At 62.9% G+C, this 57,671-nt stretch carries 52 protein-coding genes (1 of these 52 running past the window's edge); 18 read left to right on the top strand and 34 right to left on the bottom strand.

Annotation, left to right across the window (positions count from 1 at the left end; translation table 11 throughout):
* Positions 1–841: the 3' portion of an alanine--glyoxylate aminotransferase family protein gene (locus VGG89_08885; GenBank protein ID HEY1976647.1), read on the top strand. 323 nt of this gene lie to the left of the window's left edge; the window shows 841 of its 1,164 coding nt (coding positions 324–1,164); its start codon lies beyond the left edge, outside the window; the stop codon is at positions 839–841.
* A gap of 7 nt (positions 842–848) precedes the next feature.
* On the opposite strand, the gene VGG89_08880 is transcribed toward VGG89_08885, so the two are convergent.
* The 7 genes from VGG89_08880 to VGG89_08850 form a co-directional block, all read right to left on the bottom strand.
* Positions 849–2,204: a flagellin gene (locus VGG89_08880; protein ID HEY1976646.1), complete on the bottom strand. Its 1,356-nt coding sequence runs from the start codon at positions 2,202–2,204 to the stop codon at positions 849–851.
* A gap of 111 nt (positions 2,205–2,315) precedes the next feature.
* On the bottom strand, positions 2,316–3,524 hold the full coding sequence (locus VGG89_08875; GenBank protein HEY1976645.1) for a serpin family protein: 1,209 nt from the start codon (positions 3,522–3,524) through the stop codon (positions 2,316–2,318).
* A gap of 3 nt (positions 3,525–3,527) precedes the next feature.
* Positions 3,528–4,043: a hypothetical protein gene (locus tag VGG89_08870; GenBank protein HEY1976644.1), complete on the bottom strand. Its 516-nt coding sequence runs from the start codon at positions 4,041–4,043 to the stop codon at positions 3,528–3,530.
* Positions 4,040–5,284 (bottom strand): hypothetical protein, encoded by a 1,245-nt coding sequence (locus VGG89_08865; protein HEY1976643.1) that lies wholly within the window; start codon positions 5,282–5,284, stop codon positions 4,040–4,042. Before VGG89_08865 ends, VGG89_08870 begins: the two co-directional genes overlap by 4 nt.
* On the bottom strand, positions 5,256–6,275 hold the full coding sequence (locus VGG89_08860) for a hypothetical protein (protein ID HEY1976642.1): 1,020 nt from the start codon (positions 6,273–6,275) through the stop codon (positions 5,256–5,258). Before VGG89_08860 ends, VGG89_08865 begins: the two co-directional genes overlap by 29 nt.
* Positions 6,272–7,390, bottom strand: coding sequence for a carboxylate-amine ligase (locus VGG89_08855; GenBank protein HEY1976641.1), 1,119 nt, complete (start codon positions 7,388–7,390; stop codon positions 6,272–6,274). The genes VGG89_08860 and VGG89_08855 overlap by 4 nt, the downstream gene beginning before the upstream one ends.
* A gap of 8 nt (positions 7,391–7,398) precedes the next feature.
* Positions 7,399–8,373, bottom strand: coding sequence for a hypothetical protein (locus VGG89_08850; protein ID HEY1976640.1), 975 nt, complete (start codon positions 8,371–8,373; stop codon positions 7,399–7,401).
* A gap of 57 nt (positions 8,374–8,430) precedes the next feature.
* Between VGG89_08850 and VGG89_08845 the strand changes: the two genes are divergently transcribed.
* Positions 8,431–9,138, top strand: a complete 708-nt coding sequence (locus tag VGG89_08845; GenBank protein HEY1976639.1) for an alpha/beta hydrolase-fold protein — start codon at positions 8,431–8,433, stop codon at positions 9,136–9,138.
* Positions 9,139–9,157: 19 nt separating this feature from the next.
* Positions 9,158–9,844 carry a hypothetical protein gene (locus VGG89_08840; protein HEY1976638.1) on the top strand — a complete coding sequence of 229 codons (687 nt, stop codon included), beginning with the start codon at positions 9,158–9,160 and terminating at the stop codon, positions 9,842–9,844.
* On the opposite strand, the gene VGG89_08835 is transcribed toward VGG89_08840, so the two are convergent.
* From VGG89_08835 to VGG89_08815, 5 genes are all read right to left on the bottom strand, one after another.
* A complete protein-coding gene (locus tag VGG89_08835; GenBank protein ID HEY1976637.1) occupies positions 9,841–10,383 on the bottom strand; it encodes a CvpA family protein in 543 nt (180 codons plus the stop codon). The two genes, VGG89_08840 and VGG89_08835, sit on opposite strands and share 4 nt — an antisense overlap.
* On the bottom strand, positions 10,380–12,704 hold the full coding sequence (pheT, locus tag VGG89_08830) for a phenylalanine--tRNA ligase subunit beta (protein HEY1976636.1): 2,325 nt from the start codon (positions 12,702–12,704) through the stop codon (positions 10,380–10,382). The genes VGG89_08835 and pheT overlap by 4 nt, the downstream gene beginning before the upstream one ends.
* A gap of 1 nt (position 12,705) precedes the next feature.
* A complete protein-coding gene (pheS, locus tag VGG89_08825; protein ID HEY1976635.1) occupies positions 12,706–13,740 on the bottom strand; it encodes a phenylalanine--tRNA ligase subunit alpha in 1,035 nt (344 codons plus the stop codon).
* Positions 13,741–14,050: 310 nt separating this feature from the next.
* Positions 14,051–14,842, bottom strand: coding sequence for an RNA methyltransferase (locus VGG89_08820; GenBank protein HEY1976634.1), 792 nt, complete (start codon positions 14,840–14,842; stop codon positions 14,051–14,053).
* 3 nt (positions 14,843–14,845) lie between these two features.
* On the bottom strand, positions 14,846–15,058 hold the full coding sequence (locus VGG89_08815; GenBank protein ID HEY1976633.1) for a hypothetical protein: 213 nt from the start codon (positions 15,056–15,058) through the stop codon (positions 14,846–14,848).
* Between the two features lie 44 nt (positions 15,059–15,102).
* Here VGG89_08815 and VGG89_08810 point away from each other — a divergent pair, with 44 nt between their 5' ends.
* Positions 15,103–15,663 carry an NUDIX hydrolase gene (locus VGG89_08810; GenBank protein ID HEY1976632.1) on the top strand — a complete coding sequence of 187 codons (561 nt, stop codon included), beginning with the start codon at positions 15,103–15,105 and terminating at the stop codon, positions 15,661–15,663.
* A gap of 400 nt (positions 15,664–16,063) precedes the next feature.
* Here VGG89_08810 and VGG89_08805 read toward each other — a convergent pair whose 3' ends face one another.
* The 9 genes from VGG89_08805 to infC form a co-directional block, all read right to left on the bottom strand.
* A complete protein-coding gene (locus VGG89_08805; protein HEY1976631.1) occupies positions 16,064–17,488 on the bottom strand; it encodes a serine hydrolase domain-containing protein in 1,425 nt (474 codons plus the stop codon).
* Positions 17,489–17,504: 16 nt separating this feature from the next.
* Complete coding sequence (locus tag VGG89_08800) at positions 17,505–18,149, bottom strand: hypothetical protein (GenBank protein HEY1976630.1); 645 nt, start codon at positions 18,147–18,149, stop codon at positions 17,505–17,507.
* Entirely contained in the window at positions 18,146–18,697 is a 552-nt protein-coding gene (locus VGG89_08795) for a sigma-70 family RNA polymerase sigma factor (GenBank protein HEY1976629.1), read from the bottom strand. Before VGG89_08795 ends, VGG89_08800 begins: the two co-directional genes overlap by 4 nt.
* A gap of 91 nt (positions 18,698–18,788) precedes the next feature.
* Positions 18,789–19,283 carry a DUF4142 domain-containing protein gene (locus VGG89_08790; GenBank protein HEY1976628.1) on the bottom strand — a complete coding sequence of 165 codons (495 nt, stop codon included), beginning with the start codon at positions 19,281–19,283 and terminating at the stop codon, positions 18,789–18,791.
* Between the two features lie 85 nt (positions 19,284–19,368).
* A complete protein-coding gene (locus tag VGG89_08785) occupies positions 19,369–20,997 on the bottom strand; it encodes a hypothetical protein (protein ID HEY1976627.1) in 1,629 nt (542 codons plus the stop codon).
* A gap of 1 nt (position 20,998) precedes the next feature.
* Positions 20,999–22,690: a two-component regulator propeller domain-containing protein gene (locus tag VGG89_08780; protein ID HEY1976626.1), complete on the bottom strand. Its 1,692-nt coding sequence runs from the start codon at positions 22,688–22,690 to the stop codon at positions 20,999–21,001.
* Between the two features lie 132 nt (positions 22,691–22,822).
* Positions 22,823–23,182: a 50S ribosomal protein L20 gene (gene rplT / locus VGG89_08775; GenBank protein ID HEY1976625.1), complete on the bottom strand. Its 360-nt coding sequence runs from the start codon at positions 23,180–23,182 to the stop codon at positions 22,823–22,825.
* A 14-nt stretch (positions 23,183–23,196) separates the two neighbouring features.
* On the bottom strand, positions 23,197–23,403 hold the full coding sequence (gene rpmI, locus VGG89_08770) for a 50S ribosomal protein L35 (GenBank protein HEY1976624.1): 207 nt from the start codon (positions 23,401–23,403) through the stop codon (positions 23,197–23,199).
* Positions 23,396–24,052 (bottom strand): translation initiation factor IF-3, encoded by a 657-nt coding sequence (infC, locus tag VGG89_08765; protein HEY1976623.1) that lies wholly within the window; start codon positions 24,050–24,052, stop codon positions 23,396–23,398. Before infC ends, rpmI begins: the two co-directional genes overlap by 8 nt.
* Before the next feature lie 138 nt (positions 24,053–24,190).
* Between infC and VGG89_08760 the strand changes: the two genes are divergently transcribed.
* Positions 24,191–24,637: a GNAT family N-acetyltransferase gene (locus VGG89_08760; protein ID HEY1976622.1), complete on the top strand. Its 447-nt coding sequence runs from the start codon at positions 24,191–24,193 to the stop codon at positions 24,635–24,637.
* Here the strand turns inward: VGG89_08760 and rocD are convergent.
* Complete coding sequence (gene rocD, locus VGG89_08755; protein ID HEY1976621.1) at positions 24,630–25,841, bottom strand: ornithine--oxo-acid transaminase; 1,212 nt, start codon at positions 25,839–25,841, stop codon at positions 24,630–24,632. The two genes, VGG89_08760 and rocD, sit on opposite strands and share 8 nt — an antisense overlap.
* Before the next feature lie 112 nt (positions 25,842–25,953).
* On the opposite strand from rocD, the gene VGG89_08750 reads away from it, so the two are divergent.
* Genes VGG89_08750 through VGG89_08735 form a run of 4 tightly spaced genes read left to right on the top strand, consistent with a single transcriptional unit; the run spans position 25,954 to position 29,291 of the window.
* Positions 25,954–26,811 (top strand): alpha/beta fold hydrolase, encoded by an 858-nt coding sequence (locus VGG89_08750; protein ID HEY1976620.1) that lies wholly within the window; start codon positions 25,954–25,956, stop codon positions 26,809–26,811.
* Positions 26,808–27,368, top strand: a complete 561-nt coding sequence (locus VGG89_08745) for a DNA-3-methyladenine glycosylase I (protein ID HEY1976619.1) — start codon at positions 26,808–26,810, stop codon at positions 27,366–27,368. Before VGG89_08750 ends, VGG89_08745 begins: the two co-directional genes overlap by 4 nt.
* Entirely contained in the window at positions 27,365–28,249 is an 885-nt protein-coding gene (locus tag VGG89_08740) for an alpha/beta fold hydrolase (GenBank protein ID HEY1976618.1), read from the top strand. The genes VGG89_08745 and VGG89_08740 overlap by 4 nt, the downstream gene beginning before the upstream one ends.
* A gap of 7 nt (positions 28,250–28,256) precedes the next feature.
* On the top strand, positions 28,257–29,291 hold the full coding sequence (locus VGG89_08735; GenBank protein HEY1976617.1) for an alcohol dehydrogenase: 1,035 nt from the start codon (positions 28,257–28,259) through the stop codon (positions 29,289–29,291).
* Positions 29,292–29,295: 4 nt separating this feature from the next.
* Here VGG89_08735 and VGG89_08730 read toward each other — a convergent pair whose 3' ends face one another.
* The 10 genes from VGG89_08730 to VGG89_08685 form a co-directional block, all read right to left on the bottom strand.
* The gene (locus tag VGG89_08730) at positions 29,296–30,738 is read right to left on the bottom strand and encodes a multicopper oxidase domain-containing protein (protein HEY1976616.1); all 1,443 of its coding nucleotides are present in this window, start codon (positions 30,736–30,738) and stop codon (positions 29,296–29,298) included.
* Positions 30,739–30,851: 113 nt separating this feature from the next.
* Positions 30,852–32,084: an FUSC family protein gene (locus VGG89_08725; protein ID HEY1976615.1), complete on the bottom strand. Its 1,233-nt coding sequence runs from the start codon at positions 32,082–32,084 to the stop codon at positions 30,852–30,854.
* The gene (locus VGG89_08720; protein HEY1976614.1) at positions 32,051–33,811 is read right to left on the bottom strand and encodes an FAD-binding oxidoreductase; all 1,761 of its coding nucleotides are present in this window, start codon (positions 33,809–33,811) and stop codon (positions 32,051–32,053) included. The genes VGG89_08725 and VGG89_08720 overlap by 34 nt, the downstream gene beginning before the upstream one ends.
* 11 nt (positions 33,812–33,822) lie before the next feature.
* Complete coding sequence (locus VGG89_08715; protein HEY1976613.1) at positions 33,823–35,328, bottom strand: hypothetical protein; 1,506 nt, start codon at positions 35,326–35,328, stop codon at positions 33,823–33,825.
* An 8-nt stretch (positions 35,329–35,336) separates the two neighbouring features.
* A complete protein-coding gene (gene aceA / locus VGG89_08710) occupies positions 35,337–36,647 on the bottom strand; it encodes an isocitrate lyase (GenBank protein ID HEY1976612.1) in 1,311 nt (436 codons plus the stop codon).
* A gap of 159 nt (positions 36,648–36,806) precedes the next feature.
* The gene (locus tag VGG89_08705) at positions 36,807–38,291 is read right to left on the bottom strand and encodes a DUF2723 domain-containing protein (protein ID HEY1976611.1); all 1,485 of its coding nucleotides are present in this window, start codon (positions 38,289–38,291) and stop codon (positions 36,807–36,809) included.
* Positions 38,288–41,515, bottom strand: coding sequence for a PDZ domain-containing protein (locus tag VGG89_08700; GenBank protein ID HEY1976610.1), 3,228 nt, complete (start codon positions 41,513–41,515; stop codon positions 38,288–38,290). Before VGG89_08700 ends, VGG89_08705 begins: the two co-directional genes overlap by 4 nt.
* Positions 41,516–41,568: 53 nt before the next feature.
* Positions 41,569–42,972: a glycoside hydrolase family 125 protein gene (locus tag VGG89_08695; GenBank protein ID HEY1976609.1), complete on the bottom strand. Its 1,404-nt coding sequence runs from the start codon at positions 42,970–42,972 to the stop codon at positions 41,569–41,571.
* Entirely contained in the window at positions 42,969–44,081 is a 1,113-nt protein-coding gene (locus tag VGG89_08690) for a serine hydrolase domain-containing protein (protein ID HEY1976608.1), read from the bottom strand. Before VGG89_08690 ends, VGG89_08695 begins: the two co-directional genes overlap by 4 nt.
* Positions 44,078–45,475, bottom strand: coding sequence for a glycoside hydrolase family 125 protein (locus VGG89_08685; GenBank protein ID HEY1976607.1), 1,398 nt, complete (start codon positions 45,473–45,475; stop codon positions 44,078–44,080). Before VGG89_08685 ends, VGG89_08690 begins: the two co-directional genes overlap by 4 nt.
* A gap of 44 nt (positions 45,476–45,519) precedes the next feature.
* Here VGG89_08685 and meaB point away from each other — a divergent pair, with 44 nt between their 5' ends.
* Positions 45,520–46,506 (top strand): methylmalonyl Co-A mutase-associated GTPase MeaB, encoded by a 987-nt coding sequence (gene meaB / locus VGG89_08680; protein ID HEY1976606.1) that lies wholly within the window; start codon positions 45,520–45,522, stop codon positions 46,504–46,506.
* Positions 46,507–46,698: 192 nt separating this feature from the next.
* Here the strand turns inward: meaB and VGG89_08675 are convergent, their stop codons facing one another.
* Positions 46,699–49,260, bottom strand: a complete 2,562-nt coding sequence (locus VGG89_08675; GenBank protein HEY1976605.1) for a LuxR C-terminal-related transcriptional regulator — start codon at positions 49,258–49,260, stop codon at positions 46,699–46,701.
* Positions 49,261–49,353: 93 nt separating this feature from the next.
* Between VGG89_08675 and VGG89_08670 the strand changes: the two genes are divergently transcribed.
* From VGG89_08670 to VGG89_08650, 5 genes are all read left to right on the top strand, one after another.
* The gene (locus tag VGG89_08670) at positions 49,354–51,069 is read left to right on the top strand and encodes a DUF2339 domain-containing protein (GenBank protein HEY1976604.1); all 1,716 of its coding nucleotides are present in this window, start codon (positions 49,354–49,356) and stop codon (positions 51,067–51,069) included.
* Positions 51,069–52,247: a hypothetical protein gene (locus VGG89_08665; protein HEY1976603.1), complete on the top strand. Its 1,179-nt coding sequence runs from the start codon at positions 51,069–51,071 to the stop codon at positions 52,245–52,247. The genes VGG89_08670 and VGG89_08665 overlap by 1 nt, the downstream gene beginning before the upstream one ends.
* 586 nt (positions 52,248–52,833) lie before the next feature.
* Entirely contained in the window at positions 52,834–53,001 is a 168-nt protein-coding gene (locus tag VGG89_08660) for a hypothetical protein (GenBank protein ID HEY1976602.1), read from the top strand.
* A gap of 15 nt (positions 53,002–53,016) precedes the next feature.
* Positions 53,017–53,346 carry a hypothetical protein gene (locus VGG89_08655; GenBank protein HEY1976601.1) on the top strand — a complete coding sequence of 110 codons (330 nt, stop codon included), beginning with the start codon at positions 53,017–53,019 and terminating at the stop codon, positions 53,344–53,346.
* Positions 53,346–53,702: a hypothetical protein gene (locus VGG89_08650; protein HEY1976600.1), complete on the top strand. Its 357-nt coding sequence runs from the start codon at positions 53,346–53,348 to the stop codon at positions 53,700–53,702. Before VGG89_08655 ends, VGG89_08650 begins: the two co-directional genes overlap by 1 nt.
* Before the next feature lie 100 nt (positions 53,703–53,802).
* Here VGG89_08650 and VGG89_08645 read toward each other — a convergent pair whose 3' ends face one another.
* On the bottom strand, positions 53,803–55,035 hold the full coding sequence (locus VGG89_08645; GenBank protein ID HEY1976599.1) for a S8 family serine peptidase: 1,233 nt from the start codon (positions 55,033–55,035) through the stop codon (positions 53,803–53,805).
* 184 nt (positions 55,036–55,219) lie between these two features.
* On the opposite strand from VGG89_08645, the gene VGG89_08640 reads away from it, so the two are divergent.
* From VGG89_08640 to VGG89_08630, 3 genes are all read left to right on the top strand, one after another.
* The gene (locus VGG89_08640) at positions 55,220–56,923 is read left to right on the top strand and encodes a methylmalonyl-CoA mutase family protein (protein ID HEY1976598.1); all 1,704 of its coding nucleotides are present in this window, start codon (positions 55,220–55,222) and stop codon (positions 56,921–56,923) included.
* Positions 56,924–57,037: 114 nt separating this feature from the next.
* Positions 57,038–57,454, top strand: coding sequence for a cobalamin B12-binding domain-containing protein (locus VGG89_08635; protein HEY1976597.1), 417 nt, complete (start codon positions 57,038–57,040; stop codon positions 57,452–57,454).
* Positions 57,455–57,486: 32 nt separating this feature from the next.
* On the top strand, positions 57,487–57,671 hold a 185-nt coding region (locus tag VGG89_08630; GenBank protein HEY1976596.1), incomplete at its 3' end, for a glutamate--tRNA ligase family protein.

Here is a 57,671-nt window from a genome sequence, read left to right as displayed (position 1 = left end):
GCCGGCCGGAGCGGCACTCGATCCGCAGGCGCTTGCGGCGCGACTCGAAGCCGACGGCGGTAAGCGTATCGCGGGCGTGCTGTTGACGCATAACGAGACGTCCACCGGCGTGCAGAACGACATGGCCGCACTCGCGCCGATTCTTCGCGCGCACGGCGCGATCACGCTGGTCGATTCGATCAGCGGTCTCGGCGCGTCGGATTTTCGGATGGACGATTGGGGTTACGACGTGGTCGTTACCGCCTCGCAGAAAGCGTTTGCCGCTCCGCCGGGCATCGCGATGTTCGCCGCGAGCCAGCGCGCGTGGGAGCGCATGGAGCGCAGCGCGGTTCCGCGCTTTTACTTCGACGCGCGGAAAGCACGCGAGTTTGCCAAGTCCGGTCAGACGCCGTGGACGCCGCCGATATCGATTATTTATGCGCTCGAAGTGGCGCTCGATCGCTATCACGCCGAGGGACAAGAGGCGGTGTGTAAGCGTCACGCGCGCTATGCGAGCGCGGTACGTGCGGCGCTCGAAGCTCTCGGCTTTACGATCTTCTCCCGTCCCGGCGCGCATTCGGTGACGGTGATCGCCGCCTATCCCCCCGACGGTGTCGATGCGACGGCGTTCCTCAAGCGCTTACGGGAGCGCTACGGCGTCGTGCTTTCGGGCGGTCAAGGCGAGTTTGCTGGCAAGATCGTCCGCTTCGGTACGATGGGCGACGTGAGCGAAGGCGACGTCATCGGCGCAATCGGCGCGATCGAGTTGACGCTCGCGGATCTCGAGGCGAGCGCGACGCCGGGCGCCGGCACGCGCGCGGCGATCGAGGAGTTAGCCGCGCGCAAGCCGGTTTCGGCTTAGTTTCGGCTTAACGGAAGAGCGTCAGTACCGATTGCGCGTTGGCGTTGCTCTGCGCCAGCACCGACGTGCCGACCTGAACGAGGATCTGCAGCTTGGTAAACTGGGTGGTCGCCTGGCCGACGTTAAGGTCGCGAATGTTCGACTCGGCCGCCTGCAGATTCGTTGCGGCGACGTTGTCGGAGTCTTCGTCGATATTCAAGCGGACGACGACCGCGCCGAGCTGCGCCTGCTGGTTCAACAAGCGCTGTAGAGCGTTATCGATCTGCCCGATGGTGTCTTCGGCACCGAGCGACGGATTGTTGGCCGACGAGATCGCGAGATTGACGTTCGAGATGCGCAAGGTCGACGTGTTGGTCGCTTCGATGCCCACCTGAATCACGTCGCCTTCGTCGGAACCCGACTGGAAGTTAAAGGCGGGATTGTTCGGGTTGGTCAGGGCCGCGACGTTTTGACTGATCTTGATGTACGCGGTGGTACCAACGTCGGCGGTGGTTATCGCGCCCAGCGTGATGACGACGTTATCGAACCCGCTCACTCCCTGCGCGCCGACGACGTTGTTCAGGATGTTTCGCTTGGTCGCCGTCGCTGCGCTGGGGCCGAACAGGGTGCTCGATACGCATATGAGGCCCGTAGCGCTCTCGATGAACGTCTCTTGGACGGCGATTGAGATGCCGGTATTCACGACTTGCAGTTCGAGCGTGCCGTCGACCGTTGCCTGATCGCCGCCGCCGTTCCCGAGACCGAAAACGCCCGTATACGTGCCGCCCGGAGTGGTGTTGAAGTAGTTGGTACCGCCGACCGCAAACGGCGTCGCGGAAGCGACCAAGAAGCCGTAGTTCACGCCGTTGACGCTAGCCTTTGCGCCGTTCGTCGCGAGCGCGGTGTTGGCCGTAACCGTAAGAAACGCGTCCTGTTCGGATTGGAATCCGGCGTGCGAGCCGTCGAGCAGCGGCTGCCCGTTGAAGTTCGTGTTTTGCGAGATGCGGTTGACTTCCAGCAGCAACTGCGTGACCTCGGTCTGCAGGTTGAGCCGGTCGTTGTTGCTGTTGATGTCCGACGCGGCTTCGACGGCGAGACTGCGGATGCGCTGCAAGATGTTGGTCGTCGACGTGAGGGCACCGAGCGCGACTTGAGTGGCGTTGTTCGCGTTCTGCACGTTTTGCGCGGCTTGATTGAAACCGTCGGCTTTGGTCTGCAGATTGGTCGCGATCGCGAGGCCCGACGGGTCGTCCGCGGCGGAATTGATCCGCAAGCCCGACGAGAGCTGCGTAACGGTGTTTTGTAACTGCTTCTGATTGCTGTCCAGATTTAACTGGACGCTATTGGCGAGCAGATTGTTGGCAATGCTCAAACCGTCAGACATCGCGCTCGTTTCCTCCTTGATCGCGACCCCAAAGGGAATACCGTTAACTGGGCAGATCCTTCTGCCCTAATACGACCATCGGCGGGTCCAAGGGCCTAGTTTAGCCTCTGGTTACTCAGGTTTCCCCGGGTCGTAGATCGCTCCCAGGAAGAGGATCTGCTTCGTGCGGTCGTCCCGGATGGCCATCAGGAAGGGGCGGTCGACGATCATCCGCTTTTCGGGCGGCATCATGATGGCCGTTGCCCGCATCGTGACCGCGGTGGCGGCTGCCGCCTCGGTGCCTTCCTCGTCGACGCGGACGAAGGCGCGGTGGACCACCAGGCTGATGAAGGCCCGCTGGGGCGGGGCTACGAGACGGCTGAAGTCGGCGGCGCCCGGTTCAAAGGCCCCAGCCATGCCCAGCCGCGAGAGCGGCGCGTTGAGCTCGGCCTTGAAGGTCGCGGTGTAACGCGGCATCGCGAAGGCGATGCGCTGGTCCGGCAGGCCGGACGTCAGGCGGTCGAAGGTGGCCCGGTCGAAGGCGTTCAGCACGCCCCCCAGCGCCGTTCCCTCGTGCGGAAGCAAAACGTACATCGCGAAGCGGTTGCCGCGATACGGGAGCCGTGCCACCTGCCAGCCGTCGCGATCGGCATACTCGAAACCGCCGTTGCTCGACATCATGGAGACGGTCACGTGACCGCCGGACCCCGTCTCGAACGGCGCGTCGTGCGTATCGTCTTTTTGAAACGGTGCGAGCCATTTGGCTTTCATGGCGATCGCGTTGGTGATCACGAGCACGTCGTTAGGATCGGTGGAATCGACGATCTCGGGAATCCGCCCGTTCGTGTTCTTATTGACCCAATCGTTGATCGTTTGTGCCGCACTCGACTCACCGAACGGCAAGTCTTGCGCGGTTGCCGAGAAGACGTCGCGGCTCGTCGTGACGAACGCCGGCACGATCGAAAACTGCTTGTTGACCCACAATGCGTTAGCGATCGTGAACTGAAGATCGCTGCCCGGATTCGTCAGCTCCGCCATCAGCGCTTTATTGGAAGCATCGAATTCTTCGATCGACGCGCCTGGCGCGCCGAGCGTTTTCAGCATCGACGCGCGGGTGTTTCCGGCCGCCCCGTTGGACGCGATCGCGAGCGCGAGCGCGATGCTCGTCGGCGAAATGAAGGTATTTTTGCCGGCGTTTTCCTTGGCCAGGTTCGCGAAGAGCGCGAATCCGAAGCCGTTGTAGGCTTGCGAAAGATCGGGGCCCGAAGAAGCCGCGCATGCGATCGGCACGACTCCCAGCGCGAGAGCGAGGGTGCATATCGTACGGCTCCGCTTCCACATGCTTTATTTTCCTTTTGGATCGGCGAGCGGTTGAAGGTCGAGCAACGGCGCGAAGTACGCCGCGAATTCGGGATCGAGTGCGCTGCGCGCGATGGCGGCGTCGTAAACGATGCGCATCACCGGCGAACGCGCGAGTACCGCGAATGCCGAATACCAGGCACGCCAGTGGTACTCCTCGATGATCCCGCGTTTGCGGAGGAAGTAAACGTCTTGGAAACCGTCGATCGCGTTGCGAATCGTGGTGATACCCTCGATCCCCACGGCGCCTTCGTCCAGAAGCTTCGCGAAATGGGGGATGGCCTCGTAGTAGGCTTTGGCGACCGACGGATCGCGTATCAGCGCCGCACGGTGTTGGAAAATTCGATCGCTCATTTCGCGCTGTAACTGAAGCGTAGTAGATAAATGTGCGGCATCGGCTTGACGCCGAGCGTGAATCGCCTGAGTGCGGGCGTAGACCAGCGAGAGGCTGCCGACGGCGAGACCCGTCAAGCCAAAGACGACGCCCCAGTCGACGCTCATCCGCTCTCGCTCGCCGGCCAGAGGGCGATCGACGAACCCACCCAACGATGCTTCTTGTTGTGGTCGACACCCATCATTGCGCCGCGCGACAGGCGGCATAGGTTCTGCGCGAGCGTAAACTCCGGCGCGTCGTCGGGCCGCAAGTAAATCATCCTCAGCTCAACCTTCACGCCGCTTCCGCCATCGGCTGCCCGCAGCGCGGGCGCATACGCGATCTTCTCTTGCAGGCACCAGCCATCGCGTTGATCCGCGGGAATCGCCGCGACGTCCGCCGCGGTCGGCGAAACGTTGACGCCGGCACCCGCGAACGAGAACAACGGTTTGAGCACGTAGTTTTCGGTCACGAAGCCCTCGGTGACGTGCGCCGGTAAATCGTCGAGGTGCGAAACGAGCGTAGCGCGCGGGGCCGCCGGGTGGTCGAGAAAGGGCAGCGAGAACTTCGACCAGGTCCAGAACCAGTTCGGATGGGGCGTCCATTCTACGTCGAGGTCGTCGCGAAAATCCCAAGCCAAGGTCACGTTCTTGCGTTCGAGCTCATCGAAGATCACGCGGTTGTAGATGCGCTCGACGGGAACGTCTTTACCGTTGTCAGTCTTTCGAAACAGACGCCGGCCGCGCTTGGTCAACGAGGTCGGGCAGACCGAGTCGATTCCGAACAGCACCTTGCTCGCGATGAAGTCGGGATACGTCTTTTGCGCCGGCGGATCGAAATCCATGAGGACGACGTTTTCCGGATCCTTGTCGCCGAGAATGACGCGTTTAGCTAAAGCGATAAACGCGTCGCGGCTTAGTCCCGAAAACCAGCACGTCCAATCCAGCTCCAACCCGCCGATCGATTGCAGAGCTTCGTTCCAGGCGTCGCGCTGCATCGTTTCGTAACCGATGAGCGTCGGAAAACCTTGCAGTTCGATGAGCTTCGGCGCCAGTTCGCCGTTGGTGTCCTCGGTGAGTGCGAAGTCGATGATGCAAAACGTGGGCAGCGAAGTTTCGCCCGGCGTGTCCCACCGCGGCGCAATAGCGGCGCGCATTTTGGAGATGCGCGCAGGGTCGCAGAGTTGCGCGAGGATTTCGGCGCCGGCGCGCTCGCAGCGTTCGCGCAGCTTCGCGGGGAGAAAAACCGGCGTCTCGGCGATCTGCATGTCGGTCGGACAGTCGCAGCGCCGGAAAAAATCGGCGATATACCGCCGATAGAGATCGTCCGTGTAGCCGGCGTTAAAGAGCGCTCGATACCGTGCGTCCACGCCGCTGCCTGCGATCTTCGATGAGATCCTTCAGACCGTCACGCACCAAAAACGCGAACGAATAACCCGCGGCGAGCAGCCGCGCCGGCTCGCTGTGATCGTTGCGCTGCAGCCGTTCGACCAGCGCGGCTCGGCTCGCATACCAGTCTTGCGAGACTTCGCCTTCGCGCAGCTTGCGTTCGAGCAGTTCGGAGAGCTCGGCGGCGTCGGGAATCTCCGGATGATGGTTCACCGCGAAGACGCGCGGCGTGCCGTTGCGCTTGCGCGCGAACTCGACCATCGTCAGCGCATCGCCCGGCTCGCCGCCGGCTTGCGTTTCGAAAGCGACCGGCACGACGCCGCGCGGAAAACGCTTACGCGTGGGGATTAAGTCGTAATGGCGCGAGTCGACGACGGGAAGATGTTTGCCGTCGGGCAGGTGTGACGCGAGGCGCGCGAACCAAGGATGCTCGAGCGCTTGCGGCGTCAGCACGTTATCGACGATCCCTATGCTGGGCCCGCCCTTTCGCTCGCCGCGTAGGGTGGGCTCGGCGATTCCGGACCACCGGCAGAGCAGACCGAACGAATGGCAGACGGCGTAGAACATCGCGGTATCGTGCCGGTCGACGGCGTCGAAGAAATCGAAGAGCGGTTCTTCCCACTCCGCCGACTCCAGAATCTCGCCTTCGTCGACGGCGTCACGGCGGTTGAGTCGCGGATCCAGATGCCCGGGACCGCCGGTTCCCAAAATCAGCGACGGACCGTCGTGCAGTCGCGGAAGCAGCGAGAGCCGGCGAACGTCGTACGACGTGAGACGCACGGTCAGGCGCTCCGACTCCAGGCTCGAAGCCATATCCGCGGACAGACGCCGTACCAGGCCGACGATCGAATCGTGCCCGGCGTTGTGGTGGGCGTGATTCATGTCGAGCACGGCGACGTCGACGAACTCGGGACCGGGAGTGGGAATTTCCTCCGCCGTTTGCGGCCGTAGATATGCGAACGTTGCGCTCAAACCGTTAATCCTTGTTCCGTTTCACTGACGATATAGTCTACCACTGCTTGCAAGCTGCCGGTCTGTTCGTAGACGGCCAGCTGCCGGTCCGCGCCGGTTCGCCGCTGGATGATCTCGTAGACGTAGTTCACTTCTTCACGGGAACCCAGATCGTCGACGACGTCGTCGATGAACGCCAGCAGCTCCTGCATTAGCGACTCCGTGGGAATCTCGACGCGTTTACCCAAATCGACGAGCTTTCCGTCGATTCCCCACCGCGCGGCCCGCTGCTTGTTCTCGGCAATGAGCGAGCGGCGGTAGAGGCGCCAACCTTGATTGCGGCTGAACAGACGGTAAAGTTTGTACGTCAACGCCTGGAAGAGCGCCGCAAAACACAGCGTCTCGTCGATGCGCATCGGAACGTCGCAGATGCGGTATTCGAGCGTCGGAAAGAATGGATGAGGACGCACGTCCCACCAGATCTTCTTCGCGTTGTCGATGCAGCCGGTCACGACCAGCGTCTTGACGAAGTCTTCGTACTCCGCCGCCGAGCCGAAGTAATCCGGAATGCCGGTGCGCGGGAAGCGCTCGAAGACTTTCGCGCGGTAGCTCTTCCAACCCGTGTTGGTGCCGCACCAGAACGGCGAGTTCACCGAGAGCGCAAAAATATGCGGCAAGAAGTACCGCACGGCGTTCATGATGTGGATGCGGGTGTCGGGATCCTCGACGGCGACGTGAACGTGCAATCCAAAAATCAAGTTTGCGCGCGCGACCATCTGCAGATCGTAGATCAGCTTGGCGTAGCGTTCGTGATCGGTGATCTCGACGTTCGACCAGTGCGTGAACGGATGCGTTCCCGCCGCCGCGACGCGCATTCCGTTTTGCCGCGCGAGCCGCACGATTTCCGTGCGCAGCTTGGTCACTTCTCGACGCGCGTCGCGCATGTCGGCGCAGATGTTGGTGCCGACCTCGATCACCGGCTGATGCATCTCGCGCTTGATCTGTTCGCCCATGGTTTGCTCGCCTTGCGCGAACATTTCGGCGAGATGCGAGCGCAGCTCGCGCGTCTCCGGATCGATGACCTGGAACTCTTCTTCGATACCCAGCGTGAAGGTGGGCACCGCGATTGCCGTCACAGCGCTACCTAATGCACCGAGATCGGCGCCGAGCCGCTGCCGTCGACGAGCGTCTTGGGCCACACGCCAGTCGTTTCGAACGGCCGCGGATTCCGGCAGCGATCGATCAACACGTCGGCCATGTTCTCGACGACCCAGTTAAAGTTTTCTTCGCCGACCGACGCGCGTTCGGCATCGGGCGACGGATTCATGAAGTCGATCGCGTACGGAATGCCGTCGCGCACCGCAAACTCGACCGTATTCATGTCGTAGCCCAGCGCTTCGCACAGTGCGATACCGTCGCGGCGCAGCCGCGCCTCCATCTCAAGATGAATCGGCGGAGCGTCCTTCACGTAACGCTCGTGTATCGGCGCACCGGGATCGTAGCGCATGATGTGGACGCGCGAGCGCCCGAGTACGTAAAGTCGGAAGTACTCGGTAAAGTCGATCGCCTCTTGCGCCATCATGCAAAGATCGCGCGAGCTGTCGTAGGCGGCGAAGAACTCTTCGGGGGTGTCGCATTTGTGTACGTCGCGCCATCCGCCGCCGTCCGCCGGCTTCATAAAAATCGGGAACCCTAAGTAACCGAAGACTTCGCTCCAGTTGATGAAGCGCATGTTGCGAAACGACGTCGCTTGCGTTCCGGGCGGATGCTCCTTGGGCGGCAGCAGTACGGTTTTTGGCGTCGCGACGCCGACCGAATCGGCGACGAGGTTGTTGAAGAACTTATCGTCGGCGGTCCACCAGTACGGATTGTTCACGACGACGACGCCGCGTGCGGCGGCGCATTTTAGATATACGCGATAGAACTTGACGTCGTGGCTGATACGGTCGAGGATCGCCGCATAGTTGAAGTTCTGCTTGTCGTGCAGATAGGAAAGCTCTACCGGACACCCCTCGAATTCGCCCGCCGACCGGGTGGTGATCGCGTTCATCAAAGCCCACGGGAAGGTGTCCTCCATACCGAAGAGGATGCCGATGCGATTCGAGCGTGCGTGTGCCATAGAGGGAGATTCAAGGCACGAAGGCGCGCCCCTACGCGCGCCCGAAACGGGCCAGCGATGAACCGCCAACAGGGGTCCTGGTTTAGCCAGTCCTTACAGCGCCAGATGGATTTCTTGCGCTTCGGGGACCGCGGCTTCCCGGTGATCTTTTTCCCAACGTCGATGGGCAGCTTCCATCAATACGAAGACCAGAATACGGTCGGCTACCTTACCGATAAAGTCGACGCCGGGTTCGTTCAGCTCTTTTGCGTCGATTCCGTCGACGCCGAGAGTTGGTACAACGACGGCGCGCCGCCGTCGTACCGGGCGCTTCGTCAGACGCAGTACGATGCGTATCTGCGCGACGAGTTCGCACCGCACGTGCAAAACGTCGCAAACCGAGGCGACATGGGCGTGTTCGGCTGCAGTTTCGGCGCGTACCACGCGGCGAACTTCGCGGCGCGCTATCCAGGGCTCGTCAGCAAGGCGGTCTGCTTGTCGGGAATCTACGACATTCACCGTTTCGTCAACGGTTATTGGGACGATAACTGTTACTTCAACTGTCCGACGGCGTACGTCCCGAATATGAACGGCGAATGGATCGATCGCCTGCGCGCAGTGCAATGGACGATCGCGACGGGCGAGCACGACTCCCTCGTGCAGCAGAACCGCGACTTCTCGACGTTGCTATGGAGTAAAGGCGTCCCGAATCACTGCGAGATTTGGCCCGGCGTTTTCGGTCACGATTGGCCGTGGTGGAACGAAGCGGTTCGCCGGTTCTATTAAGCCGACGGGAGGTGTCTCGATGGTTGCAGCCATCCTCCTTGCGATAGCGGTGAGCACTCCCCAGCCCTCGGAGTCTGCACCGCCGAAGCAGATCATCGAGGTGCATTCGCAAAGTGCGCTCTGCACGACGCTGCGGCAAACGGTAGCACCCGTGCTAGTCGGTTTGATAAGAAACGATCAGGTCATCGCCAATGGAGCGCAAGCTCTCACGAAGATGATGCACAACCCTTCCGATGGAGTGGCTCGCCTTCAGACGGAAAATGCCAGCTTGGCGCTGGTTCACAACCTGGCCCTCATCGACGGCCTTCTCGCCGATGCCAAGAAATTTCCGGCGAATCCGCAAACCGATGACGAGCGGACTGCCGACCACGTCAAAGCGGCTCTGCAAAACGTGGAAACGTCGCAGAAGCAAAAGCTCAACGCGATCTATGGGATGATGGACACTGCCGAGCTAGGCAAGATGATGAGGGATTTTCCGAAATTCATGGAGGGCTTTGGCTCCGTATCGACCGCTCCCGATCCGGACGCACAGCCGGCTCCCGTGGAGACGCCCGGGCCCCTTGCGGGCGCCGGTCTTTCGGAAGGACCAGGCGGGTCGCCGCGATGGGTTGCTTCGCCGAGCCATAAGGCGACGACGGCGCAGCTCGAAGCGCGAGCGTCCGACGAGATCGTGCGCGTCGCAACGATCTGCGCGCGCGCGCACTAGACGTGGTGACGTTTGAAGAACGGCAATACCAGAGGTAGGGCAAATGCCGGAATCGTGGCCATGACCGCGTGGTCGATGTTCCCGTCGAACGCGACGAAGAACGGCGCGAGGCGCGACTGATGCAGGCTCGATCGAATCGGCACCGTCAGCGGAAAGTACAGGGCGACGAAAAGAACGAGCCACACTAAGATTGCGCCTTTGGCGAATCCGACGGCCGCGCCGCCGAGCGCGTTGCCTAACCCCAGTACCGGCACCGATTTGACGCGCGAGAGAAAGCTCGCGACGATCAGGACGACGATGTAGGCCGCGATTCCCGAAATGGCCATGCCGGCGACGTGTGCGAGCGGAACGGCAAGGCCGGTGACGCTGTGGATCGGCCCGTCGAGAATGCCGTTGTAGTACCAAGGAACGACCAGTGCGGCGACGAGTGCGACGATCCCGGCCAGCTCGGTAATGAATCCGCGCACGTAACCGCGGTACGTCGTGACCGCGAGCACGGCGAAGATCACGATATCGGCCCACGCAAAGGCGCCGATCACTGACGGATGACGGCTCCGCGTTCGCGCAGGGCGACGAGCACGCGCTCGATGGCCGAGTCGGCTTCCTCGTCGGTGATCGTTCCGTCGAAGCGCTGCAAGGTGATCCTCACCGCGAGACTCTTCTGGCCGGTTCGTACTTGCGGACCGCGATACTCGTCGAACACCCGGACGCCGGTACACATCTGTCCTAGGGTTTCGGCAACCGAGCGCTCGACGTCTGCCGCCGTTAACTCGAGGTCGACTTCCAGCGCGAGGTCGCGATAGGTCGACGGGAACTTCGGCGGCGGGACGTACTGCGGGATGCGGTACTCCGGCAACCGGTCGAGCAGCACGGTGCAGGCATACGCCGGCAGACGCACGCCGGCCGCCGCGGTGTTGCGCGGATCCAGCCGCCCAAGCTGAGCGACTTCGTGACCGTCGACGATCAGCACGCCCGTTTTACCAAGATGGAATCCCTCGCGTACGTCGCGCGACACCTCGGCATCGCGGCCGGTGACCCGGCGCAGCAGCGCTTCCGCATCGCCTTTGAGCCGGAGAAACGCCGAGTCGTACCACTCCGGATCGCCGGCAGGCTCGGACGTGAATCCGAACGTTACGACCGCCGACTCGACGATGTGGCCGTTCTCGCTTCGAAAAGTATGGCCGGCTTCAAAAACGCGCACCGGTGCGTCGTATTTTGCGAAGTACTCGAGCATCGCCGGCAGTATCGACGTGCGCAGATAGCGCTGATCTTCGGAGAGCGGATCGAGCACTTCCACCGAGTCCGCCCAGCGGCGCCCGACCAGCGAGTACGTGACGATCTCGTAGTATCCCAACGCATCGAGCTCCGCGGCGACGCGATTCTCGAGCGCGTACTGCGCGCTCGAGATGTCGTGCGCGGGCACGGACGGCTCGACCGCGGGAATGTTCTCATAGCCTTCGACTCGCGCGATCTCTTCGATGGCGTCGGCTGGAATGGTCAGGTCGTTTCGCCACGGCGGCGGCGTCACGTCGACCATGCCGTCGCGCCGTTCGACACTGCAGCCCAGCGAACGCAAATGCGCCGCGACGCGGTCGCCCGGGATGTCGATGCCGAGCAGACGCTTGACGTCGGACAGTTTCAGCTCGATCCGAGGCTGAGGCTCGATCGCGTCGCCGAAAGCGTGCGGACGATACGCCGTCGCACCGAGCTCGACGAGCAACTGCGCGGCGCGCGCCGCGCCGGCATCGGTCAGTGCGAGCGGTAGCGACTTTTCGTGTCGCGAGGACGCTTCGCTGCGAAGGCCGAGTGCTTTGCTCATGCGCCGAACGCGCGCGCCGTTGAAATTCGCAGCTTCGAGGACGATGCCGGTCGTCGAATCGTCGACTTCACCGGCTGCGGCGCCCATCAAGCCCGCCAAGCAGAGCGTTTGCCGGTCGTCGGCGATCACCAGCGACTGCGCCGACAACGTGCGCTCGACGTCGTCGAGCGTCACGGTCTTTTCGCCTTCGCGTCCGTCGCGAACGATCAGCCGGTCCCCCGAGATCTTCTTCGCATCGTAAAAGTGCAGCGGCTGGCCGGTTTCGAGCATGACGTAGTTCGAAACGTCGACGAGTTTGCCGATCGGTCGCTGCCCCGCAAGCGCCAGCTTAATGCGCATCCACGCCGGCGCCGGTCCCGCAGTAATGCCGTCGAAGCGCTGTGCGACGAAACGGCGGCAGTCCGGCGATTCGATCGCGACGTCGACCGCGTGACCTGCGGGTTCGTCGCGCGTACCGGGATTGGGCGCCGGCGGTAAGCGCAGCTCGACGCCGTACGAAGCGGCGAGCTCGCGCGCGAGGCCGATGACGCTCATGGCGTCGACCCGATTGCTCGTGACCTCGACCTCGAGAACGTCGTCGTCGAGTCCGTAGGCGGCCACGACGTGACCGCCGATTTTTGCGTTCGGCTCGAGCTGCATGATGCCGTCTTCGAACCATTCGGACGGCAGCGCGAGCTCGTCGGCCGAGACCATCATGCCTTCCGACGCGATGCCGCGCATCTTGCGCGGCTCGATAGTCAGCTGCGGCAGCCGTGCGCCGATCGTCGCCACCGGAATCACTTGTCCGGCCGCGACGTTGGTCGCCGCGGTGGCGATCGTCAGCGGCTTCTCGTTGCCGACGTCGATGGTTCCGACTTGGAGGCGGTCGGCGTTGGGATGCTTTTCGAGCCGCACGATTTTTCCGACGACCACGCCGGTAATCTTCGGGCGCCTGACGACGTCCTCGACGGGAAAGCCGAGCATGGCCAAACGATGCGCGATCTCATCGGTGTCGCGCGGCAGATCGACGTACTCTCGAAGCCAAGAAATCGGAACGCGCATATTACTGCAGCTGCCGTAAGAAATCGGGGTCGCTGTTGACGAAGCGGCGGATGTCGTCGACCTCGTAACGCGTCAAGCCCAAGCGCTCCACGCCGAAACCAAACGCCCAGCCGGAATAGCGGTCGGGATCGTATCCGACCTCGCGCAGCACGTTCGGATGAACCATGCCGGAGCCGCCCAGCTCGATCCAACCCGATCCGCCGCACATGCCGCATTGCGCGGCCATGCCTTTGCAGCGAGGACAAGTCGTGTCGACTTCGGCGCTCGGCTCGGTAAACGGAAAGAACGACGGGCGGAAACGCACGCTTTGTTCGGGTCCGAAGAGCGCGCGGCACATGCCGGTGAGCATCCCTTTGAGATGGCCGAAGTGGACGTCCTCGGCGACGAGCAGCCCTTCGATTTGATGGAACTGGAACGAGTGGCGCGCGTCGACTGCGTCGCGGCGGTAACACTTGCCCGGTGCCAAGATCGCGACCGGCGGTTTATGCTGCTGCATCGTTCGAATTTGCATCGGCGACGTGTGCGGGCGTAACAGCAGCGCGTTGCTGAGCCAGAACGAATCGAAGCCCTCGCGCGCCGGATGATCGGCCGGAATGTTGAGCGCGTCGAAGTTATAGTAGTCGGGTTCGACCTCCGGACCGAGCACGATCGCAAAACCGTGACGCGCAAAATACGCGCACACGTCTTCGGTGATCCGGCGGATCGGATGAATGGCGCCCGCAGCCGGAAGGATCGAGGGAAACGTCACGTCGATGTTGGCGGCGAGTTCGGCTTCGAAGGCGCGATCCTGCAGACGCATCTGCGCCTTTGCGAGCGCGGCCTCCATAGTCGCGACCGCGTCGTTGATCGTCTTTCCGGCGCCGGGGCGCTCCGCCGCCGGCAGCGATCCGATGGCACGCCGCAGGAGCGTCACGTGGCCGCTGCGGCCGAGAAACTCGATGCGGGCATCCTCCAAAGCGCGCTCGTCCGAAGCTGCGGTCAAAGCGACTTCGAAGCGGCGATGAAGATCGTCGAGTTTTTCTGTTAATTCGCTCATCTATGAATATGGAATTGAAGACGCCCGGTATTCTCTACTCTACCGGGCGTCTCCTAAACGAGTTTAGATTTTCTCCGCGTGCTCAGGTCGGGCTTGGCGCTGGGTGTAGATGTCTGTAGGCGAGGTAGGCGTCGATTGAGCCCGTCTGGGCGAAAAGCTTCCAGAAGAGGTTGGAGGTCATGTGCGCTCGGTCTCCTTACAGGGGTGGACCCTATCGCGGAATGCTGCGAGTATAACATGCGACTTTTAGCGCCGGTAGTCTTGACTTTTTGGCCTCTGGACACTGTCTTGACAGCCCCAATTGAAGGCCTCAACGAGCAAGGGGACCCCCGCGTAGCTTAACCGCTTCATACAGGCCGATTGACCCGGCTACGGCAGCGTTGAGGCTCTCGGCTTCACTTCGTATCGGAATGGCCAGGCGGCGGTCCAGGATTGCCTCCCAGCGGCCCAGACCGTGGCGTTCGTTGCCGACCCCCAGCGCCAGGCGCGCGGGGAGCGCCGAGGCGCCGAAGGGCTCGCCCTGGGCCGCGAGGCCGGCTAACTCGTACCGCCCCGCTTTGGCCGCACGGGCGACGTCGGCGGGTTCTGCCACGGCGACCCGCAGGCGGAAGATCGCCCCCATGGCCGCGCGCACGACCTTCGGATGGTACGGGTCGGTGCCGCTCGTCCCGGCGACCGCTCCGCGGCAGGCGAACGCGTCGGCCGTGCGCAGCAGCGTTCCGGTGTTGCCGGGATCGTTGAGATCGGCCAAGATCAGCACGACGCCGTCGTCACCGAAGATCTCGTCGAGCGTTGCAAATTTCATCGGGCTCACCGCGACGATTCCCGGCGGCGTTTCGAGATCGGAAATCTTCTGCGCGCTGCGCGGCTCGACGACGAACGTCGCGGTTCCCGCGGCTTCGAGTTGCGCCACGAGCGGCTCGGAGTCGTAAGCTTCCTGCGTAGCGTAGATCGCTTCGATGGGAAAGCCGTTGGCGTGCGCTTCGCGCAGCAGGGTCGAGCCCTCGAACGTAAACCGCCCGCTCTGGCGGCGTCGTTTGGCGGCGAGCAGCGCGCGTACCGCAGTCAAGCGATCGGCGTGAACGCCTAGCCGTACGGGCACGAATTACCGCGTCTTGCGCGCGGTTACCCACGCGCGGGTCGCAATCATGACGACGCCGGCGATCAAGCCGGCTAGCGTAATCGCGACCTTGTCGTTGAAGTGATGCGGCACCACGAAGAGGACCGCCGCGTACACCAACGCGACGAAAATCGCGAAGAAATACGCGAGCCATCCGATCTCCACCAATACCGACGAGCGCTGTTGCCGCATCGTCATCGAAGTACGAGGCGAGACGCAGCGCTCCCGCCAACACTGCGCCGATGGACGAGAGACCCGAAGTGCTGCGCAGCGAGCGCGTTTTCGAAGGGCGCGTTTTTAACGTCCGCATCGACAGAATTCGCTATCCCGACGGCGCCGAGCACCGAATCGACGTCGTCGAACATCCCGGCTCGTTTACGGTGCTCGCGATGCCCAGCCCAGACGAAGTGGTCCTGGTGCGCCAGTACCGTCACGCCGTCTCGAAGGCCCTGTGGGAGCTGCCGGCCGGCACGGCCGAGCTCGGCGAGGAGCCGGCGGCCGGGGCGGCTCGCGAGCTCGCGGAGGAGACCGGCTACCGGGCCGGGCGCATGCGCCCGCTCGGGTCGCTCTACGCGACGCCCGGCTTCTGCACCGAAATTATGCATTTCTTCGTTGCGCACGAGCTGGCGGCGGGCGAACAGATGCTCGATGACGACGAGCGTATCGAGGTTGCGACGTTCACGCGGGATGCGGCTTGGCGCTTGGTTGCCCAAGGGGAAATCGCCGATATGAAGACCGTTCTAGCCCTTGCGTGGACGGAAAGCAATCAGGTGAAATCGCGAGGGGCTTCGGTCGATATGTAGTTTACGGGTTACCACCGGTCTGTAGTACCTACAGGCGCGGGGAATCGGTCTTGGAGGAAGTCGTGGAAATACCTCGCGACATCGACGCCGTCCTTAAGCGGTTGCTGGATCCGCCTCGTGACGGCGCAGACTCGATGCTCGCCCCAGAAGACGAAGCGTATTTAAACTCGCTGATAACGTCTATTCGCTCGGGGCGTAGAGCGGTGTTGATCGTAGAGGACGCGGACGAGCGTCTACGTTACATGTTCAGCAACGCGACGCGTGCGGAATCCGTAACGATGCTAGGAAAAGTCGTCGAAGCTACTGGCCGCCGAATCGCCGAAGGCGACGACTAAACCAACCTAGATAAAAAATCGATCCGAGTCGCCGGTTGCTTAGAAGCAGCTCATCTTTCCTATTGTTAGGCCGCGAGCTCTATGAGGTCGATTTTGTTGTCTTTGGTAATCCCGAACTTGTAATGATATTGCACGTCGTGCGGGTATCGGACGAGAAACTCGTACGTCGTGTCGCCGGTGGAATCGGTCGAGCTCGCGATCGGCACGATCGATTGCAGCCTTCCGAGCGCGGCGAAATTTTCGCGCGCTATCAGCGAGTCGGTCAGGTAGGCGCTGAAATCCGCCGTGAGCTGCGTGCGATCGATTTGCCTTTGGGCTAAACGCGCCAGCCATTCCCTTGCCCGCGAGACGACGGCGTTATCGAGCTGCGCGCGCGTCGGCGGATCGATTTGGTCGAGAATGCGCGCCGCGATCGCACGCGGGTCGGCGATGTGGCCGCCTTTGAACGAATCGGCGTTGGTCAGGACGATAACGGCGATGTGATCGTCGGGCAGCAGCGCGTTCATCGACCGATAGCCGGCGATCTCGCCGTCGTACCACGTAAAAAGCTTACCGCCGCGGCGGTCGATTACCCAGCCCATGCCGTACTGCGTCTGTCCGGGAACGTTGCCTGGGCTAAACATCGCGCGCACGGCGTCGACGCGCAGCAGAATCGGCATCTCGATATCCCACTTCGCCAAGTCGTAGATCGTCGAGACGACGCTGCGGCCGCCGTATAGCCAAGTGCGATCCCACGAACGCACGGGAACGAACTTGCCGTCGGGCGAGTACGTGTAACCGGCGGCGTGAGAGTCGGCGATCCCGCTATCTCCCGCCAAGAACGTATGGTTCATCACGAGCGGCAAGAAAATTCGCTGCTGCAAGAAATCCGAGATCGGAACGCCGCTGACGCGTTCGACGATCGTCGCGGCGACGATGTAGTTGAGGTCGTTCGGCGCATACGCCGATCCCGGCGCGGCCGAAGGACTGAGTTTGTTGACCGCAGCCAGCAGATCGGAGATTTTCGTCTCGTGCGTCGGGTCGAGATTGATGCCGCGCGCTCGCGTGTAGTCCGGAAGACCGGACGTCTGCGCGAGCAGCTGAGCGATGGTGGCATCGCCGGCAACCGTGAAATCGGGCAAGTATTTGACGATCTTGTCGCCGAGTTTGAGTTTGCCGTCTTGTTCGAGCATCAACAAAGCGGCCGCGACGAACTGCATCGAAACGCCGCCGACGTACGATTCCGTGTCCGGACCGAAGGGAACGTTGGCGGAAACGTTTGCCGAGCCGAAGCCGCGCGCGTAGACGATGCGCCCTTCCTCGGCAACGCCGATCGCGAGGCCGGGCGTGCGTTGGGACTGGATTTCAAACTTGCCCAGCCGATCGATCCACGCGGCCATCGCGCTCGTGAACGCCGGCGGGGTGGGCGAGCTGGGCGAGTTGGGCCGTTGCGCCTCCGCCGGCGCGGACACTGCCGCGCACGCCGCCAATGCACAAACCCAGCGTTTCATAAGTTCGGTGATTAGACTAGTAGGCGAGCTGTGCCTCGGCAACGACGCGTTCTCCGTCCATTAAGGCCAATTGGTCCATGCGATGGCTCCTCGGAAGGTAGAGCATGGCAACTTGGCCATGAGGAGTTGCGGTGCCCAGCATGGTGCGCTGACCGTCGTGCATCCAAGCAACCGAGAGCGCTTTGGACGCGCCGCGCACGAAAACGACGTACCACGATCCGTCGGGCGCGTACATGACCTTAGCAGCCGAGCCGCTGCTCATTTGCGTGAAGGCTGCGGAGCGATGCGGCATTAACGCGAGGCGGTTCATCGCGTCGCTCTCGGCGACCATTGCAGCGTGCATGGCTTGGTTCTGTTGCCAGAAGTAGGCCGAAGGTAATAGGCCGACGATGAGGGCGGCAGCGATTGCCGGAATCAACGCGCGCAGCCGCGAGGGCTCACGTCGCACCAGCGAAACGACGCGGCGCTCGAGCTGCGGGGGCGGCGCATGCTGCGCCTCGGCTGCGGCCAGCACGGCAACGCGATCCTCCGCCGCCGCGAGGATGCGCGCGCATTCGTCGCAGCGCGCGACGTGCCGGTCGATCGCTTCGCGTTGCGCGTCCTCGAGTGCGCCGATCGCGTAGAGATCCGCCGCTTCGTCGAGGTGTTCGAACTCGCTCATTCGCGCGCACCTCCAAGCGCCGCCGAGAGCTTGCGTAAGCCGATGGCGATGCGACTCTTGATCGTGCCCAGCGGGATCTGCAGCTCCTGCGCGATCTCCGTGTGCGTTTTGCCTTCGTAGTACGCCAGCTGCAGCGGTAAGCGCTGGTCGTCGGAAAGCTGCGTCATCGCGGTTCGCAGCCGGTCGCGCTCGATCGGATCGCCGGCTTGTAATTCGGCGTGTTCGACGGGTTCGGCCGCCAATCGATCGGCCAGGCGAAGCCGGCGCGATTGAGCGCGGCGCCGGGAAATCGCTTCGTTGCGGACGCAGACGGTAAGAAAGCTGCGCAGCGCGCCTCGCGCGCGCGAGTAGGCGTTACGCGAGCGCCAAACGCGCGCCAATGCGTCGTGCACGCAGTCCGCGGCGTCGTCGGCGTTCCCGAGGACGTTGTACGCCGTCGAGTAGAGCAGATGGCCGTAACGGCGATAGGCTTCCTCGAACGCCCACGGCTCGTGCGCGGCAAAGCCGTCCGCAAGCGGTTCTTCACCGGTTCCGCCCGAGTCGACCATTTCGCGCTGCGTTCGACCATCCTAAAGGAACGCCTTGAGGCGGTCGCTCGGATGAGCGCCGCCCCGGGCGAGGGTCGATACGAAGGGTTACCTACTGCGGCGAGAGCTTCTGTGCGGTCTTCGAGAACTGCTCGTACGCAGCGAGCTGCTTCTTCGCGAAGGCGCGCAAAGCCGGATCGCTTCCGTGAGCCGCCTCGTCCTGATAGGCGTCGAGCGAGATATTCGAATCGATGTAGATGGCGTTGCCGAACTCTTTATCGAACTGCGGTCCCTTGTCCGACGAAATGTTGCTGTATTGGTTGTCGGCGCGGGTGCTGGGCTGATTGTCTAACGTGACGGCGTGCGTCTTTGCGTACTCCCTGATGAAATCGTTCGCTTGCGTGGCGTTGGTGGCGATCTGAACCGCGAGGGTTTTCGCGGCGGGGCTCTGCGCTTTACCTCGCGCGAGCGACGCAAGAGCATACTGGCCGAGCGCGTCGTGCTGCGCCGTTTGGACGAACGACGCGTCGTCGGAACTGACTGCCGACCACGCCGGGATGCTCGTAGCGAGGGCGAAGGCGAGCGTGCTGATAACCGCTAATCTCATAGCCCGAATTTTCCCAAAGCATGCGCAGATTCAACATGGATATCGTTTCGTTGGTCGCTCCACGGGGAAGCGTCCGTACCAGCTCCTACGGATCGTACCGGAAGCGAACGATGGCGCCGTTCTCGGTGACGGTTCTGCTCGCGGCCCAAAAATAGCCGTTGGTATCGGCAACGACGTTCGTGAGCGCTTCGTTGGCATTATACGCCGAAATCTCCGGGTACGTTTTTCCTTTCAGCGTCGCGCGCGCTAATTTCGAAACTTGAATCCCGTAGAGGCCGCTTCCCTGCGCAACCCCGGCGCCGACGACCGTCCCGCTTGGGCCGCTGGTCATAATGGAAGCGTCTTGAAGCCGGAGATGATGAATCGATCCCGCTTCGGTAAGCACCCACGGCCCCCGAGCAACCAAAAGCTCGCCGTCGTTCCACACCAGCGGTGCGCCTAACGGCTGCTTTTCGCTGCCGTAAAAGCTGATGTGACCTTTCATATCGCACGACCCGACAGACCATTCCCAAACGTCAAAGTAGATCTTTCCGTCGCTTCCCGCAACCATGGAGGTCGTCCGAAGCTCGGCAGTAGTCGGAAATGAGGTTATCTTGCCTTTGGTCGTTATACGGTCGACGGCGTTGAACTCCGTAAACCAAATATTGCCGTCGGGACCAGTCGTTATCGCGTACGTTCCAAACGCCCTATGTATGCCCGTGGGGCGAATGAGGTATTGCGTCACCTGGCCGCTCGGAGTCACTCTCCCGACGGTCGGTCCCTTTTCGCCACGTATGTTCTCACCTTCGGTGAACCAAACGTTGCGGTCCGGTCCAACGATAAGGTTCTGCACGTAGTGAACCCTTGCGACCTTATGTACGCGGCCGGCGGTATCGACGTTGCCGATTTCGCAGCCGTCCGAATTGCCTCCGCAAGCGCCGAACCAAAGCACGTGGTCGGGCGCGACGGCAATGTCTTGAATGTATCCCTTCACGCTAAACGTTGTGTAAGCCTGAGCCAGAAACGAAAGCGGACGAGTTCCGTACGATCCGCTGCTGGTCGGCGCGGAAAACGCAATGTCGACCGGTGCCGTCATTAGCCGCCCGTTGTAGGCGACGTGCAGCGTATCGCCCGGGCTCACGAATCGAGATCCTTCGAGCTTCACCTCTGCACTGATGGTTTTCTGAGACACGTAGAGGGGCTTATCGTAGGGTACCGGTCCGGAAATGGTGTCGCCGGCGGCGTCCTTCGCCGTGATTGTGAACGGCACGGTCTTGTTCGTGCCCACCGGTGGATTGAGGTCGAGATTGGCCTGAACCTGATTCACGACGCCGTGAAAGACCGCACGCAATTTCGTCGTCTTTCCTGCCGGCATGCTTTGCGTGGTGCCGGCATGGGCCAGCTCGTGGCCGACGAGATCGACCAAGTAGATGTCGAACTGATCCGTTCCGGACGGAACGGGAAACGTGGCCGAAAACGTGGTTGTACCCTCAACTGCTCCGGATTGGTATGCGGAGACGCCGTGGATCGACACCTCGACGGCCGCCGTTTCGCTCGGAATAAACCCATTGGTCGCATCGCTCGACGGAATCGGAAACGATAACGACGCCGTTGCGCTTCCGCGCGGCGTCAGTAGGCTCGCGCCGAACGGTTGCTCGGGCGCGGCCGGGACGGCTTTCGACCCGCACGAAATCAGTGCAAGCGAGGCTAAAACAAACGCAAAACGGCGTATCATACTACTTTCCTAAAGAAATGGTGCCGACTGCCGTGTCGGTGGCGAACCACAGCCTTCCATCGGCCGCGAAGCATAACGATGTAATCTCGGACACCTCTTTGGAGGTGGGCACTCCAACATAAGCGACGGAGCCGTCAGGTCGCACAAAGCCGAGAAATACTTCATACGGCAGTGTGTAGCGTGGCCGCTGAACTTCCACCCACAGGCCGACAGCGCTCGCGGCCGCCGGAATGACGTTGCCGCTAAATTGAATCGGTACGTTGGGGATTGTCTGAAATTTGCGCGTCGCGACTTCCATCTTCCCGATTCCGCCGTAAAAACTCTCGGGAACCCAAATCGTCTTTTTGTCGGGAGATAAAGCGAGAGCTCCTGGATCGGATCCGCGAACGTCGATCGGCGTCATTCGTCCATCCGGAGCAACGACGACGAAGCGGTCGGAACTATTGCCGATGCTGCCGCCCCGGTCGTAAAACCAAACGTTGCCGTCGGCAGGCGCCACGACATTGCTCGTTCGTAGGCTGATCGTATCGGGGACGGCGTACGTTTGGACGGTGCCTGCCGCGTCGATCGCAAACACCGTCTCTGGACTGCCGGCAAGAGCCCAGAGTTTTTCGTCCGGACCCCGGACGATCGACGTCACAGCGGCCGATACGGAAACGTCGCTGTACGTTCCGTCGAAGCGCGACACGTACGTCACTTTGCAGTCGCTCGACGGAAAGTCGCATTTCGACCGACCCATCCAGTACGCGCCGTCCGGGCCTGCGGCGAGCGAGGCTATGGGCAAGTGTGACGAATGATGCGTTACGCGTCCGGCCGGCGAAACCGTGGCGAAGCCGTGATAGTACGCAACCGCCATGTCGCCTTTCGTTCCCACGGTCAAGCTTCCGGGTATGAGAAACGAACCGCTGAATGTACTCTTTCCGACGTGGTACGTTTTGACTGCGAGCTGAGGGTATACCGGCACGACGGCTTGTGTCGGGTCCGGCGGCTTGATGCTAACGTTCGTGTTTGCGAGGCCCCCGTTATATCGAAGCGCGACGGTGCTCTGGGGTCCCCAAACCGTCGCATCGCTCAAACGAAAGACGCCGGACTTGTCGGAGTTCTTTAACTGAAGCGGTTTATCGAAGGGAGCGTTACCGACGATGAGGCCGCCGTCCACGTCGTACGCGTTAATCGATAGGCCGAGGTTCGAGGGCTTCCCGAGCACCGCCGTGGATTTCAGCGACACGGTGGCCCGCGCCGCAATGCCGCGAAGCGTCAGCGGAATATTCGTCTGCGCTCCGATGTTTGCGGTGCCGGTCGCGGCGGCCAGAGGCTGGCCGCCATAATCCAAGGCGGTGACCGTAAACGCCGTGCGGCCTTGAGCGGCGTTCACCTTTACGACGCATTTTATGTGCGTCGCACTAATCTGACATTGCGGCGACAACGGCGACAGGTGGACGCGGCTTTCGCGATCTCCAATCCGAATGAGAAGTGACAGCGTCTCTTTCGGAAAGTAGTGCGCCCGTCTTGTGTCGGATTTCGGAAAGTAGTCCGAGATCACGAATGCCACGACTCCGGTCGATCTATCGGCGACGCCGTGCGACGGGGCAGCAGTCGGCAGGACGGATGCCGAGCCGTGACACGCGGGCAGAATCAAAGCAAGAATGGCGGTGGCCGTGAAGCGGCCGAATCGACGTAGCGCTGGTAGCAAACGGAACTCCTAAGGTCGGACCGCGTGTTGGACGACGGCGCGGATGCTTCCTTGGTCTGCGCAAAGCAACGGAAAGTAAGCAAAAAGACCCGGCGGCGTCGCCGGGTCTTTTGGACTACTGGGTCGTCGGCGCTATTTGCCCACGGCTTTTTTCGCGAGGTTCAGCAGCGATCCGAATGCTTTCGAATCCGAGATCGCAAGATCGGCCAGTGCCTTGCGATTGAGGCTCACGCCCGACTTCTTAAGGCCGTTCATGAACACCGAATACGTCATACCCTCGCGGCGCGCCGCTGCGTTGATGCGGCTGATCCACAGCGAGCGGAAGTCGCGCTTGCGAACGCGACGGTCGCGAAACGCGTACGCCAACGATTTGAGAAGCGCTTCGTTCGCCACGCGGTAGTTGCGGCGGCGGGAGGCGCGGAAGCCCTTGACGAGCTTCATGACTTTGCGGCGGTGCTTTAAACCGTGAACGCCGCGCTTGATGCGTGCCATCTTTCGAAGCCTCCTTACACCAAGTACGGAATCGTCGGCGCTAGGCGCTTGAGGTCGCCCTTGAACGTCGGCTGATCCTTGCGGAATTTCCGTTTACGCTTGCGCGTCTTTTTGCTGAGGATGTGACCGCAGCCGCTAAACTGGTGGCGATGCAGCACTTTGCCGGTCGCCGTCACCTTGACGCGCTTGGCCGTTGCGCGGTGGGTTCGTATCTTAGGCACTGGTAGGCTCCTTCGTTTCGGCTTCGCGCTCGACGGGTTTGGCTTCTTTCTCGCGATGCAGCGAGAACTTCGGCGGTCCCGTTGGCGTCGCGCGCGGCGCCAAAATCATGAACATGTTCTTTCCTTCGAGTCGCGGCTCGCGTTCGATCGTTGCCAAAGGCCCCATGTCTTCGGCCATCCGATCGAGCAGCCGCCGCCCGAAAGAGGTATACGTTATTTCTCGACCGCGAAACATGATCGTCACTTTGATCTTGCTTCCGTCGAGCAGCAGTCGTTCGGCCATGCGCGCCTTGGTCTCGTAGTCGTGCGTCTCGATCTTTGGACGCAGCTTCACTTCCTTTAACTCGAAGTGACGCTGCTTTTTGCGAGCGTCCTTGTCTTTCTTGGACTGCTCGTATTTAAGACGGCCGTAATCGGCGATCTTACAGACCGGCGGTTGTGCCGTCGGCGAGACTTCGATCAGGTCCAATCCCGCCGTCCGAGCGCGCGCGAGCGCGTCTTCGGTGGCCAGAATGCCGAGTTGTTCGCCGTTTTCGTCGATGACGCGCACCGAACGAATGCGGATCTGATCGTTGACGCGGAGAGGTCGTGCTATGTGCGTTACTCCTGTTACAAGCAATAAAAAATGGCGCCGCCGAAGCAACCCCACCGCTGAAACGACGCCGCCGTCGTTCCTATAGTGAAGACCGGATCGCCCGCAGGCATCCGGTGAGCGAGCCCCAACTCCGAGAGCTTGGGCCGCTACTTCGGCCCGCACACCATATCACGCCGGGGAGGGTCACTGTCAATGGTGGATTCCGCGCGTGCCGACGAGGCGCCGTTCCTCGCCGATTGCTGGAAGGCGATGCTCGACGAGCTGAGCATGGCCCCCGGAGGGTTCGTGCCGGACTGGCGGGAGCGCCTGACCCGTTTCTTCGCGGAGGGCATGGCCGACGGCCGGCACGGGTGGTTCGTGGCTCGGGACCGAGATGGAGCGCCCTTCGCATCGGCCGGCGCACTGATCGCCGAGACATCGGTGATTCAAGCCAGGCCGATGGCCACCATCGCCGGGGTGTACGTTCGGCCGGCATACCGTCGCCGGGGTGTGGCCCGCGAGCTCACGGAGGCGGCGATCGCGTGGGCGCGAGCCCGGCACTGCACGCTCGTCCGGCTGAGCGCGAGCGAACCCGCGGAAACGCTCTATCGTAACCTCGGGTTCGAACGCGGCCGCGAATTGGTATTACGCCTTACGTAATGGTTCCGATCGCTTCCCGGAACCGCTCGAGAAGAAAGTCGATTGCTTCGTCGTCGATGACCAGCGGCGGTGCGATGCGCAGCACGTTCTCGTGCGTGTCCTTGGCGGCGACGCCGCGCGCGAGCAGCGCGTCGGAGAGTAAGCGTGCCGGCTCCTTCATCTGTACGCCGATCAGCAGCCCGCGGCCGCGCACTTCTTCGATCAACGGCGATGCGATCGCGCGCAGTCCCTGCATGATTTTTGCGCCGGCGTACCGAGCGCGCGACGGGAGCTTCTCGTCGACGATGACGTCGAGGGCCGCAACCGCTACCGCGCAGCCCAACGGATTTCCGCCGAACGTGCTGCCGTGCTCGCCGGGACGGAACAAACCCATGAGCGGTTCGTTGGCAAGCGCGGCCGACACCGGATAGAATCCGCCGGCGAGCGCTTTCCCGACGACCAAGATATCGGCTTTGATGCCGTCGTAATCGCACGCGAACAGGTCGCCGGTGCGTCCGAATCCGGTTTGGATCTCGTCGGCGACGAAGAGCACGTCGTGTTCGCGGCACAGCGCCCACGCACGTTTGAGGAAACCGTCGGGCGGCACGTTGACGCCGCCTTCGCCTTGAATCGGCTCGATGAGAATCGCGCACGTATTCGGCGCGATCGCGCGCTCGAGCGCATCGGCGTCGCCGTACGGAACCGCAACGAATCCCGGGACGTAGGGCCCAAAGTCCTTACGATATTCCGGCGTCGTGCTGGCGCTGATAGCCGACAGCGTGCGTCCGTGGAAATTGTCGGAGAAGACGATGATCTCGGCCTGTCCGTCCGGGATGCCTTTGACGGCGTATCCCCAGCGCCGCGCGAGCTTCACTGCAGTTTCCACCGCTTCGACGCCGGTATTCATCGGAAGCGCCATGTCATAGCCGCACAGTCGCGTCAGCTTTTCCAGAAATCCCGGCATGCGTTCGTTGCGCATCGCACGCGACGTGAGCGTTACTTTTTTCGCTTGATCCGTTAACGCGGCCGCGATTCGCGGGTGGCAATGACCTTGATTGACGGCCGAATACGCGCTGATGCAATCGAGATAGCGATTGCCGTCGACGTCCCAAAGCCAAACACCCTCGGCTCGTTCGACGACGAGATCGAGCGGATGATAGTTGTGCGCTCCGTAGCGTTCCTCCGCGCCGATAAGCTCGCGCGCCCGCTGCGACAGTTCCTGCATTCCGTTTACACCATAGCGCCGCGCGTGTTTACCCGTCCGGGGAGGGGGACCGCGGGGACACCAACGCCCGCGTTCGAGGAACACTTGAGAGCCAGATTTAAGGACGGTTCCCTTGGCCACCTTTTCACAACGCCTCCAGCGCCTTCTCGAACGCGATCACGCCGCCGTCGGCGACAAAGGGCGTACCATCGCGCACCTGCACGACGAGCGCCGGCCGCGGGCGATCGTCCTGCTCCACGGGATGAGCGCCAGTCCGCCGCAGTTCGCGCGTTTCGCGCGCGATCTCTACGAGCGCGGGCACAACGTCATCGTTCCGCGTCTGCCGCGACACGGTCACGCCGACCGGCTGTCGCCCGCGCTGGAACGCCTGCGGCCCGACGATTTGTACGAAGCGACGGCGCAATACGTTGCGATCGCGGCCGAGCTCGGCGATCGCGTTACCGTCGCCGGTTTTTCGCTGGGCGGTTTGCTCGCGGCGTGGGCCGCGCAAAACTTCGACATCGACCGTGCGGTCGCGATCGCGCCGTTCTTCGGCGTATCGTTCATTCCGGGTTTTATGATGGGCGGCGTCGCCGAGCTGATGCTGGCTATACCAAACCGCTTTCACTGGTGGAATCCCGTGGTGCGCGACAAGCAGCAGCCCGAACACGGCTATCCGCGTTATGCCACGCACGCCGTCGCTCACGCGTTTCGCATCGCCAACGGCGTGTTGCGCGAGGCGCGCCGGCGTTCGCCGCGCGCCGGGAAAGTCGTGCTGGTCACCAACGCGCGCGAAGCAACGGTCAACAACCGCGCGATCCGGCGGCTCTACGGTCATTGGCGCGCGACGCATCCCGAACTGATCGAACTTTTGGTCCTGCGCGGCATGCCGCCGTCCCACGACGTGGTCGAGCCGCTACGGCGAAGCGATCTGGCCGAGCGGGCGTATCCGTTCTTGCTGCGAGCCATCGATCCGGAGGAAACGAGATGACGCCGAAGCGCTGTGCGTGGGCCACGACGGTGCTGTCAATTCCGTACCACGATAACGAGTGGGGGCGGCCCGTGCACGACGATCGCACGCTCTTTGAGTTCCTCATTCTCGAAGGCGCGCAAGCGGGGTTGAGCTGGGAGACGATTCTGAATAAGCGCGACCGGTATCGCGAAGCGTTTCTGGGATTCGATCCCGAGCGCGTCGCCAAGATGAACGCGCGTGCCGTCGACCGCCTGATGCGCGATCCCGGTATCATTCGCAATCGCGCGAAGATCGAGTCGGCCATCGACAACGCGCGCGTGTTTCTCGAGGTGCGCGACGAATGTGGAAGCTTCGATCGCTACATTTGGGGCTTCGTCGGGGGCAAACCGATCCTCAACAAGTGGAAACGGCGCGCGCAGCTCCCCGGATCTACGCCTGTGTCGGAAGCAATGAGCAAAGATTTGCGCAAGCGCGGCTTTCGCTTCGTCGGACCGACGATCTGCTACGCGTTCATGCAGGCCGTCGGTTTAGTCAACGACCACGTGCTCGATTGCGCGTGGCGGAAGGGTAAATGATGGTAGCGGTACCGCCGAGTCATCCGGCGCCGACCTATGACGATGCCGTCGCGCGAGCGCGGGCGTTCATGGCGCTCGACGACGATACCATCTTGCCGGCCGCGCGCACCGCGCTGCTCGACCACGGCGCTCGGACGCCGCTGGCGGTCGTCCTGTTTCACGGTATCACCAATAATCCGGCGCAATACGTCGAGCTCGCGCCGCTCGTGCATAAAGCCGGTGCGAACGTGTTCGTGCCGCGAATGCCCGAGCACGGCGACAAGGATCGCTTGACGACGCGGCTGGCAAAGCTCACCGCCGAAACGCTGCTGGCCAGTGCGAACGAAGCGGTGGACATTGCTTTCGGCCTCGGCGAGCGCGTCGCGCTGCTCGGTATCTCGATGGGTGGATCGCTCGCGGCGTACTTCGGCCAGTACCGTTCGGTCGCGTTAGCGGTTCCCGTCGCGCCCGATTTTGCACTGCTGCAGCTCCCGTATCCGGTGAGCCGGCTGTTCGCGCGCATTTTCTTAACGCTACCCAACGTGTTCTTCTGGTGGGATCCGCGCGCGGGCATTAAGCAGCGTCCGGTGACGGCCTATCCGCGCTGCTCGACGCACGCGCTGATGCAGACGCTGCGCATCGGCGACGACGTGCACGCAGCCGCCAAGGAGCGCCGTCCGCTTGCCGAGCGCATCGTCACGGTCGTCAATCGCTGCGATCCTGCCGTCAACAACGAGGCGACGCAAGAAATCGCAAACCAATGGTGCGGCTGGAACCGCAATGGGATCGCCTACGTCGAGCTGCGCAAGCTGCCCGAAAACCACGACATCATCGATCCGGCCAATCCGCACGCGCGCACCGATCTCGTCTATCCGAAACTCCTGGAGATCCTCGACGGTTGAAGGCCCCATGTCGATTGCAACTTCGAAGGCCACCATGCGCGCGGCGCGCGTACCATCTGCCGACGTGCACCGTCTCGAGCTAAGCGAGCTGCCGATTCCCGAGCCCCGGCACGGGTCGGTACGCATTCGCGTCCAGGCGTGCGGCATCTGTCATAGCGATTTCCTGGCGATCAACAATCTGTGGCCGGGGATCGACTTTCCGCGCGCCCCGGGTCACGAGATCGCCGGCGTCATCGACGCCGTCGGCGAGGGCGTCGTTGGATTTAAACCGGGCGATCGTGTGGGCGTCGGTTGGCACGGCGGCCACGACGGCACGTGCGATCGATGCCGCCGCGGCGACTTTTTCACGTGTTCCAACCAGCAGATTCCGGGATTTAGCTATGACGGCGGGTACGCGGAATTCGTTATCGCGCCGGCCGTGGCGCTCGCGCGGATTCCCGAGGCGCTTACCGCGGCCGAAGCGGCGCCGCTGATGTGTGCGGGCGTTACGACCTACAACTCGTTGCGGCACACGCACGCGCAACCCGGCGATCTCGTCGCCGTGCTCGGAATCGGCGGCTTAGGCCACCTCGCCGTCCAGTACGCTGCGAAGATGGGATTCGAAACCGTCGCGATTGCCCGCGGCGCCGAGAAAGAACCGCTGGCCAAACAGTTGGGCGCACATCACTACGTCGACTCGAACGCGGGCGACGTCGGCGCCGCGCTGCAGAAACTCGGCGGCGCGAAGGTGATTGCCTTTACCGCGACGTCTGCCAAGGCGCTGGAGAACGCGATCGGCGGACTCGGCATCGACGGACAGATGCTGGTGCTCGGTGCGGCCGCCGAACCCGCTTCGATCGACACGGTCGCGCTGATCGGGGGGCGCCGTTCGATCAAAGGATGGCCGTCCGGAACGAATGTGGACTCGGAAGATACGATGAAGTTCAGCGTTCTCGCCGGTGTCCGCGCGATGATCGAAACGATGCCGATCGAGCGTGCGCAGGACGCCTTCGACCGCATGATAAGCGGCGACGCGCGCTTCCGGATGGTGCTGACGTACTGACGCGTTAAATCGCCTGGATCTTCGCCATCATGCCCATGTCCTCGTGATCGAGAATATGGCAATGGAACAAGAACGTTCCGCGGATGAGCGGGCTGCGAAAGTCCATCAGCAACGTCATGTTTCCGTTGTACGGAACGACGACGGTGTCGGCCCAGTGGCGATGCGCAACGCGCGCGCCGTTAATGCTCTCGACCACGAAATGCACTTGATGAATATGAAAGGCGTGTATTTCCTGCGTGAGATTCTCGACGGTCCATCGCTCCGTCGTTCCCGTGTGCACGACGAACGTGGGCGGCGCCTCGGGCGAATAGGCGTGACCGTTGATGTAAAACCCCTTAGCGTTTTCGGTCAGCCTCACGCGACGGGTCACGACCGGTTGCGGAAGAGCTCCGGCAGGTCCGTCGCGATCGAGCGGCGCGCCGGCGACGAGATGCGGGAGTTTTATTGATCCGTGCGCGGGGATCGCCGCGCCGCGAGCCTTGCCGAGGTAGGCGAGAATCTGCGCCGGATCGGGATCGCCGACCGGTCCGGAAAAATAGCACCGCGTCCGTAACACGCTCGGGCCGGCCGTAGCGGCGACGAACTCCACGCGCGCGGCCGGCGGCAATACGTAGTGCGAAACCGTGCGCGTGGCGGCCGCACCGGGATACGTATCGAGCGGATAACCGTCGATCGCCACGATTTCGAGCGGACTTCCGTCAATCGAAAGATCGAGCGTGCGATGTCCCGTCGCGTTGACGACGCGATAAAATGCCGGCTGACCGGAAACGGCCGGCAGCGTCGGCCGGTACTCACGGTTGACGCTGATCACGGCGTCTTTTGTTTGCGCGCACGGGCTGGAGTTTGCCGTGTGTGGGAGTCTGCGGATCGAGCCCGCGCCCGACCCTAGCTCGCGCACCATCAGGAGGTTTTCGCGCATGCGCGCAAGTCCCGGAAGGTGCGCCTCGATCCCGTCGACGACGATGGCGCCGCTCATTCCGCCCTCGCCGACTTGATAGTTCGTCTCACCGTGCACGTGCGTGTGATACCAGTAGAGGCCCGGCGGTTGGCTTTTCGGTATCGGAACGACGTAGTGCAGCGTCTGATTCGGCGTGGCCAGCATCGTCAGAACGTCGTCGGCCGGCGCTAACGGCGACGTTCCGAGTCCGTGAAAATGCAGATTGACGTCGTCGCCCATTCCTTTACTCGCCGGAAGCTCGTCGTTGAGGAAAACTTCGATCGAGTCGCCGGGTTTTACGCGAATCGTCGGCGTGACGTCGTAGGTACCTTCATACACGAAGGTGGGAAAACCGTTAGACGGATCCAGCGCGGCTGCCAGCGACAGGCTTACGATCTTTGCAACAGCCGGCCGGTTCGCAGGAAGACTTCCCCCACCGTAGTCTGACCCGGCGGCGTTGCAGCCGGCGGCGACCAATACGAAGAGGCACGCGATCCCACGCCATTTCATGCCGTTCGAGTGTACGCTGCGAACGTTTAGATGCGATTAAGGCCGCTTGGCGATCGAGTCGCGCAGTTTGCGCATCTCTGCGCCGGCTGCGGCGCGATCGAAATCGGGCGTCTTCATGCGTTCGAGCAGTGCGTGCGCGCGATCGATCCAACCGGCCGGATGTTCGTCGGGATCCTTCGCCCCGAACACCGCGCGGTGCAGACGCACCGGCGGCGCCACACGTTGAGTTCGACGGCATGGTACTCCGGGTCGAACTCCGACCCGCCGAGTGCGTCGCGCATCGCTCCCAGCGCGTCGGCGACGCGGCGGCGCACGACTTGCTCGGTGCGAATCGGATACACGAACCACACTGCGACGACGCCGCACAGCGCGCCAATCAGAATGCACAGCACGCGCAGGCCGAAGAGCGACGTTTCGTTTTCAGCTTGACTCCCCTGAAGCAGTGCGAAGATCAGCGTGGCGCAGGCCGCCCAGTAGGCGTAGTTCATCTGGCGCAGCCAAATGCCGGCGAACAAGACGACGAAGATCAGCGCGGCGTTCGTTGCCGGGTTAGGCAGGCTCGCGTGCGCGACGACGGCGGCCGCAAACGTTCCACCGACCGCGCCGGCGAGGCGCAGCAAAGCTTTATACAGCGCGTCGCCGCGCCCAATAGCTCCGCTGCAGACGATGAACGCGCTCAGCACGACCCACGGCCAATGCGCCGCAAATGCGGTCATGCCGATCGAGAATGCGAGCGCGAGCGCGACGAGCATTTGCCACGCCATCTTTACGGGCACGCTCATCGCGCCGTCGGCCGGCTTACGCGCCGGACGCGCCTTTTGCGGTACGCTTGCGGAACGCGTCAGGTAAGCAACCGTCGCCGCACTCAGTATCGCGACGAGTGCCGCCGCAACCACGAGCAGCGTTGTAACGGCGATGCCCGCGCGCGGATCGATCGCAACCGGTACGACGAGCATGGTCAGCAGCGGGAGCGCGATCGCGCGCCCGATCGACGCGCCGCGTTCGCCGTAGCCCCGAAGTGCGACCGACGACGCGACGCCGGCGGTAAAAAGCAGTGCGCCCATCCACGGCAGCCGTAAAAACGCGAGCCCGATGAGCCCCGCCGCTAGAGCGACCACCGGCAACGTCACGATCTTTTTTGAGACCGACCTCGACGTCAGCTCGTCCGGGCGCCGCATGAGCCCCACGCACAGCGCCGCCGAGAGAATCGCCGGTGCCGGGCCTGTCCCGGCCCGAACGCACAAAGCGTAGGTGGCGACGAACGCGACGACGACCGCCGTAATCGTGTGCAAGGCACGAAAGAATGCGGCGCTCACCGCAGCCTGGTGAAACCGTCGCTGCTCCACGCTTCGGATCCGACGCCGTGGTGAACGTAGAACAATCCGTCGGGATCGTACTTTTTCTTGACGGCCGCGAGTCGCGCATAGTTTGCGCCCCAATACGAGTGCCGCCAATCGCGGGCGAAGAAATCGCTTTCCGACACGTACGATCCGGGATGCGGCGTCAGCGATCGCAGGCCGTCCATACATTGGCGCACCGAAAGCGCGCTCTTGCGCGCTGCGGCCGCGTCCGGTTCGTGTCCGCGGACGCCCGGATACGCAGGTCCCTGGCCGTCGCCGGCGATGACGAGTGCAAACGCCGATGCGACCGCAGGATTGGTGGCCGTATCGCGGGAGGCGGCGATCGCGCCGGCGGGTGCTCCCGCCAAACCTTTGTTGAAGTGCAGCTCGAAATCCCAACTGCGCGACGCTTGGAAAAACGTATCGGCTAAATGTTGGCGGTTCTCACCATCGAGAAGCGACGCCGGCAGCCAGAGCGACTCGTATGCGTATAAGACCTGTCCCACCTGGCTGCCGTCGCCGCGCCACCAAAACTCGCTTGGGGCGGAACCCGGGAGTTTGTTTTGTACGATGGCAAAGGGGTAGTTTTGCTCGATGTACTGTGCGTTCCACCAGTTTCGTGCCGGAGCGACGGCGAGAATGGGTTTCGATACGAACGAATAGTCGCTCGAGTTCTGCGCAATCCAATCCAGAAACGGTTTCCACACCGCCTGCACGGCAGCCTGATCCAACCCCTGCGAGACCATGCTGACTTCGAGGGTGTTGTCGGATCCGATGTGAATCTGTTCGCCCCAATGGTCGTTGAAGAGATTTTCCGCGTAGAAATCGACGATACGCGCGATCAGCCGCGCAAACGCGTCGTCGGACGACGCGCGAATTTTCATCGCAGCGGCACCGAAGAACTCGGGAAGATCGTGCAGGCGAAGCTTGATCTTCGTCACCACGCCGAACGTGCCGCCGCCGCCGCCTTTGAGCGCCCAAAACAGATCGGCGTTCGTCGACGCGCTCGCTATGCGAACCTTTCCGTCGGCGGTGACCACTTCGGCTTCGAGCAGTGACGATGCGGCGGTGCCGTAATGCTTGGAGAAGCTGCCGAAGCCGCCGCTCGCAACGAGTCCGGCGACGCCGACGGTCGTACACCCGCCGCCTTGAACGTAGCGTCCCGCCTTGGTGGTGACGGCGTCGTAGGCGTGTACCCAAATGCAGCCCGCGCCGAGCGTGACCGCGTCGCTTTCCACGACGATATCGTTCATGCGGCGAGTCCAGATCAGCAGCGAATCGGGAGCGTTCGACGTGCCCAAGTAACTGTGCCCTCCGCCTTTGACGACCAGCCGCAAGTCGTTCTCGCGCGCGAAGGTTACGGCGGCGGCGACGTCGGAAGCGTCGCGCGCTTCGACGGCGTACGCGCTCGTGCGCGACGTCCATGCATCGACCCAGCCCAGCGTTTGCGTGAGCGCCGGGTCGTCGCCGATGTAGTACGGATTGCGCACGTTCTCAAAGAGCGCGGCGCACTGCGCGCCTTTCGGTGCGCTACGGCAAGTGTCGAAGGGCGAGTGCAGCGCGACGAGACGTCCGCGAAGCCTTCGCGCGAGCCCTTGCCATGCAGCCCCCGCCGGCCAGCGCGGATCGCCGGGACGCAGCCGGACGTCCGCGGGGCGCGCGAACGCCGGTCGCGGAACGAGCGGTGCTGCCGCCGCGGCGGCGGTGAGTCGGAGGGCGGCACGTCGCTTCATGCCGCTCTTTTTTACGTGGGGTCGAAGGACCCCGTTAGGATCATGCGTTCGGAAAGCTCGCGCGCCTTACGATACCGATCGCGCGTCTCGTCGTTCGCGTCTTTGGGCAGCTCGCGGACGATCCGCTCGAGCTCCTCGTCGAACATCGTGCCGAGCGGTTTCGGCGTGTATTCGCCGGGATAGCGCAGCCGCTGTGCGATCATCAGCCGGTAGATGCGATCGGTCGCGAGATCTTCCATGTAGCCGTCGAGCAAGCTCGCGCCCTTGCCTTCCAAGACGCCGTTACGGTAGCGAATCACGGTGCGAACCGCCGCCCGCGTGCCGTCGATCGACGTCGTGCCGACGCCTTTAGGCGACGGGCGAAGGTCCGGGTGATAATCGGTCAGCGAAGGACGCTTGTCGAGTTGATTGGGTGACGGAAACTGGGCGACCGCAATCGCATTCTGATCGGGATGTCCGGTCCACGCGCCGTCCATCAAACACGACGCCTCGTTTTTCTTGTCGCGTTCGAGCACCGCGAGCGCGCGCTCGTTGAGCTCGAGATCCTCGCGACTGGGATAGAGCGCCGTCATGCCGCCGATGGCCAGCGCGCCGTGCTTGTGCGTGATCTCGGGAAGCAAGGTGCGCACGCGCTGAAAGAACGGCACGTCGGTGGGAATCGTATTGCGGTCGGGCAGCAGCCAGTTGGGATCGTTGAGGTTGAAATGAATCAGGCTCGCCATGTAATCCCAGCGTCCGAGATTGAGCCCTAAGATATAGTCGCGCAGGTTGAAGAGAAACTCTTCCATTTCGTACGCGATCGGGTGCGATTCGACCAGCGCCATGCAGCGAATCGAACCCGGCTGCCAGCCTTTGGCGAGGATGAGTGCGTCGAACAGGCTCTTCCACCACGTCGCTTCCTCGGCGGATTCCGATTTTGGAATGTAGATGCAGAGCGGATGCTTGAGGCGCTCGTAATCGATGCGATAGGTGAGGAGCGCTAAGTCGAAGATCGACGCGCTGGTGATCTCGTCTTCGAGAACGCCGGCTTGCGACAGATGCAGCCCGCGCACGCGATTCCACACGACGGTATCGCTGGGCCTGATGGGCACCGTTCCGCCGCGTTTTGCGTCCTCGTACGTCAGCTCGCCGTAGAGCGCGGAAACGATGTTCTCGTGGCCGAGCATGAGATGCTCCCACGTATTGGCCATCGAGTCTTCGAGATCGAGCATGACGCCGGGGGCGCCGGAGTTGAGCATCTTGACGACCAGCTCGGCATCGTCGGCCGGTCCGGTCATTTGGTTGCGTTGATCGCGGCACCAATCGGGCAGCGCAATCTTCCACTGCGTACGCGTACCTTCCGATTGCGGAAGGTACGTCGGCAAGTAGCCCTCGTGAGCGCGCGTTAGCCGTTCGGCCCGCGCGCGGACGAGCCGCTGGCGATCCACGCCGAACCGGTCGTGCAGCGCCAGGAAGTACTCGGCGAAACCTTCGGGTAAATCGCGCGCAAGCTGAAAGCCGGCGGGAGCGACGTTCATCGTACCGCCTACGCGACGACCGCGCGCTTTGCGCTTCCGTTCTCGTAGAACTGTTCGGCTTCGGTCGATCCTTTGTAGGCCGTCGTCGACGCGCGGCCTTCGCTCACGATCGTTGCGACCTCGTCGAAGTACCCGGTGCCGACTTCGCGCTGGTGACGCGTTGCGGTGTAGCCGAGCGCTTCGCCGCCGAACTCCGCTTGCTGGAACTCCGCGTATGCGGCCATGCCGCGCTCTTTGAAGTCGTGCGCGAGTGAGAAGAAGCCGTAGTTGAGCGAGTGGAAACCCGCAAGCGTGATGAACTGGAACTTGTAACCCATCGCGCCGAGCTGCTCGCGGAACGTCGCAATCGATTGTTCGTCGAGCTTTTTCTTCCAGTTGAACGACGGCGAGCAGTTGTACGCGAGCAGCTTCCCGGGATACTTGGCGTGGATGGCTTCGGCGAAACGGCGTGCTTGCTCGATGCTCGGCTCGGAGGTTTCCATCCACACCAGATCCGCGTAAGGCGCGTAAGCCAGACCGCGTGCGATGCACGGCTCGATACCTTTACGCGTGACGTAGAAGCCTTCGGCGGTCCGGTCGCCAGTGAGGAACTGCCCATCCGCCGGATCGACGTCGCTGGTGATCAGCGTCGCCGCGTCGGCGTCGGTGCGCGCGACGATCAGCGTCGGCACGTCGAGTGCGTCGGCTGCGAGACGCGCGGCTAACAGATGGCGAATCGCTTGCTGTGTCGGAATCAGCACTTTGCCGCCGAGGTGGCCGCACTTTTTCTCCGAGCTGAGCTGATCTTCGAAGTGAACGCCGGCCGCGCCGGCTTTGATCATGGCCTTCATCAACTCGAACACGTTGAGCGGTCCGCCGAAGCCGGCTTCGGCGTCGGCAACGATCGGCAGGTACCAATGCGCACCGCCGCGTCCCTCGAGCGATTCGATTTGATCGAGACGAGCGAACGCGTTGTTGATGCGCTCGACCAGCATCGGAACGCTGTTGACCGGATAGAGGCTCTGATCGGGATACATTTGGCCCGCGACGTTGGCGTCGGCGGCAACCTGCCATCCGCTGCAGTAAATTGCGTTGAGCCCGGCGCGCGCGGCCTGGACTGCCTGGTTTCCGGTGAGCGTGCCCAGCGCGGCCGTCGGCTGCTCATCGTGGAGCAGCTGCCATAGGCGTTCGGCGCCTAGTCGCGCCAGCGTATGCTCGACGACGACGCTGCCTGCGACGCGGACGACGTCCTCGGCGGAGTACCGGCGCTCGATGCCCTTCCACCGGCCGTCAGTCGCCCACGAGCGGCGCAGCGTCTCGGCGCGATCGTTCTTACTCACCTATTCATACCTCCAGGTCGATTTGGACCGGTCTGGTTCCATCATTGGCCGGATGCATTGGATGGCTTGCATGCAACCGTTGGATGGCTATACCCTGTATACGGGAAACCGAATCAACCTGTCAATATGGTCTATTGATATTTTTATAGGCCGTTTTCGCTATTTCGTGACTTGATAGAGCGCGTGGTAATCGTCGATCTTCGCGACCGATTTTGCGCCGTCGATGGCATCGACGTCGTGCGGATTGACGAGGATATAGACCTGATGCGTTCGTGCCCAGAATTTGTACTGATCGATCTTTGCCGGATCCCAACCCGATACGATAATGCGCCCGGGAAGCGATCGATCGACGTAAGCGCCGTACGCAAGCGAAGTCGCATCGAGCCAATCGACCATGATGATGCTGCCCGGCGACGTCAGCGGTGCGACGACGTTGATGACCCAGCGGCCGCCTTCGCCCGGATGGTGGTCGAAGTATTCGGGATGCGCTCGCGCCGCTGCGTACGTACCGCCGGCCAAGAACGCGATCAAGACGGTGCGTGCGAGCGTCGCCTTCCATCCTTGCGCGTCGCGCGGGACGATCGCAGCCACCAGCGGCACCGCGAGCCACAACGCCAACAGCCGATAGCGTCCGATGTCGCCTTCCACTGAATACGTTACCGAGAACAGCAGCGCGACGGTGCATGCAAGGCAGAGAAAGAGCGCCGTTCGCCAATCGCGCTTCCACGCGACGGCCAAACCGCCGAACGTCAGCACGACGATAAACGCGCCGTATTGCTGTCCCAATCCTTGAATGAACGCCCAGAGTGCGTCCTGGATGTGAATGGGATTGAACGAGCCGAGAAATGCGCCCGGAACGTTGGATTCGCTGCCGGTGAGGTCGAGCAGCAAACCTCCCGGAGTGCTCGGGTTGTGATAGTTCCAAAAAATACCGCCGTCGCTTCCGAGTGCGAGCGTTGGATCGAGGCCGTGCGCGACGATGTACGCCGAGCGTATCGGCAGATACAGATAGAACGCCAATCCGGCGACGGTGAGCGCGCACGAAACCGCCGCTAAGCGAAGCGAGGGGCGGCATTTCGCCGTAAGCGCGCCGACGACGAAGCCGGGAAAAAGCCAAATAGCGTTGGGGTGCGCCGCCATGCCGAGTCCGTAGAGCGCAAAGGCGCCGGCGAACCATCGGCCGTCGTTTTCCTGCAGCCAACGTACGAAAGCGTAAATCGCCAGCGCCTCGCACGTCACCGCTAAATCCTGCGCTTCCGCGCGATTGGCGTGGGACCAGACGTCTTGCGTGAATGCGTACCAGAGCGTCGCGAGAAGCGCGACCGGCCGGCTCGCGCCGATCCGCAGCGCTACGGCGTACGCCATGACGGCGGCAACCGCAAGACATACCGCGCTCAAGGCATTCATACGAAACGCCACGGAGCCGACCGCGACGACGTGCGACCAAGCGTAGCCGAGCAGCACGAAGAACGGAAATCCCGTCGGATGCGAAATGCCGAGGATATAGGGCACGCCCTGAAATTCGGCCGTATCCCACGAAGCGGGCTCGTGCGAAGCGCTGGCGACGTAAATGGCCGTTGGAATGGCAAACGCGGCCACGTCGCAGACGACGGTCGCCGCGCGTGCAACCCGCTCGCGCGTCACGCTAACGTCGGGAGTGCCAGGGACGGACGAGTCGTAAAGTCGGGCCGCACTTCGACGTAGTTTTCGATCTCGCGTTCCATGAGGCTCAGCGCGCGATCCAACTGCGGGTCTTTGTCGTCACGATAGTCGTGCGGCGCAATGTCGACTTCGTAATCGGGATCGGTTCCGTAGTTTTCGACCTTCCAGCCGACGTCGACGAACCAGAACGAAAACTCCGGCTGCGTCGTGAGCGTGCCGTCGACGAGATAATGGTACGGGTCGATGCCGATAACGCCGCCCCAGGTACGCTTACCGACCAGCGGGCCGAGTTTGTACAGCTTGAAGCAGTGGCTGAAAATATCGCCGTCGGATCCGGCAAATTGATTGGTCACCGCGACGATCGGACCGCCCACGGCTTCGGGCGGATACGGAATCGGGGCGCCGTATCGCGGTGCGTCGTAGCCCACACGCTTGCGCACGAGCTTTTCGAGCAGCAGCGGAGAAACGTGACCGCCACGGTTGTAGCGCACGTCGACGATGAGCCCTTTGCGGTCGAACTCGCTCAAGTAGCCGCGATGAAACTCGGAGAAGCCCCACGGTCCCATGTCGGGAACGTGCAGGTAGCCAACGCGCTCGCCGGTGCGTTCGTGCACGTAACGCCGCTTTGCTTCGACCCACGCGCGATACCGCAGCGCCGCTTCGCTTTCGAGCGCCTTGACGAGCACCGTGCGTTCGTCGTTCTTACGCGACCGCAGGGTGATCGAAACGTCGCCGCCCGACGTGTTGACGAGCAGTTGGTCGGGGGTTACGTCGCGCGACAGGCGCTTGCCGCCGATCGCGACGATGACGTCGCCTTCGTGAACGTCGTTGCCGGGCTCGGCAAGCGGGGAGTCCGTTTCGCGATTCCAAGAGTCGCCGCGGTAGATGCGCTCGATGCGATAGCCGCCCGAACTTTCGTCCCACGCGACGTCCGCTCCGAGGAATCCGCGCTGGTATTGCGGCGGCACGCGATAGTCTCCACCGTATTCGTACGCGTGCGAGGTGCCGAGTTCGCCTTGCATCTCCCAAATGAGATCGGAGAGCTCGCCACGGGTACGGACCCGCGGCAGCACCGCTTTGTAACGATCGTAGACGCGATCCCAGTCGATGTCGTTCATGTCTTCGACCCAGAACTGTTCGGTCTGCAACCGCCACGCTTCGCGATACATCTGCGACCATTCGTCGCGCGGCACGATTTCGACGCTGGCGCGGTCGAGATCGATCCAGCCGGTCTTGCGGCCCGGCTCGGTGTTGGGCTTTTGATCGTCGCCTTCTTCGGGAAGATCGAGCAGCGCGTCGATCGCGCGCAGCCGCTCTCCCGAGCTATACACCAAGGTGCGACCGTCCCGGCCGACTCGAATGTCGTCGCATTCCTGGGCGACGGTCGCCAAACGCTGCTGTTCGAAGTCGAACGCCAACAGCGTGCCGTGCGCGTCTTCCTCGCGGTCCTCGCGGCGCACCGGTTTGATGCCCTTCACCGGAAACCGCGTAAAGAGCGCGCGATCGCGAACCGCGACGATTTGATCGTACTCGCCTTCTTCAACCGGAAAACCGAGTATGCGTCCGCCGATGCCGTCGAAATCGATGGAGATATCGGCCGGTTTCCCGTTTTTCTTCTCGTCGGCGCGATCGTGGTCGTGATCGCGGTGCACGGGCTTGGGCGGCGGCACGAACGGTGACGGAACGTCGTTGCGCAAGGTGACGACGAACGGCCGGCTCGCCTGCGGGAAACTCAAGTCGAAGGCGAGCGCGTCGTAGACCGGATTGAAATCGCGCGACGAGATGAAGTAAAGATACTTCCCTTCCGGATCCCAGGCTGGAGATTGATCGGTTCGCAGCGGCGGGGTGACGTCGTGCACCTTGCCCGAACGTACCTTCGCCACGCGAATGATCGACGTTCCGTGAGCCGGCCACCACACGTACGCGATGAACCGGCCGTCGGGGGAAAACGCCAAATCGCCGATACGATGCGACGGGCACGTGTCGAGCACGCGAATCTTACCGTCGTCTAGATCGAGCACGCACAACTCGTGCCGGTGATTGGCGAAGGCGACGACGTCGGCCGACGGCGAGCAGCTCAAATCGGTGATGCGGCCAATGTCGCCGCTGGTGACGAGTTTCGGTTCTTCGGATCGGTCGGCGCGATGCAGTGCGATCTGCTCGTACCCGTTGACGTCGGTCACGCAGACGAAGCGTTTGCCGTCGCTGAGCCATTCGGTCAGACGCGCTCGCGCGCGGCCGCCGGGCCCGTGATGGATCACGGCGCCTTCGAACAGCGGCATCGTGAACGGCTGCCCTCGCGAGACGAACGCCAGCCGCGTCCCGTCGGGATGCGGAGCAAAATGTTCGAACGATTCGGACGCATTCTCGAAGCGGCGAACCGTTTGCGGTGCGGAGGAATGCGTTTCCACTTCGATGCGATCGACCGCACCGGTCTGCGCGTCGTAGCACGCGAGCTCGCCGCCCGCGGAGTACACGACGCGGCGGCCGTCGGTCGAGGGAAAACGCGCGTAATATTCCGCTTCGTGCGTGTGCCGCTGCAGGTCGCTTCCGTCGATCGCGCACGAATAGATGTTGGCAATGCCTTCGTGATCGGCCAGAAAATGAATGCGATCGTCCAACCACATCGGCCAGCACGGATTTCCGTCGGGCAGCGGCAAACGCGAGAACGTTCCGCCGCCGGTGGAGTCGATCCAGATTTCGCCCGAGGTGCCGCCGCGATAGCGCTTCCAGCGCGCGGGATCGATCGCGTTCCGTCCAATCGCGACCTTGGCGTCGTTGGCGAACGCAATCGCTCGCGCGTGTCCCAAGTGCAGTTCGCGCGGATGTCCGATTCCCTCGTGCGAGATCGCGAACAAACGCGTTTCGCCTTCGAACCACGCGACGGGATTGGCGACGAAGTAGATCTCGCTGCCGTCGGCGCTCCATCCCGTGACCGCGGCTTGTGTCGAGCCCAAGAACGTCAGCCGCTGCGGCTGACCGCCCTCGTACGGCATCACGTAGATCTCGGGATTGCCTTCGTCGGTCGAGACGAACGCGATTTTCATGCCGTCGGGCGACAGCCGCGGATAGGTGCAGGTTCCGAAGCTCGCGGTAAGGCGAATACCGGCACCGCCGTGCAGCCCGGCGCTCCAGAGGTCGTCTTCGCAGATGAAGGCGATGCGGTCGCCGGCGATAGTGGGATAGCGGTAGTAGCCCTGGTTCATAACGTCAACGGTGCTTGGCTGTGCGGTCCGGCGCTCCTAGGAGCGAATTCCACCTAGGGTCCGTGGGGCAGTGCGGGCTGCCGGTGGAGCAGGTTGCCGAGGGTGCCGCTCAGCTCGGCGGCGTTGCGCAGCTGGGTTAGCTCGGGGACGAGGGTCGGAGTGCGGGTTCGGCCCTCGAAGGGCAACACGGGACCATCGGCCGCAAACTGGGTTGCTGAGTCTCCGGCCAAGCTGCGAAAGTACAGCTCGGCGCCCAGCGCGTTTGCCCATCCAAAATCGCTGCGCGTGTACCGCCAGTACCCGTCCGGATAGAAGCTTTCGTGAAAGAGTTCGGCGTCGCCGTTGGTCTCCGCGAGCGTGGTGATCGCTTCGGCCACCTCCGCCGACGAGGTCGACGTCAGCGCGCGCCCGATGATGCCCAACGGCCAAACGTAACCATACGGCGTGTGCGGACTGCCCAAGCCTTCCGCGTAGCGCCCCGAGAAGAAATACGGGTTGTCCATGCTGAGCGCAAACGTGCGCGTGGCGAGGTACGCCGGATCGTAGGCGGAGCACCAGTCGACGTACGGCAAGGTCGTCAGGTTGGGAATGTTCGCGTCGTCCATAAGATTGTAGTTGCCGTATCCGTCGGTTTCGTACGCATACATCCACGCGCGCCGCGCCGAACTGTAAAATCGTCCGTACAACTGAACGCCGCGTTGCACGCGGTCGCCGAGCGCGCGCGCCTCAGTCGCCAGCTCGCCGTCGCCGTAGCCCTGGGTCGCGAGCCGCTCGATGTCGCGCAGCGCGACGACGGCAAACGCGTTTTGCGGCACGTTGAAGCGGTACGTCACCGGGTCGTCGGACGGGCGAAACGCGCTCCAAATCATTCCCGTGTCGTCGTTGTACCGGTCGATCGTCGGCACGCGGTACGGATACGTGTAGCGATTGCACTTCCGGTGGTGCTCTTCGCACCTGTACGTAAAGACGATCTGCCGCAGCGCGACGTGCAAGTCGGGCGTGAACATCGTGCGATCGCGCGTCACGCGCCAATACACCCAAGCGAGCACGACCGGCCACGACAGCGAATCGATCTCCCACTTGCGTTCCCAGACGTGGTAGTCGGCTTGGAACGCATTGGCGTACACGTCGGTAAGAACGTTGCGCGCGTTGCGTTTGATGACGCCTTCGAAGCGCGCGTGCAGCACGGGGTATTCGCGCTGATAGCGCACGTAGGGGATCGTTTGCGCGGCTGAATCGCGCATCCACATAGCGGGAATGTCGCCGGTCTGAACGTACGTCGTGTTGTCGTCTTCCAAGAAGAAATCGGTGAAGAGCGTGTGAAAGAGCTGCGCCGTTTGAATGTCGCGCACGCGTTTACCGGTCAGCGGCACGAAGAGCACTTGTGCCCCCAGGCGCGCGGGGGCGCACGAGTACGCGACGACCGCGGCGAGCGTGAGGGCGGCTATGCGTCTCACGGCGAGACGTTCACCGATTCGATCGCGTTGCCGGGCCCGTATTCGACGGTAACCCACAGCACGGCGCGTTCGAACGTGGCGCGATAGCGGTCGTACGTCGTGGTTCCCTTAATCGTGCGTTCGGTGAACTCCAGCAGCTCGAGCTTGCCGTAGCTCGCGTACGCAGGCGTCTGCAGCGCGCGCGCAATCGCTGCGGTAATCGGCGTGTTTTCGTTTTCGGGCGCCGAGTTCGGTACGGCGTAGGAGTTCTTGTCGCGCGGCGGGTCGACGATAGAAAAGACGCTTTTGGCCAGCGGGGTCAGATCGACCCGATCGCCGTTGGAGAGTAGCGCCAGCTCGAGCCCGTCGCTCAGCGACAGCGCGTCTTCGGACGAGTAGCCGTCGACCAATCCGTCCGCGAACGCCACCGGATAGCCGTACCATACGCCGGTGAAGAAACCGAAGCCATAGTTCGTGAGGATGCCGCCGCGCAGGTGACCCGAGGTCGTCATCGCCTCGAACGACGCCGGCGTAACGACGCGACCCGTGCGCAAGTCGTCGAGCCAGCGCAAGAGGTCCGGCGCGTTGGACCAGAGACCGCCGGCTGCCGGAGCGATCCACTGCGGCGTGCGTTGCGTCACGGCGAGATTCCACGCCGGGTACGGCGCGCCGCACCACGTCGAGACCAGACCGTACGGGACGAAGATGCGCTGCGACGCGAGCGTGCAGTACGATGCGTTGCCGGTGCGCTCGAGCGCGGTGCCCAGTGCGGCGTAGTTCTCGTTGCGGTACTCCCACGTGTCGTCGGTTATTTGCCACAGCAGCGCTTGGATCGACGGTTTACCTTGGTCGAGTGCGAGCCGGCCTTGCGCCACGTCTTGCAACACCAGCGCGGCCGTGAACTGTTTCGCTATCGATCCGGCAGCGTAGATCGTGAAGGCATCGGCCCGACGGTTTCGCGCGGCATCCCGAAGGCCGTACCCGCGCAGATAGAGCGTCGAACCGTTGCGGGCGATTCCCAAGGAGAGGCCCGCAATGCGGCTTTCGCGCATGACCGACGCAACAATCGCGTCGATGCGGCTCGATTGCGACGCGCTCAGGAGGGCGGCCGCCGCGAGCGCGGCGATCACAACGCCGAGTGCTGCGACAGGAGCTCGCCGAGCGTCATATTGATTTCCACCGTGTTATCGAGCTGCGTGAACAACGGTGTGATCGTCGGAATATCGCTGAGCGGCTCGAACGGGGTTACGGTATCGAACTCCACGAAACCGGTGGCGCGGTATCCGGCGACCGTTCGAAAAAGCAGATCGGCCCAGAACGCGTTCGCCCAGCCGAAGTCCGGGCGCGTGAACTGCGACGGATCGTTGGGATTGACCGATTCGTGCATCAAGCCATTGAGCGTATCGCTGGCATCGAGCATGTTGATGGCGTTTTCGATTCTGGCTTTGCGGCGCGTCGACAGCGCGGCTCCCATCATGCCCAGCGGCCACACCCACCCCTTAGGGGTGTGCGGGCTGCCCAAGCCGGTCGCGTATTTTCCTGAGTAGTAATACGGGTTCTGCGAACTCAAGGTGAAGCGGCGCGTGTTTTGATAGACGGGATCGTCGATCGCGCACCAGCCGAGGTAGGGCAGCGTCGTGAGGTTGGGAATGTTCGCGTCGTCCATGAGGTTGTCGCGGCCGTACCCGTCGGTTTCGTAGACGTACATCCAGCCTTTGTTCGGCACCCACGTTCGGCCGTAACGCTCGATGCCGGTCTGGACCTGCGCGGCGAGCGTCATGGCATCGCTTGCGAGCTTTCGATCGCCGAACGCGTCGCGCGCGAACGCCGCCAGCAACTTCATGGCAATCACGGCGATCGCGTTCTGGGGAACGTTGTAGCGGTACGTCACCGGGTCGTCGGACGGCCGGAAGGCGCTCCAAATCATTCCGGTATTGGGGTTGTAGGTGTTGTTCGTAGGCACCGGGTGCGGCCACGAGTAGTGGCTGCAGGTGGCGTGGTGCTGCTCGCACTGCAAGGTCGTCACGATGGTCTGCATCGCCTTGTGCAAGACCGGCGTGAAGATCGTTCGATCGTGCGTGTTGGCGTAGTACATGAACGCCATCAGCACCGGCCACGACAGTGAGTCGATCTCCCACTTGCCTTCCCAGACGTGGTAGTCGGCGCTAAACGCCTCGGCGTGAGGGTTGACCAGAATGTTTTTTGCGTCGCGCTGAATCACGCCGAAAAAGACGTAGCGCATGCCTGGATACGCCGACACGAACCGGATATACGGTATCGTTTGCGCCGCCGAATCGCGCAGCCACATCGCCGGAATGTCGCCGGTTTGTACGTACGTCGTGCCGTCGCTCTCCGGGAAGAAGTTTCCGAAGATCTCGCCGAAGAGCACCGACGTTTGAATGGGCCGAATGTGCGACTCGACGGGAATGTTGAGCGTTTGCGCGCCGGCTGGTAAAAGTGCGGCCGCTGCAAAAGCCGCCGCGAGAAACAACGCGGCGATCCGGCGAGAGTACGCTCTCGACATCGACCAAAGGCTTCGCTGACCTCGCGCGCCAATCATTCGGGACTTTGGCAAACCAAGAGGCGATCGACTCGCTCCTGCACGACTTCTCCGAAGGAAAGCCGCGCGCGCTGGCGCGCGCGATTTCGTGGGGTGAATCGGGACGCGCGGCCGAGCTGATTCGGCGCCTATACGCAAAGACGGGACGGGCAACGACCATCGGCCTCACGGGGCCGCCCGGTGTCGGAAAGTCGACCTTGTCGTCGGCACTGGTGCGTAAAGCGCGTTCGCTCGGGAGGAGCGTCGGTGTCGTTTCGGTCGACCCGAGCTCGCCGTTTTCGCACGGTGCGCTGCTGGGCGATCGCATTCGCTTGACCGAGCACTTCACCGACGAAAACGTGTTCATTCGCTCGATGGCGAGCCGCGGTCATCTCGGCGGTCTCGCCGGCGCCACGGCCGACGCGGTGTTACTGATGGATGCGTTCGGCCTCGACGTCGTCCTCGTCGAGACCGTGGGGGTCGGCCAGAGCGAAATCGAAATCGCCGAGCTCGCGCACACGACGCTCGTCGCGCTTCAGCCCGGCAGCGGCGATTCGATTCAAGTGCTCAAAGCCGGCATCATGGAGATCGCCGACATCTTCGTCGTCAACAAAGCCGATCACCCGATGGCCAATCAGCTGCGCCGCGAGATTCGCTCGATGATGGAGATGCTGCAGTTTCCTGGATGGGTTCCCGAACTCGTGATGACGCAAGCGCTCGCCGGCGACGGCGTCGATAATTTGTGGGCCGCTATCGAACGTCACGTCGCCTATCTCAACGAGAGCGGCGAGATCGAAGAGAAGCGGCGTCAAGCGTTCTTGCATCAGGTACGTCAGCTCGCGCTCGGCCGAATCGAACGCCGGCTCGATCGCAAGCTGGCGCGCGACGCCGCGACCGGCGTCGATCCCTACGAAGCGGCGGACCGCATTCTCACCGAGTTCGGCGATTCCGGGCAAGCCGTGGAAGACGAAGCGCGCGTCGCCCGCCCCCGCGCCACCGTCAAAGGCCTAACGTAATCGCTTTTATTGTCATCCTGAGCGTAGCGAACGAAGTGAGCGAAGTCGAAGGGCAGGCGCATCTCACGTAGAGCTATGCCAAGGTAACGATGCCGAGACTTAATGCTTTGGCGATTGCTCGCGAACTCTTGTCATCCTGAGCGTAGCGAACGAAGTGAGCGAAGTCGAAGGGCAGGCGCATCTCACGTAGAGCTATACCAGCTTAACGATGCCGAGGCGTAATGCTTTGGCGATTGCGCGCGAGCGAGAACCGACTTCCAGCTTGCCGAGGACGCGTTCGACGTGCGTCTCGATCGTGCGCGGGCTGACGACCAAACGCTGCGCGATCTCTTTATTCGTGAGACCTTCGACAAGCAATTCGAGAATTTCGAGCTCGCGAGCCGTCAGATCAACGCTGAACGCGACGGTGGTCGACGACGGCTTCGGCTTGAGGAACGTCGACGCGTAGGCGCGTGCGAGTCGCGCTTCAAAACGCGGGCCGTCGCGCACGAGCACTTCGAGCGCGGTGTCGAACGGTACCGAGCTTTCGGTTGAGCCGCGGCGCGCGCTCCCCACTGCCACGCCGGCGTGCCCGAGCGTTACGAGCCCCCGCCGGCGCTCGAGCAGTTTTTCGAACGGCTCGCATCCCCGCAGGCCGGGTTCGTGGACAACGCCGTTGGCCGCGTCGAGGAACGAGAGCAAATCGTCTGCCGTGGCGAGCGCGACGGCATCGGCGGCGTCGAGGGGCGTCGCCGATGCCACCGCCTCCCGCGCGGCGGCAATCGGCCGCGCCGACGCGGTCGCATCGCTAAGCAGCGTGTAAAACGCACTTTCCGTTAGCGCGACCGCGCGCTGCACCGGCGGAAATCCGCCGCCCGCAACCGCGCGTTCCACGAGTTCGCAAGCGATCGCATTGTCGTGCCCCAAAAACGCGGCGCGTGCGAGCGCGATCTCGGCAAACGCGCGAACGCGCGCGACGTCTCCCGCGTACCACGCGCGGTCGGCGCGGCTGCGCGCGCGCTCGGCGTAGCGAACTGAGGCGGCGACGTCGCCCTGATGCGTCGCGATCTCCGCGAGCGCCACGTACAGGGCGGCTTCCTCGGCGCGCAGGTCCAGCGCCGACGCGAGCCGTTCGGCTTGCGCCGCGACGTCGGAGGCGACGACGGTATTTCCCCAGAGCAGCGCCAAACGCGCGAACCACACGAGCGTGAGGGTCTGCAGCACGATCCGGTCGTCGTTTTCCAGCAAGCGTGTGAGCGCGTCGAGGGTTTCCTGCGCGCGTTCGACCTCGCCGAGCGCCGTGTCGGCATACGCTTTGAGAATGTCGGTATTGAAGCGCGTGGCCGGATCCGCGAGCGCGGGCACCAGACTGAGCTCCGCTAGCGCGCCCGCGAAGTCGTGACTCACCGCGCGCGACCAACCGCGCAGAACGCGTGCGGTGACCATGGCCGGAAGTCCCGCGGTATCCGCGCGCTGCGTCAGCTCCGCGAGTGCCATTTCGTCAATGTGCAGCGTATGGCCGATGTCGAGCTCGATGATTTGCGCGCGGGCAGCGAAGGCGGTCGTCGCGTCGCCGGAACGGTCGGCGGTGTCGGACGCCCGCGTGAAAAACGCGCGCGTTTCGGCCGATCCACGCGCCTTTTCGAGCAATCCGTCGACGTACCATCGTACGCTCGCGTCTTTGGAGTCGGGATCGATCGTGTTGGCGAGCGTGCGAAGCCGCCGCCGATCGCCCGTGGCAATCGCCGCGAGCGCGTGATTGCGCAGCAGTTGGGCGACCGTATCTGGGTCGCGGCCTTTTTCGGCGTGAAACAGCGCCGCGCCGATTTCGCCGGCTCGCGCGTATGCCACCGCGGCCGCTCGATGCGCACCGGCGAGATCGCCCTTGTTCTCGAGCGCATCTTCGGCGAGCTGACGCAGCACCGGATGCAAGCGGTAGCGTTCCTTGCCGATGTCGGTCAGCAGTCCGCCGTTTCGACGCAAATGCGCAACGCGTTCGCGCGCGTCGGCAAACTCGTCGGACCGCTCAAGCATATCGACGTCGATCGTCTCGAACACGGCGATTTGCTCGAGAAACGCCACGTCGCGCCGGTCGAGCCCGGAGAGCAGCTCGCGCGTAAGAAACATGCGCTGCGCCGTCAACGCCAGCGAGACGCCCGCCGCCCATCCTTCGGTCGTCTGCAAGATGCTCGCGATCTCGGCATCGTCGACGTCGCGGCCAAAGTGACGCGCGAGCGCGCCGACGTCTTGAGCATCGAAGGCAAGAAACTCCGACGGTAATATCTGCGCCTTTCCAAGGGCGAACGTTTTCCCGAGCGCGAGATCGGGCAACGAGCGGCCCATCGCGAGAATGCCAACGCCGGCCGGCAGCGCGGCTACCGCCGTATCGACGAAGCGCGAAAAGTCCGTCGCTTCTTCAAACACATGCACGTTGTCGAGAACGAGCAGCAGCGGCGCATCGATGTGCGTGAGCTCGCGCGCGAACGTCGCGGCCACGTGCGCGACCGGAGCGCCCGCCTCGAGCGCGCCCAACGTCATGCGTCCGAACTCCGGCCGAACGTTGCGAACCGCGTCGACGAGCTCGGCTACGAACGCGCCGGCGTGCCACGGGTGGGCCTCCATCCAGACGGTTTCGGGCAGGTCGTCGAACGCGGTCGCGGCCGCGGCGGTCTTTCCCGAGCCGAGCGGAGCGTGCAGCAGGGTCAGCGGCGTGCGCTCGACGGCGGCGCGAAGGTGCCGCTCGACGCGCGGCCGGGAGACGTACTCGGGGTGCAAGGCGACTCTACTTTTCCGTAATTCCACGGACGCCTGGGCCGGCGCCGGGGGGCTACCGTGAGCGTGTACTCGTCAGAGAGGAGCACGTTCACCATGGAAACCGCCCCGTTCGAGAACCTCATCCCGAGGCTATCGTCGGTCGAAGCCGACCTCAACGTCATCAAGCGAGATCTGCGCGCAGCCATCGCGACCGCCCACGCGCAAGCCGTGCCGCCGCCGCAAGCCGTGCCGCCGCCGGCTCCGCCTCCTCAGCCGGCGGCGGCGCCGAAACCGCCGCCGCCTCCGATTCGCAAACCGCTGACCGCCGGCGACGTCGAAGTCGCGCTCGGCGGCCGCTGGCTTCACGTCGTCGGGCTCTTCCTCGTGTTCATCGGCACCGCGTTCTTTCTCAAGGTCGCGTTCGATCACAACTGGATCGCGCCCGTGTTTCGCGTCGCACTCGGCGTCGCCGGCGGCGCGGCCATTATCGCCTACGCGCAACTGCTCGCCGTCCGAGGAAAGCGATACTTCTCCGAAGGCATTACGGCGCTCGGCGCGGGCATCGAGTTCTTATCGCTCTACGCGTCCAACGCGCTTTTTCATCTCGCCTCTCCAACCATCGCGCTGGCCGGCATGATTGCGGTGAACGCCGCGATCGCGGTGCTCGCGTGGCGCAATCGCAGCGAACGCCTCGGCGTCCTCGCAGCGATCGGCGGTTTTTTGGCGCCGCTGCTTGCCGGAACGCAAGGCGCCGATCAAGTGACGCTCGCGGCGTATATCGGACTGCTCGACGCCGGCTTGCTGGTGCTCGCTGAACTCGTCGATTCGCGTATCGTCGCGCCGATCGCCCTGGTCGGAACGCTGGTCTATTCGGCCGGCAGCTTTTCGCAGGCGCACACGATCGACGACGTCCAGCGCGCCGCCATCTATACGGCGCTGTACGCGGTCTTCGCACTGGCCGGTTGGATCGTGATGCAAGTTCGGGGCCGGCTCGACGTCGTGCGCTCGATCGTCGGCGGGATCGCGATGGCGAGCCTGCTCGGCGGCTTGGAATCGTCGCTGATGCCGGAGCATCGCACCATTCTCGCCGGTGCGCTGATCGCTTTAGCAGCGCTGCACCTTACGGCGGCGGTAGCGTTTAAGTCGCGGTACCAATCGTGGCTCGCCGCTGCCGCGCTGACGTTTGCGATTCCCGCGGCCTTCGACAAAGCCGCGTTCGTCAACGTGGCCTTCGCGTTAGAAGCGGCCGCGTTAGCGATCGCCGGACTGCGCTATCGCGACGAGGTGCTCTCGATTGCGGCGTTCGGTCTGCTCGGATTGGATCTGCTGCGCGATCTCGCCCTGTATGGGGGACACGCGCAGGCGCACCCGTTCTACAACGAGCGCTTCATCTCGTGCGCCGCGGCCTTTGCCGTCGCATACGTCATGGCGCGCGCCATCGAGTTGATGAGCACGGCGGAATACGCCAATAGCGCCGTTCGCACCCTGCGCACGGTCGCGCACGGGCTGGCACTGCTGACGCTGTCAGCCGAAGCGTGGGATACGGTCGCGTACTTCCACGGAACGGAGCAAGCGTCGAACGCCGCGCTCTCGATCGTCTGGGCGACGTTTGCCGCGCTGCTGATCGGCTCGGGGCTCGTCAAGCGCGACGCGTTCATGCGTTGGGAAGGTCTGAGCCTCATCGTCGTGACCGCGATCAAGGTGCTGGTCTTCGATCTGTCGTTCCTCGACTTGTCCTACCGGGTTATCTCGGCAGTCCTCGTCGGCGTCGCACTCATCGGTGTGTCGTACGCCTATCAGCGGCGTCCCCAGGACTTGGAGGCGGCGTAATGCTCGCGACCGCGCTCCTGGCCGCAGGTTTGTCGTACAATGCCGCTCGCGCGATCGCTATCGCACCGCGCGAGCGGCCCTCCTGGGCGCTGCTCGAACTTCCGCAAGCGATCGATCCCGGAGCGAGTCAAACCTACGGCGACCTTCGGATCGTCGACGATCGCGGGCGTCAAACGCCGTACGTTCTCGATCCGCATTGCGCGGCGATCCCGACGCACAACGCCGCAATCAGCGATCTCGGCTTCGTGCCGGGCCGTTATACCGAAGCGATTCTGGATGCCGGAACGAGCGGCGAGCTCTACGCAGGCGTTTCGTTGACCACGTCGCGCGACACGTTCTTCGAACGCGCCGACGTCGCGATCTCCGACGATCGTGCGACGTGGCGCGAAGTGGCAACCGGCGCGCTCATCTACCGCGTCGGATCGTCTGCCGATCCGGGAACGCAAACGATCGCGATTTTTCCGGCGCGGGCGCGCTGGATACGTATCCGCGTGCGCGATCCTAAGGCGTCGTTTCCGATCGATACGGCCAGTCTCGACGGAACGGAATCCGCCGCTCCCGAGGCGATGCGCCGGCTCGACGCGCAGACCTCGGAGCGCGAAGACGACGACCGGCACCTCACGATTCTGACGCTCGACCTTGGGGAGCCGAACACGCGCGTCGCGTCGCTTGGTTTTACGACGTCCCAACCGGAGTTCTCGCGCAGCGTAACGGTCTCGCGCAGCGACGACGGGGAGAATTGGGAGTTTGCCGGCGAGGGCGACATCGAGCGCTTCGCTCAGGGTTCTCCCACGCTCGAAGTGCCGCTATCGGGCGGATCGGGACGCTACGTTCGTGCCGAGATCGTGAACGGTGACGACGAACCGCTTGAGGACCTCGGCGTGACGGCGTACGGGCCACGGCGCGCGCTCGTGTTCGTCGCCGCGCCGCATCGATCGTACAGCTTGCAGCGCGTGAACGGCGCGCAAGCGCCGGTCTACGATCTGAGCGCGCTGATCGAACACGATAACCCGCGGCATTTCCTCTCTGCGGAGTTGGCCGAGTCGACCGCCGTTCGTTCCAGCTCGCCGGTCGTCACGGTTTCGCAGCCGCTCGTGATCAGTATCGCCTTTGGCATCGCCATCGCGCTGCTCGGCGCGGTCACACTCCTTACGCTCAAACCAAGGAGTCCGTCGTGAAGTTTAAATGCGGTTCTGCTTTCACGGCACTTCTATTCGTTCTCGTCTTACTCTTGGCGCTCTTGCTCGGGTTGGTTGTAAAGAGCTGCGGCTCGTTCGGTGCAGTTATGATGGTCCTTCTTTTTCCAGCGGTACTGGCCGGTCTGCTAAGTTTTAAGGATCCGTGGTGGATGGAGATGGCCACCCTCGCTGCTTTCACAGCAGCTTTTGTAGCCGGTGGGCTGTTACCGTCCGGCATGAGGATGAACGCACGATTCGTGATCGTCGCAACGCCCCTTGCCGCAATCGCGACTGCTTTGTTAGCGATCGTTTTCGCGCCCATGCAAGCCTGCGGCCCTTGGCCTTAGCGTGGTCCACTTTTCCGTAATCCTACGGACGTCTTTGGGGCCATCGGCTGCTACCCTGAGCGTGAACTCGCCAAAAAGGACACACGTTCGTGACAACATATTCGAACTACGCACGGTTCATATACGGATTTGGTTTAGGTTTCTCCGTGGTTTTCGGAGCGCTTGTCGGCTGGTGCCTGAATCGCGCTTGCCCTGGACCCCTTCTGTCGATTCCCATAGCATTATTCTATTTGTCCGTGGTGTGGGTTCCAGTTTGCGCCTTCATCGCGCTGATTTGGGCGCTGATCAGCTCGGGAGTTCGACGTACGCCGGCTCGGACGACGACCGGCTACGCGATCCTCTTCGCCACGTTTGCGGCAATCGCGATTCCGTGCTTGGTGAATCCCTGTCCAACCATAAATTTTTGATGAAAGGAGTCCAACGTGATATATGTTTTGCGCGTATGCTACGTTGCGTTCGCGGTCGCTTTGACGTTGCTGCTCCTCGTGTGCTTCTGGACGGCAGTCGGCATGCCGAACCGCTGCGGAATCGAAGACGAGGCGACCTTCGCGGTGTTTATCGTCGCGTTGACGCTTCCGGCAACGTTCGGCATCGCCCTCATCGCCGCGGTTTCGGGTTATTTCTATCCACGATGGACGTTCATCGTGCAGGCGGCACTCATCGTGATATGCATTGCCGTCATCGGGATATTCCAAGCGGTCCCACATTACGACAATCCGCCGGGCGCCACAAATTGCCGATTCGATATGTAATGGCAACCAATAAGGGATGGCGTGCTGCCGCACGCAGCGGTATGGTGCTCGCGGGTTTCGGTCAAGGCCTGGCCGTCTATATCTTTGCGTGGGCGATCGCCGTCGGCGGAATTACGATTCCGGCGGATTTAGGATTGGGATTGGTCGCAGCCGCCGTGCAGGGAATGATCTTGACGGCGGTTCTTTCGGTCGTTATTTTACCCGCGAGCTTTGCATTGTTCTGGTTTTCCCGAAACCCCGTTGCTGGGTTTTACGAGCGGCTGTCACCGAAACGTGCGTTGCTCTACGCCGACGCACTCGGCTTTATCGTTGGAATTCTCGCCGGCCTGGCCGGCGTAAGGCTCCCCATCATGTGATCAGCGAGACGTAGACTTCTCATGCGCCTGCCCTTCGACTTCGTGCCCTTCGGGCACTACGCTCAGGATGACAAAGGGTGACGCTACTCGCTGTTCGGAGCTAGAACGCGCCGATGCCGTTGGGCGTGCCCCAGCCGGTCGGGCCGTTATAGCCCCGGCCGGCTCGGCAAATGTAGTCGTAGACCAGCGGGCAGCTGCCGTTGCTGCCTGCGTGGATGTGATTGAGCGATCGCGATCCGGCCGACGAGTAAATCGATTGCGCAAACGTCGACGACAGCGCCTTTGCATTACCGGCCAACGCGTAGATGCCGGCGATGACTGGCGTTGAGGCGCTCGTGCCGCCGATAACCATCCATCCGCCCGGGCGATTCTTCGCCAGCCGCAGCGAGTCGTAGACGGCGAGCCCCGTCAACGGATCGCCGACGGCCGAAACGTCGGCCGCCGCGCGCGTCGGGCAGCCTCTGTCGGTTTGCCACGAGGGCTTAGCGACGAAATCGCTGCAGCCGCTGCCGGTCGCGCCGATATCGGGGTCGTTCCAAACGCGCTCGGTCCAACCGCGCGCGTTGTGCGCGCGTTCGAGCGTCGTGCCGCCGACCGCCACGACGGTCGCAAACGACGCCGGCTGTTCGGGAAAATATCCGCTATCGCCGGAGCCGGCGACGACGATGGCCTTCCCGCGCTGGTCGAAGTTCGGATCGTACGGTGCGTATTCGTAGCCGCCGTAGGAATTGCTGATGACGCCGGCGCCGGCGCGTGCCGCTGCGTTCACCGCGAAACCGAGATCGCGCGCCGTGTTGGTCGTGGCTTCGACGAGCAGCAGTTTGCAGTTTGGACAAACGGCCGAAGCTGCGTCGAGATCGAGCGAGATCTCGCCCGACCAGCCGCGATCCACTTGCGGATAATCGCCGCGGACGCCGTACTCGTTGATCTTTTCGAAACAGCCGTTCTTCACCGTGCAGCTGCCGAGATGGAAGTGCGCGCGATACACGTCGAGGTCGCTTTCGGCGCGCGGATCGTCGTACGCGTCGACGATGGCGAGGATTTGGCCGGAGCCGCGACTGGTCGAAGGTAAACGGTACGCGCTCTGGAGATCGTGCGGCGTCAAGCCTTCGATACCGCGATGCGCGGCGTGGGCCCAGGCGAAGCAGCGGAACGATCCCAAGGGCGGTGAAGCGCACAACGGTGCGAGGGCTCGCGACGGCGCCTGGTTTACCGAGCGCAGCGCGAAGACGTCGCCGGAAGCGGGCATCGAAGGCGTCGCCTGCGACACGCCGCAGCCCGCCAATACGATGATGGTGGCCGCCACAAAAAGTGGGGACAAAGGCTTCATCATAAGCGAGCCCTCCTCCAGGTAATCATCGGGTCCCCCGCTCGCGGAACCTAGCTGCTGCCTCGGCCTGCGGCCGAAAAGGCGGTTGCTTCCGGCGCCCAATCTTGGGAAAATGACCCAGCGCCGTCGAACCGTTCTCGTTCGCATTCGTGCATCGTCTTAAAAGAGGAAGCGACCTTTGGCCAAAATGATCGACCGCCCATCGGGTCTGGGGGCGGAACCGACGCCGGAGTTCCAAGAGGAGCAGCGCCGCTGGGAAGCGGCGTCTGCCAAGGGGAAGTCGCGTCGCGGTCCGGGGTCGGGCGCCACCGATCGCACGATCTCAGACGTCCCGCTCAAGACCGCTTACGGCCCGGCCGACGTCGCCGGGCTGGACCTGGCTCGCGATCTGGCGTGGCCGGGTGAGTTTCCGTACGTCCGCGGCATTCACGCCAACGGCTACCGCGATCGCCTCTGGACGATGCGTCAATTTGCCGGCTTCGGCACCGCGAAGCAGACCAACGAGCGCTACCATTTTTTACTCGAGCAAGGACAGCACGGGCTTTCCGTAGCCTTCGATATGCCCACGTTGATGGGTTACGACTCCGACGCACCGCAAGCTCGCGGCGAAGTCGGCAAGTGCGGCGTCGCGATCGACTCGCTCGCCGATATGGAAGCGCTGTTCGACGGCATCGATATGGGCGATATCACCACGTCGATGACGATCAACGGGCCGGCCGCAATTGCAGTTGCGCAATACATTGCAGCCGCTGAGAAGAAGGGCATTCCGCGCAAAGCGCTAGGCGGAACGATTCAGGCGGATATTCTCAAAGAATACATCGCGCAGAAAGAATGGATCTTCCCGCCGCGGCCGCACATGCGCGTCATCGTCGACATGATCGAATTCTGCACGCGCGAGATGCCGAAGTGGAACACGATCTCCATTTCGGGCTATCACATCCGCGAGGCGGGATCGACGGCTGCGCAAGAACTCGCCTTTACCCTGGCCGACGGCTTCGCGTACGTCGAAGCCTGCATGGCGGCCGGCATGGACGTCGACGAGTTCGCACCGCGGCTGTCGTTCTTTTTCAACTCGCACATCGACTTCTTCGAAGAGATCGCCAAGTTCCGTGCGGCGCGGCGCATCTACGCACGTCACATGCGCGATAAGTACGGCGCGAAGGACGAGCGTTCGTGGAAGCTGCGCTTCCACACGCAAACCGCCGGATGCAGTGCGACCGCACAGCAGCCCGAGAACAACATCGTTCGCGTCGCGTTCGAAGCGATGGCCGCGGTGCTCGGCGGAACGCAGTCGCTGCACACCAACTCGATGGACGAAGTGCTGGCGCTGCCCACCGAAAAATCGGTGGAGATCGCGCTGCGCACTCAGCAAGTGCTCGCGTACGAAACCAACGTTACCAACGTGGTCGATCCGCTGGGCGGATCGTACTTCGTCGAAGCGCTTACCGACGAGATGGAACGGCAAGCCGAAGCATATTTCACGCAGATCGAAGAGTACGGTGGGGTCGTCGAAGCGATCGAAGCCGGGTTCTTCCAAAAAGAGATCGCGGAGGCGAGCTATCGCTATCAGCGTTCGATTGAATCGAAAGATCGCGTGATCGTCGGTGTCAATCACTTCCAGCGTGAAGAAGATCGCGGCGATCTCGATCTGCTCAAGATCACCGAAGAAGTCGCGCAAGGTCAAGCGCGCTCGTTGCAAGAGCTGCGCGCTAAACGCGACGCCGGCAAGGTGCAACAGACGCTAGACCGCTTGCAAAAAGCCTGCCGCGACGAAGGCGACAATCTCATGCCGCACCTCATCGACTGCGTCAACGCCTACTGCTCGGAAGGCGAAATCGTGGAGGCAATGGCCGCGGTGTACGGCCGCTACACGGAGCGATCGGTGTTTTAATGCGAATAAGAACGGAATTCGAACGGCATCGCGTGCGGCGCACGCTTGCCGAAGTCAAGCGCAAGTTCGAAGAGGCGCTGCGTTTGAGCGAGGAACTTCAACGTAAAGGAATCTATGGCCAACCGACCACTACGCATCGTCATCGCTAAGGCGGGCCTCGACGGCCACGACCGCGGCGCCAAAGTCATCGCTCGCGCGCTCCGCGATGCGGGCATGGAAGTCATCTACACCGGCCTCTTTCAGACGCCGGAACAGATCGTACAAACGGCGATTCAAGAAGACGCCGATGGAATCGGCCTTTCGATTCTCTCCGGTGCGCACATGACGCTCTTCCCGCTCGTGCTCGAACAGCTCGAGGCGCAAGGCGCCGGAGACGTCGTGTTTTTCGGCGGCGGCACCATTCCGCCCGAAGATGCGGACGAATTGCGCAAGGCCGGCGTCAAAGCGGTGTTTACTCCCGGCGCGCCGCTCCAAGAGATCATCGATTTCGTCGAAGCGGAGTGCGGCAAGCGACGCGAGCTAGTCGGTTAGGCCCTTCGACAGGCTCAGGACTAAAGGAATAAATGAGAGTACGCACCCGGGTCGCTCCGTCTCCGACGGGCGACCCTCATGTTGGCACGGCGTATGTTGCGCTCGTGAACTACTGTTTTGCGAAGCATAACGGCGGCGAGTTTTTGCTGCGGATCGAGGATACCGATCAAGCGCGCAGCACTCCTGAGAGCGAACGCGCGATTCTCGACTCGTTGCA

Source organism: Candidatus Baltobacteraceae bacterium (assembly GCA_036488875.1).
Lineage (GTDB): Bacteria > Vulcanimicrobiota > Vulcanimicrobiia > Vulcanimicrobiales > Vulcanimicrobiaceae > JAFAHZ01.
The sequence above is the reverse complement of the archived record's forward strand: the minus strand, read 5'-3'. Positions and strand labels throughout refer to the sequence as shown.

Excerpts from the sequence above, each read along its gene's own strand:
- VGG89_08880 (HEY1976646.1), bottom strand. The coding sequence starts at position 2,204 with ATGTCTGACGGTTTGAGCATTGCCAACAATCTGCTCGCCAATAGCGTC.
- VGG89_08875 (HEY1976645.1), bottom strand. The coding sequence starts at position 3,524 with ATGTGGAAGCGGAGCCGTACGATATGCACCCTCGCTCTCGCGCTGGGA.
- VGG89_08870 (HEY1976644.1), bottom strand. The coding sequence starts at position 4,043 with ATGAGCGTCGACTGGGGCGTCGTCTTTGGCTTGACGGGTCTCGCCGTC.
- VGG89_08850 (HEY1976640.1), bottom strand. The coding sequence starts at position 8,373 with ATGGCACACGCACGCTCGAATCGCATCGGCATCCTCTTCGGTATGGAG.
- VGG89_08845 (HEY1976639.1), top strand. The coding sequence starts at position 8,431 with ATGAACCGCCAACAGGGGTCCTGGTTTAGCCAGTCCTTACAGCGCCAG.
- VGG89_08840 (HEY1976638.1), top strand. The coding sequence starts at position 9,158 with ATGGTTGCAGCCATCCTCCTTGCGATAGCGGTGAGCACTCCCCAGCCC.
- pheT (HEY1976636.1), bottom strand. The coding sequence starts at position 12,704 with ATGCGCGTTCCGATTTCTTGGCTTCGAGAGTACGTCGATCTGCCGCGC.
- pheS (HEY1976635.1), bottom strand. The coding sequence starts at position 13,740 with ATGAGCGAATTAACAGAAAAACTCGACGATCTTCATCGCCGCTTCGAA.
- VGG89_08815 (HEY1976633.1), bottom strand. The coding sequence starts at position 15,058 with ATGACGATGCGGCAACAGCGCTCGTCGGTATTGGTGGAGATCGGATGG.
- VGG89_08810 (HEY1976632.1), top strand. The coding sequence starts at position 15,103 with ATGGACGAGAGACCCGAAGTGCTGCGCAGCGAGCGCGTTTTCGAAGGG.
- VGG89_08805 (HEY1976631.1), bottom strand. The coding sequence starts at position 17,488 with ATGAAACGCTGGGTTTGTGCATTGGCGGCGTGCGCGGCAGTGTCCGCG.
- VGG89_08800 (HEY1976630.1), bottom strand. The coding sequence starts at position 18,149 with ATGAGCGAGTTCGAACACCTCGACGAAGCGGCGGATCTCTACGCGATC.
- VGG89_08795 (HEY1976629.1), bottom strand. The coding sequence starts at position 18,697 with ATGGTCGACTCGGGCGGAACCGGTGAAGAACCGCTTGCGGACGGCTTT.
- VGG89_08790 (HEY1976628.1), bottom strand. The coding sequence starts at position 19,283 with ATGAGATTAGCGGTTATCAGCACGCTCGCCTTCGCCCTCGCTACGAGC.
- VGG89_08785 (HEY1976627.1), bottom strand. The coding sequence starts at position 20,997 with ATGATACGCCGTTTTGCGTTTGTTTTAGCCTCGCTTGCACTGATTTCG.
- rplT (HEY1976625.1), bottom strand. The coding sequence starts at position 23,182 with ATGGCACGCATCAAGCGCGGCGTTCACGGTTTAAAGCACCGCCGCAAA.
- VGG89_08760 (HEY1976622.1), top strand. The coding sequence starts at position 24,191 with ATGGTGGATTCCGCGCGTGCCGACGAGGCGCCGTTCCTCGCCGATTGC.
- rocD (HEY1976621.1), bottom strand. The coding sequence starts at position 25,841 with ATGCAGGAACTGTCGCAGCGGGCGCGCGAGCTTATCGGCGCGGAGGAA.
- VGG89_08745 (HEY1976619.1), top strand. The coding sequence starts at position 26,808 with ATGACGCCGAAGCGCTGTGCGTGGGCCACGACGGTGCTGTCAATTCCG.
- VGG89_08740 (HEY1976618.1), top strand. The coding sequence starts at position 27,365 with ATGATGGTAGCGGTACCGCCGAGTCATCCGGCGCCGACCTATGACGAT.
- VGG89_08735 (HEY1976617.1), top strand. The coding sequence starts at position 28,257 with ATGTCGATTGCAACTTCGAAGGCCACCATGCGCGCGGCGCGCGTACCA.
- VGG89_08730 (HEY1976616.1), bottom strand. The coding sequence starts at position 30,738 with ATGAAATGGCGTGGGATCGCGTGCCTCTTCGTATTGGTCGCCGCCGGC.
- VGG89_08720 (HEY1976614.1), bottom strand. The coding sequence starts at position 33,811 with ATGAAGCGACGTGCCGCCCTCCGACTCACCGCCGCCGCGGCGGCAGCA.
- VGG89_08715 (HEY1976613.1), bottom strand. The coding sequence starts at position 35,328 with ATGAACGTCGCTCCCGCCGGCTTTCAGCTTGCGCGCGATTTACCCGAA.
- VGG89_08700 (HEY1976610.1), bottom strand. The coding sequence starts at position 41,515 with ATGAACCAGGGCTACTACCGCTATCCCACTATCGCCGGCGACCGCATC.
- VGG89_08685 (HEY1976607.1), bottom strand. The coding sequence starts at position 45,475 with ATGTCGAGAGCGTACTCTCGCCGGATCGCCGCGTTGTTTCTCGCGGCG.
- VGG89_08670 (HEY1976604.1), top strand. The coding sequence starts at position 49,354 with ATGGAAACCGCCCCGTTCGAGAACCTCATCCCGAGGCTATCGTCGGTC.
- VGG89_08665 (HEY1976603.1), top strand. The coding sequence starts at position 51,069 with ATGCTCGCGACCGCGCTCCTGGCCGCAGGTTTGTCGTACAATGCCGCT.
- VGG89_08650 (HEY1976600.1), top strand. The coding sequence starts at position 53,346 with ATGGCAACCAATAAGGGATGGCGTGCTGCCGCACGCAGCGGTATGGTG.
- VGG89_08645 (HEY1976599.1), bottom strand. The coding sequence starts at position 55,035 with ATGATGAAGCCTTTGTCCCCACTTTTTGTGGCGGCCACCATCATCGTA.
- VGG89_08640 (HEY1976598.1), top strand. The coding sequence starts at position 55,220 with ATGATCGACCGCCCATCGGGTCTGGGGGCGGAACCGACGCCGGAGTTC.
- VGG89_08635 (HEY1976597.1), top strand. The coding sequence starts at position 57,038 with ATGGCCAACCGACCACTACGCATCGTCATCGCTAAGGCGGGCCTCGAC.